Genomic DNA, 57671 nt, shown 5'->3' with positions numbered 1-57671 from the left:
TGACTTGCGCGATCTCTGGTGCATAGGCCAGATGCGTGAGCTTGGCATCTTCCACATCAATCCCCGCGACTTCAAACCGGGTATGTAACTCTTGTCGTAAGGCTTTAGTCACCTCATCTAAACCAGCACGCAAGGTAGTCTCGTGCTCCGCCAGATCATCGCCCTCGTCATACGCATATTGCGATGCGAGATGACGGATCGCGGTTTCGGCCTGCACATTCACAAAGCGCTCGAAGTCATCGATATTGAATAAGGCCAGCGCCGTATCTTGTACGCGCCAGACAATCGCCGCACCAATCTCCACCGGATTGCCGCGCTTATCATTCACCTTCAAAGTTGGCGAATTTAAAGTGCGAGCCCGCAAACTGACTTTGCGTACCGAATACAAAGGATTGGCCCAACGCAAACCCGCGCTGCGATCGGTGCCGATGTACTTACCAAACAAAGACAACAAGGCCGCCTCATTCGGTTGCAGCATGTACAAGCCCGACAATAAAAACGCACCCAATATGCTGATCAGCAATTTACCAAAAATCGGCAGTACCACTGGCTCCAACGCATTGAAACCAGACCAGGCCCAATAACCACCCGCCACGATCAAAAACAAACCGACGGCCACCATCAGATAACCATCTGGCGAGGAATGAATGCGTTCATGCATCAATGACTTGCCACCGACAACTTTACTTGCTGTGTTCATATTATCTCCGTTTGAATGACATCAAAGTGATATCACTTTAGTAGCACTGATTGGAGATGTCAAGGAGAGTTTGGATTATAAATACAGGCGTTTGAATGGAAATAACGATTGCGGATTGCAACGATTGATCAAATTATTGAAGGAGAAATTCATATACTACCCCCATGTATTTTTTTATCCTCCAATTAATTATGGGCAGTCATAGCAATTTTATTTAAAAAAATTGGGAGTATATAAATAAAAGCTAACTGATATTTTATCAAGCTAGCATAAAACGCCACATAGCCCGATAGTCATACAGCCTAAGCAAATAACCGGAACACTCAAAATTGGTGCTATGTGGAAAGCTAACGGCTGCTGAGAGAGTAGTAATTAAGTAGGCAAAGGTAAAAATGCGTCCCCACCATCTCTACCAACTTAAGCTACCGCCACCGATCTGAATCACTCGGCCACCAACTTGAATATGCCCTTGATCAACTTTCAAGCTGAGTAAGCTGGGGCGGTTGATACTTCTGGCCTGGTGAATAATGACATCGAGCGGCTCGCTGCCATTGGTCGCTAACCACCATCCGCCAAGGTTGGCGCAAGCAGAACCGGTGCCCGGGTCTTCGTTGACACTGCTGTCACCTGTCATCCAAAAATACCTTGCCTCAAATCCTGCGCCGGTACTGGCAAACACATAGGTTTTGGCTTGTCCGTTCAAATTTTTACTAAACCTTGCCATTAGCGCTGCATCGGGGCGGCAAGCCTGTACGTATTCTGCGTTGGTCAGCGGAATCATTGGTTGCTCAGTGCCACAATCGACCCACACAACTGGGCCAGAAATCGCCTCGGCAGGTAAGTTCAACATTGCTGCCAGCTCGCTTGTGCTTGCTTGCATAGCCCGGTATTTGGGAGGATTGGCAGCTAGAGTCCAGCGGTCATTGTCTGCCCAAACCGGTATCAGGCCCGCCTGCATTTCTATTTTAAATTGCTTACCTGCGCCTAATAAATCACTGACTACCTGAGCAGACCCCAAGGTCGGATGTCCGGCAAACGCCATCTCATACGTGGGTGTAAATATCCGTATGCGTGCTGCAGCCTGGTCCGATGGCAATAGAAAAGTCGTTTCCGATAAATTGAATTGTCTGGCAATCAGCTGCATCTCTGCATCAGTCAGTGCGCTGCCATCTTCGATCACGGCAAGAGGATTGCCACCAAAGCTGGTCTCGGCAAAAACATTCAGTAAACGGTATTGAATCGTGGGCATAAGTGATTGAGATATTGGTGATCTGAGATTAAACAAAGAGTCTGAGTTTGCCATAAACATCGAGTTTGAGCCCGAGATTCAGTGCAAAAGTATGTCCGGGCTTCAGTCCCAGATTAACTATCTATACAGAAAGTCAGCAGTTAAACCATGATTCTGCAAAACTCATTATTTCTTATTGACCGTCGATCTAAATATTGACCATTTTTAATATACTCATATTGAGTATATTTAAATCGTCTAATTTTTTATAGGACAATACGGCATATTTCTATAAAGATAAGGGGAGTATGTTATTAATCCCGCGTCAGAAAAAGCGCATGACCGCTAGCGTTGAGGCTGTTATTTAACGTTTGGTATCAAGCTAAGATATTTCGCTAAGATACTTTTTCAGGGCTTACATAACATTATCCAGGCAAGGCGCGGCGATGAAGACCGTACTTCCTTAGTACTAACGAGAGCGACAACGCAGCTGGGGCGGCTTTGCATAAGTCCTCTTTTTATAAAAAATGAACTAAGATGCCACTCGCACTCTATTTTGCGACTCACACTCGCCTGCACTGCTGATTATGAAAACAAAAATCCTCACTGAATCCCGCGCCATGTGGCAACTCGCCTGGCCCGTCCTGATAGGTCAACTCGCTACTGTCGGCATGGGTGTCGCCGATGTGGCGATGACGGGGCATGCCAGTGCCAATGATCTGGCCGCTGTCGCGCTGGGTGCATCTTTGTGGGCGATGGTGCTGGTCACCGTGATGGGTGTGATGATGGCGATCAATGCGATTGTGGCGCATGAGGTCGGGGCTAATGCGCATCATAAAATCCCGCATATCGTCCGCCAGTCCTTGTGGATGGGCCTGGGCGTGGGTCTGGTGGGATATGTCTTGCTCAATCTGTCCACCGTGGTATTCGATCATATTTATCTGGAAGATAGCGTACGGGATAAAGCCGCGCAATTTGTGCATGTGATCAGTATTGGCTTGCCGCCTTTTGCCTGTTACCGCGCGCTCTATGGCTATACCGCCAGCCTGAACCAGACCAAGCCGGTGATGGTGATCGCGCTATTTGGATTGGCTTTTAATGTGTGTATTAACTGGTTGCTGATTTATGGCCATTGGGGCTTACCAAAATTGGGCGCAACAGGCTGTGCCGTAGCGACTGGCGTCGGTATGTGGCTGATGTTGGGAGCCATGGTCTTATGGATTAAAAAAGCACCGGCCTATCAATCAACTTACCCGTTCACACATAGAGAACCTGCACACTGGCCAGAGATACGCAAGATGCTGCGCATGGGCTTGCCCATCGGGGTGACCTATTTTGCGGAAGTCAGTGCATTTTGTGTGATCGGCTTACTGGTGGCACGCTTTGGTGTAGTCACGGTATCGGCACATCAAATTGCCTTAAATTTTTCGTCCTTAGTATTTATGGTGCCGCTGAGTTTTGGTATTGCCTCGGTAACACGTGTCGGTCAGGCGATGGGGGAAAATGACACGCAACGTGCCCGTTTTTCTTCTTGGGTAGGCGTAGGTTTATCGCTGGGATTTGCGGTGATATCGGCGTTGATGATCACCCTGTTCAGGCAAGAAATCGCAGCGGCGTACACCAGCGATGTCGCCGTCCAGCAGGTGACGGTCAAGCTATTGCTGCTGGCAGCGATCTTCCAGTTATCCGATGGTGCTCAGGTCGCCGCATCATCCGCAATACGAGGTTACAAAATCACCCGCACGCCGATGCTGATCCATCTGACAGCGTTCTGGGGTGTCTGTATTCCACTCGGTTGCATACTCGGTTTGGCACCTGAGTGGTTCCCGCTGCGGCCAGCAGAACCAATGGCTGCCAGCGGTTTCTGGATATCGCTAGTCGTTGGTTTAACGATTGCTGCCGTCTCGCTGGTAATCTATTTGCATCGCGTCTCGACTAGGTATTTGAAGAAAAATACTGCGCTCGCTTAATCAAAGCCACCAAATCAAAATCGCCGCTGTTTATTAAGTTAAGAACGTAAGTTGAAAACGTTAAACAGCGGCCATATCTCGTCTAATTAATTATTTAAATAAGCGCTAAACAAGACACGACAAACTTATTTTTTCAAAGCGCTATCCCAGTGTTCGGCAATTTTGCCGTCCTGAATACGGAACATGTCAAACCAGGTCGTGGTATATTTTTTGGTGGCATCTTTGGGATCGTCATACTGACGGACAAAACTAAGAACGACCATATCGCCATCGCCAACGATGGACACAAGCGGTGCTTTAATCTGCGCAGCAATCGGGGATGGTTTAGTAAATTTAGAGAAAAAATCGATAAACGCAGCGCGTCCTGAGTGCACATTCGGATTATGCTGAATATACGATTCGGTCAGATATTTGTCTGCCAAGTCCATATGTCCACCCTCAAATACCTCACGCCAGAAGTCATACACTAGGCGCTTATTTGCCGCAACCTGGGCGTCAGGGCTTGCCAGTAAGGCGACTTGATTTGGATTTGCTTGCACCGCAACCTGAGCCTGCGCTGACAACGGCAATGTAAAAGCACACGCCAAACCTAAAGTGATTAACAATTTAGTCAAAGGATTCTCCCTAAAATAATTGACGACCAGCATGATTGCTAGGCGCATCTAAAATATATGAGTTTAATTTCAAAAATACCAAGTAAATTGTAGCAATTTTTTTCGGGCGTCATAAAAACCCACGCCAAGCTGAAAGAATATCCGCTCACCAATTCAGACGAACTCCATCCTCAGCGTCAAAACCGCCTGAATAAGCCGATGTTCCGGTAAAATAGCGGGCTAATCTAATCACATCTCACCTCTTCGGTAAAATATCATGAGTCTCAAATGCGGCATCGTCGGCCTGCCTAACGTCGGCAAATCTACTCTTTTTAATGCACTGACCAAAGCAGGCATCCCGGCAGAAAACTATCCTTTCTGCACGATCGAACCCAACGTCGGCATGGTAGAGGTACCCGATCCGCGTCTGGCGCAATTAGCCGCCATCGTTAAACCAGAACGTATCCAAAACGCGATTGTTGAGTTTGTCGATATCGCTGGCCTGGTTGCCGGTGCCTCTAAAGGCGAAGGCTTGGGTAATCAGTTCCTCGCCCACATCCGCGAAACCGATGCTATCGTCAACGTCGTGCGCTGCTTTGTAGATGACAATGTGATCCACGTCGCAGGCAAGGTCAGCCCGCTAGACGATATCGAAGTCATCCAGACTGAATTGGCATTGGCCGATATGAGTTCGGTAGAAAAAGCCATCCACCGCGAAAACAAAAAAGCCCGCTCCGGCGACAAAGACGCCGCCAAACTGGTCGCTATATTAGAGCGCATCATGCCCGCGCTGAACGACGCCAAACCAGTGCGCGCATTAGGCCTAGATGCAGAAGAAATGCTGTTAATCAAGCCACTTTGCCTGATCACTGCTAAGCCAGCGATGTACGTCGCTAACGTATCCGATACCGGTTTTAAAGACAATCCCTTACTGGATCAACTGACTGCCTACGCCCAATCACAAAACGCACCTATCGTCGCCATTTGTGCATCGATCGAAGCAGAAATTGCCGATCTGGATGACGCCGATAAAACCGATTTCTTAAACGATATGGGGATGGAAGAACCGGGCCTGGATCGCCTGATCCGTGCCGCATTCAAATTGCTGGGTCTGCAAACTTATTTCACCGCTGGCGTCAAAGAAGTACGCGCCTGGACCATCCACGTCGGCGACACCGCACCACAAGCCGCAGGCGTGATCCACACCGATTTCGAACGCGGCTTTATCCGCGCACAAACTATTGCGTTTGATGACTTCATCAACTTTAAAGGTGAAGCTGGCGCAAAAGACGCAGGCAAGATGCGCGCTGAAGGTAAGGAATATGTGGTTAAGGATGGTGATGTGCTGAACTTCTTGTTTAACGTCTAAATTGCTATGCTTGTTTCAGGTGACTTCATGAAATTAAGATAAATCCAAAGAAATCTGAAAATCATAATGAAAGCCGCGATAATTCGCGGCTTTTTTATTGCATGATATTTCATATAATGTCATAAGCATCCACAAAAAGATCGAATACAAAAATGAGTAAAAATTTCAATTCAACAGTCTCGTGCTCCGAGGAATAACACCATTACTTTTCGTTGAGCGACCAAAAAACTATCGTCTTAAATTAAGCAGGCGTTTGGGTAAAAAATTACAAAACCTAATTAGCCAGCGCATTTGCCATGGGAATACACAGATCGCCCGGCGCAACTGTATTGCATTAACGATGCGCTCTACAGCTTGCTTTTCTGACAAAACAAATGGTTTTCTGCTTGCATCGCCATTATTTAATTCTCGCAATTTGGCTGTGTTCACATAGCCAGGGACGATTGCAGTAACTGCAATTGAAAATGGTGCTAATGCGATTCGATACGTATCGCAAAGACTTAATACAGACCGTTTGCTGGCGCTATACAAAGATGCCCCGGGATAGTCTTTTAATAGCCCGGCGACTGACGAAATACCGACCAAATGTCCAGATTGTTGTAATAACATTTTTTTTGCTGCTAGCTCAAATGCGTGACTTAAACCGGACACGTTTGTTTGCAACATTCTCAAGGTCGTAGCAGCATCCAATTCTTGATGTCTAGTGTTGAAATAAAATCCGGCCGCCACTATCAGCATATCCAGTCTGCCATCACCAAAATCATCGATTGCATTTTCAATCGCCACCATATCTGCAATATCCAACTGATAGCATTTCAGTTTTAAATACGAGGTCTGCTGTGTCATTTTGTCTAAATCACGTCCGCAGATGGCTACTTCATACCCCGTTTGCAGATAGTATTCTGCCAAAGCCCAACCGATACCACTGGTCGCACCGATAATCATTAGCTTCATGTCTTTTCCCGATATCTTTCGTCGAATCATTTAATTCATGCAATATTTATACTAATCATTGTGCGCTGATCGTTTTAATTTAGAACCCTTGGTCGATTGGCGTGTTGATTTAAATGTGATCGCATGAAAAGATAATTTTTTGAAAAATTTGTGACAGCCTTTTTGCCAGACACGAAATAGTTAATTGCTTAAAAAATTGCCCGTAAATGCATATTTAATGTATGACTCTATCGCCGTCTGCCCTAGTATTAGAATCAACGAACAACAATAAATCAAATAAGGTTTTCAATTGATAGCAACGCTAAAATCCGCAACACGGTCACAAAGATGGTGTCATTTTCTAGCGAATGCATTGGCATTTTTACTTTGCTATCAAGCTAGTAATTTTTATGCCTATCAAGAAAATATTTCCCGCAATATCAAAATTTCATTTGAGACAAACATTCCATTTTTGGAATGGATGATCATCCCTTATTTAAGTTCTGGTATATTTTTTCTATGGAGTTTTGTACAAGTAAAAACGATTGGTGAACTACGCTTATTAAGTCAACGTCTTCAACTCACTACTATATGTGCGACTTTTTTTTTCGTCTTTTACCCACTACGATTTGGCTTCACCAAACCCGAAATAACGTCGCCGCACTTCGCATTTTTATTCCATTTTTTGTCGCTCGTCGATAAACCTTACAATCAACTGCCGTCATTGCATGTTGCCTACTGTCTTATTTTTTGGCATTCGTTACAGAGCAGCTACAAATATACAGTTCATCAATTTTTGTTGGCAGCTTGTCTCTTCTTGGTAGCAGTTTCAACAGTTTTCATTTATCAACACCATATATTAGATTTGCTTGGCGGATTGTTCCTTGCGCTAATAGTGCTACGAGTAATAAAAGGAAATAGTGCCGAAACACCTGTTGCCTTTTATTATGCGATGGCAGCATGCATAGTATTTTTGATCGGAGTAGTGATCGGTCGCAACTGGATTGCGCTCTACCTATGTCTGAGTTTGCTTTTAGTTGGCACAGCCTATTTCCGCAGAAATCGTTTTTTCCTACGCAAAAAAAATGGGCGGCATCCATTGGTAACCTGGTTGCTGTACGCCCCTTACCTTATTGGTTACCGGCTTACTTGGTTGGCAGTACAGTATATTGAGCGAAAAAACCCCGCTTTTATTCAGTTCTCTGACCAGTTGTGGATTGGCCGTCGTTTAAATCAAAAGCAAGCCGACTTGTTACCAAATATTTTTAGTGTGGTAGATCTCTCTCCGGAACTAAGTGAAACGAATAGCTTGCGCCGGCTGAATTACTTACATTTTCCGTTATTGGATTTAATGATTCCTGAATCGAAAGTGATCGAAGACATCACTAAAATTATCAATAGCGAAATTGCGCAAGGTCACTCCGTTTACTTACATTGCGCTATGGGCTATAGCCGATGTATATTTTTGGCCAATAGTATGATCTCCGAGTCAAATCTAAAAAGGCAACAATGAAACTCTCGATTTATCAACTCAAGCCACAATTTCAACGCCTTCTCGCGCCATTTTTAAAAACTTTGATAAATCGACGTATCTCACCGAATCAAATAACTCTTTTGACAATGAGCCTATCCGTTTTGTTCGGTATGTCACTAGTAATTTTTCCAAATAATCCTGCTTTGTGGATTGCATTTCCCTTCTTTATGCTACTTCGTATGGCGCTTAACGCAATAGATGGAATGCTCGCAAACGTAAGCGGACAAAAAACTGCACTAGGTGCATTGCTAAACGAAATTTGCGATCAGGTTTCTGACGTAGCGCTGTATCTGCCGTTTGCTTTACTGTTTGGAATGTTTGCACCTTTGGTAATTTTAGTCGTCGTCGCCGCGTTGCTAACTGAATTCGCGGGCGTCATCGCGGTTCTCATAGGACAACCCCGTAGATTTGACGGGCCAATGGGGAAAAGCGATCGCGCATTTTGCTTTAGCTTAATTGCAGTTTTCATAGATATCAAACTAGCGCCAATCTGGATAAACAGTTTATTAAGTATCGTACTATTTTTGCTGATCGTGACAATTTTTAACCGTTTGCAACAGGCACTTCAACAACACCGTCAAACCGTGCAACTGATACCGTAAAAATTCCAGCAATACCGATTTGTGTTTGAATTTTTCGACAACCGATTCCCGCGACTAAGGAATCCATTTCAATCTGAGGACGTGGACGCATGATCCAAGGGGAGCCTTTATGATTTTTCAACGTTTTGGCAATCATCAATAATTGCGGATGCCAAGGCTGCCCGGTATAGATGACATGACCTCCAACTCTCAATTGTTTTTGGATGCCTTGCAAAGATTTTATGATCAATGCATTTTCACTGAACAGCTCATATAAACCTGAGATAATCACAATGTCATACTGCTCTTCCGGTGTTACATAACTATCAGGAGAAAATGCATCTCGACATTGGTATTCAATTGGTGTGTTTAATTGTAAATCGGTGGCCAGTTGCTTGGCATTTTCTAAATTTTCCGGCAAGAAATCACGTAAAGTGACTTCAATATTTCTACCTTGAAAACGCTTTATGGTTTCTAGTACATAACGGCCACTGCCAGCAGCAATATCAACAATACGTAAGGGTCTGTCTTTAGAGTGCTGATCAATTAAAGTCGACAATAACTGCTGCATATGTACTTTTCTTTGCCGGATACCGCGCCAGCCTATTGCATCTAAATATCCGCGATCGATAGACTTACCTAACAATAGCTTACCTTTCGCTTGGTTTCGGTATACGTAATCCAAAGATGCGCCTGAGTCAAAACCATGCTCTAACCCAATCTTCATCCCATCACTCAACGGCCCCATAAAACCCAACATGAAACGTTGAATATCATAAAAACCTCTGGAAAAAAAATTGCCTAACTTACCCCTTCGTAAAGCCTGATATTCTTGAGCACTTGCACTCAAAGTGTCAGCTCCAGCGTAGTGTCCAACCTGTACTGGGACACGAGCGAAACAATCATCAATAAATTGACGAGATGCATCAATTGCTTGTCGCACTTGCTGTTCGTAAAATATTGCATGGAAACAATCTTTGATGACCACATAACGTTTTAGTTGTGAGGACAAACGTTCAAAAAATTGCAGCTGCGGCGTCTGCTCTACCACATAGTCTTTATCAGCTACCAACATAAGTATTGGTACATCAATTGCTGTAGCACTAAGCACGATACGCTTTGCAGTATCGGCCAAGCCTAGTAAAACACGTGCTGATATAGTTTTTGCGATCAGTGGATCTTGATCATAGTTATCAGCCTGTTTTCGTGAGTGAGTAAGCATTGACGAGCGAATGTAACTTGTGACGAACAAATCTGGCCTGAAACAGGTAGCGAAACGCAAACCAGCTTTTGCAAAAGGTACGTACAGTTTGATTTTAAATGCGGCTGCGGCCATGATCACTCCGCGCACTCGAGGAGCATAGTCGTGCAACCAAGTAGCAGCAATTACGGCTCCTACGCTATTTGCTACGATTAACATGTTCTCTGGCGCTATCTGATAAGTTTCCTGGATATGCAAGATAAAAGCATTGAAATCTTGAACCAAGATTTCAAAGCTTGGTGCATCACCTCGTTCGCCAGGCGAATACCCATGGCCACGCGCATCCCAAGCAAAAGCCCAGTCTCGTTGGCAACCGAATTGCTCTACCAACTCCTTAATCCGCCCAGAATGCTCATGACCTCTATGCAAAAATATCAATGCCCTTTGCTCACCTTCTGTTCGTGTGATCTTAGGTTGCCAATAGCGATAAAAAATACGCGTTTGATCGACACTATTAAATCCTGACTCTTCATTGATCCAAGAGTACATAGACGTTATTGTCATTTTTTAAGATCCAGTATAAGAAATGTGATTTACAAAATAAAGTAAAGGAGCAGTAACGACCAAACTATCGACTCGGTCCAAAATTCCACCATGCCCAGGGATCAATTGTGAGAAATCTTTAATGCCAAGAAATCGTTTTGCTGCAGAAAACATAAGATCACCAGCGAATCCACCAATAGAGAGTAGCAACCCGACGACAAGCAGATACTCAACAGTTGCAAGATGTAAATAGCTTCCCAATAAAGCGGAAACAATCAAACTTACCATTACGCCTCCTGCTAATCCTTGCCATGTTTTATTTGGGCTGATGCGACTAGCGATTTTTTGCTTACCAAAACTTTTACCGATTACAAATTGAGCCACATCGTTAAGTGCGGTCATTGTTAACAAGTAGAATAACCATGTCAGATTGACACGCTCGTCAAAATGTAACTGCTGGAGACGAATCAGAAAGCTAACCCCATAACAATTAACCAAAAACATTAGTAACAATAATTGATTAGCCGTACGTCGAAACCAAAAAAATAAAAAATGAACCAAGAGCAGTATTGGTATTTGAAGAAATACGTTATCCGAAGAAAAGTAACTCGAACTAATTATTAAGGTAAAACCACCAACATAAGCAAACAAAAAATATTTTTTCTGCCCGTTATGATGAGAAATAAGTTCGCGAAACGCCAAGCAACAAATTACCAATATTAATAATAGAGGTGCATAAGGATAGAATAATAAACTTATGGAAATAACTGGAAAAATTCTCCACCATGAAAAGACTTGGTCGCGCAAATGACTGGCAGGAGATGATTGAGTTTTGAGTGCGATGCCTATAGAGCAGATACTCAATCCTAAATATAATAAAACCATAGCCTTCCATATTGAATGGCCGCCAATTAAACTTGTACCTAACATCTATATTTATTTTCCCTATGAGTTACTAAATATCAAGACTAAAAATTTCTCAACCCTTGTAAGAATTTCAAATGTTTAAAAATTAATAATTATATTATCTAAAATATATTTAGCCCAAGAGAATTTTTATTCTCTCGCAAGACAATAAAATTTGGTGGTTCTCTTTTGGCTTTAATGTAAGCACTATTCCAGCTATTCTCGCCCTCAGTGCTGAGAGCTCTAAAAAAGCGTTGCTTGTACAAACAAGTGACGCTTTTTTATTCACGTCATTCGCCTTACGTTAGCGCTTTATTAGCGCTTTGCAAGCCCGATACAACTCAAGCAGATGGATGCGCCCGCCCGGCCAAGTGCGACACCAACACGTTACTCTTCTCCAGCACACCGCCTACATTGATTACCTTGATCCATTCTGCAGTGCTGGTCACTGCGCCGAAGTTAGATTGGAATACGACATTGAAAGCGCGGTGGATTTCTTCTGCGCTGGCGTATCCTGCGCTGTTTTCGTAGGGTAAAGCGCCGGTCGCGTCGGACAAAATTTCGACTTGATAAGCATCATGTGCCGCTTGATAAATGGTGCTGGCATTGCAGTTGTGCGTCATGTAACCAACGATCGTCAGGGTATCAATTTGATTTTTTTCCAGCCATTGTTTGGCATCCGTACCGACAAAAATACTGGCCATGGACTTTTCGATCAAATGATCATGAGGGCGACTTTTGACCGTTGCATGTAACTCCCAATTGGCAGAGTCGCGCGCAAAGATGGGGGAGTTTTCGGGCGCGGAATGTTGTACTACCAAAATCGGGATACCTGCCGCCTTGGCTGCGTCCATCGCAAGACCAATATGATGCAGGGACATTTGCGGATCTGGATATTCGATCCGCATGTTGCCCGTAAAATATTCGTTCTGTACATCGATCACTATCAATGCGCGCTTCGGTGTGGTCGGAATGGATATGGGCGTAGTCATAATAAAGCTCTCCGGATAAAGTGATATGGCAAACAGCGATTGCGTTTGTGCTGTTATTTTCAGACATATCGTCCAGATTAAGAAGTGACCCGATTGCCAATATTCGATACAATCAGGCCATGCTTATTGAAACTCCGATTCAATCCCAGAATCAACTCCCCTCTAATACCGTGACGAATACTGTCACGGTGGTTGTACTGGCATTTGATGGCATTAGTCCGTTTCATTTATCAGTCCCTTGCCTTGTGTTCGGCGAGCAGCATGGCGAATTTAAATTACCTGCGTTTAAGCTGAAAGTGTGTGCCTTCGCGGCGAAGGCTGGCAAGCATGTGGTGACGACAAGTGCTGGTTTTTCGATCAACACGAATCATGGTTTATCTGCCTTAGCACGGGCGGATATGATAGTGATCCCGTCATGGCATACCGATTTGCGACCTGCACCGGCTGCACTGCTGAGTGTTTTGCGTAAAGCGCATCGGGCTGGTGTGCGGATTATTGGTTTATGTCTGGGTGCGTTTGTGGTGGCGGAAGCGGGCTTGCTTGATCAGAGGATGGCAACGACTCATTGGGCAGTTGCGAAAGAATTTTTACAGCGTTTTCCACAAGTACACCTCGATTCCAATGTCTTGTATGTTGACCATGGGGATGTGATTACTTCGGCGGGTACGGCGGCGGGGATTGATTGCTGCTTGCATGTGCTGCGCTCTCAGTATGGTGCGGAGATTGCAGCGCATGTCGCCCGGCGTCTTGTGGTGGCGCCACATCGTCAAGGCGGACAAGCGCAATATATTGAGCAACCTGTGCCTACTCTTGCCAGCGATGACCGTTTATCTAAAGTGCTGGAATGGATGCTACGACATCTTGCGGAGCCACAACATCTGGATCAGCTGGCAGAAAAAGCCTTGATGAGCCGACGCAGTTTTACGCGCCATTTCCAGCAGCTAACTGGGACCACCGTCGGTAAATGGCTGCTCAATCAGCGACTGGCACAGGCGCAACGTCAGCTAGAATCGAGTAAGCGCTCGATTGATGACATCGCGGTGGATACCGGCTTTGGCTCCGCGCTGTTATTGCGACGCTATTTTGCGAGGGAATTTAATCTCTCGCCATCGGCTTACCGGCAAGCGTTTCAAGGTAAGTAACGGGTTAATGTAGTAGCTTAATGTAGCGGGGTATGTGGCTGCTTACGTGGCTGCTCATGTAGCAGGCATTGCGATTGAATTTGTCCGTTCCTTTATCGCGATCAAAACCTATGATTAATAATACCCTCCCACAGTATTATTAATTGTCCAATCGTTACCTGGACAAAGCGGCATATTTTATAAAAATGAGGGGGAGTATATTAAATTTTCCTGTAAAACCTGATTATTCCGACGATGTATCTCCTTATAAATTTTGATATAAATTTTGACTTGTGAGTGTTAACCACCATGCCTACGATTACTGAATTGACGCTGTACCCGATTAAATCTTGCGCTGGTATCCGCTTACGGTCGGCGACGGTCAGCGAGTCTGGCTTATCACAGCAGATCGGCGCAAGCCTGATTCGTGATCGTGAGTGGATGGTGGTTGATCCGGCCGGGCTATTTTTAAGCCAGCGCAGCCACCCTCGCATGGCATTGATACGCCCAACGATAGAGGGCGATCATTTAATGCTGCTTGCGCCTGATATGCCAGCATTGCCAATGGCGCTTAGCCTGGCTGAGCTAGCACCAGCAGTATCTTGGCAAGTACAAGTCTGGGATGATCTGGTCGCTGCTTTTGATTGTGGCGATAAGGCTGCGGCCTGGTTGAGTCAGTTCTTGGGGACCGCTTGTCGCCTGGTGCGTTTTGATCCTACTGGCCGACGTTTAGCCAGCCAAAAATGGACCGGCGATCAGGAGGTCGGCACGCTGTTTTCAGATGGCTTTCCGCTGTTGCTGACCTCTACTGCATCGCTCGATGATCTGAACCAAAAGTTACTCTTGCAAGGTCGTGAGGCGATTCCTATGGATCGCTTCCGCCCGAATATCGTACTTGCTGAGATAGCCGCGTTTGAAGAGGACTATGCGAGTAGTTTGGATCTCACCAATCATGAGCGCCAGATCCAGCTCAAGCCGGTAAAGCCGTGCACTCGTTGCACAATCCCCGCCGTAGATCAAGCCACCGGAGAACCCGGACCTGATCCGGTGGATATTTTGCAAACCTATCGCGCCAATCCTCTGCTGGATGGCGGGATCACATTCGGGATGAACGTAATTGTGACAAAAGGTTGCGGTCAAACACTATATGTTGGTGATGCGTTAGATATTCAGATAGCATTCTAACTACCGAAAATATTGACCCAAGCTGCGCGCAAACGAAAGGCATTATGGAGAAAGTCGCCGTGTCATCTGCCGGACAATCCGATGTGATTGCCGATGTGTTTGCCGATGTGGTTAACCAGCTGCGTGCAGAGAATTTTGCCTTGCGTACTCAATTAGAAAACCTGTTAGAACAAGCGCACCGTAACCAAAATATTATGTCGCGGCATCAGAGCTTCGATTTAAAGCTGATCGGCGCCAGTAGCTTTCGTGAGTTAATCGAAAATATTTTTAGTGCATTGGCCAAGATGTCAGAACTGGATATTGTCACGCTAGGCTTGCTGGACTATCAAAAAAATCTGCAGCAGATCATGCTGGATCTGAAGATCACTTCTGAAGAATTCCCCTCCTTATTTTTTGTACAAAACGAGCTGGATTTGCGCATCCATGGCGAGCAATTGTTCAAACCAGTCTTAGGGATTTATGATCCGGCGACACACGGCAAGATGTTTTCAACCTGTGCGCGCAAACCCAAAAGCGTTGCGGTGGTGCCCTTAATACGGCAACAAAAATTATTAGGCTATCTGAATTTAGGTAGCTTTGAAGAAGCACGGTTTAGCCCTACCATGGCGACCGATTTTATCGAGCATCTGGCCTCCATCATTGCCATCTGTCTTGAGAACGTGATCAATAACGAACGGCTGACACACATAGGCTTAACCGATCCGCTCACCAATGTCAGCAACCGCCGCTATGTAGAACAGCGCATGCTGGAAGAAATCGGGCGCGCCCGTCGTCAGCAATACAGCATTGTCTGCATGTATCTGGATATCGATTTCTTTAAAAAAATTAATGACCGTTACGGCCACCAGGGGGGCGATGATGTCTTGATTGAAGTCAGTAACCGTATCAAGGCAGAACTGCGTCTGAGCGATACCATGGGGCGTTTTGGCGGGGAGGAATTTGTCGCGCTGCTAGTCAATGCCAGCGCGCAAGACGGCCTGATTGTGGCAGAACGGATACGCAAAAGTATTGCAGGTAAAACGTTTGCACTGACCGGTGCCATCGGTACTTGTCAGGCGACGATTTCTATCGGCGTGTCAACGTTGGCTGTCGCCAATAATGAAGGCAAGATTGAGAATGTTGCGCGTGATTTATTACAGGCAGCAGATCAGGCTTTATTCAGAGCGAAGAATCAAGGTCGTAACCGGGTGTGTCAGGCGGATTGATGTTGGGCGCGTGGTAAATGATTGCGAAGTGCTTGCCAGTTGCAAAGTGCTAGGCTTACTACAGTCACTAGCTTGATTAATTCGCGCCAGATAAACTTATGCAGGCTTAAGCCCTGCCTGAAGACGTTCATACTTGGCTTGCAATTGCTCTGGCGTTTCGCGCCAATCGGGATTAAACGGAATGCAGCTTACCGGACACACTTGCTGGCATTGTGGCTCGTTGTAATGCCCTACACATTCCGTACATTTATTCGGATCGATTTCATAAATCTCCGGCCCCATATAAATTGCATCATTGGGGCATTCGGGTTCACATACATCACAATTGATGCAATCGTCCGTAATCAGTAAGGCCATACTTTTACTATCTCCTGCTGCAAGGGCTTGCAGCATCTTGCGATTACACTGAAGTTTTTTTTGCTAACTCGGCTAATTCAGCCAGTTCGATTTGTGCCGCTTTTTCCGCCTGCTCAAGTACTTTAGTTTGCAGCCATTTATCCACCGACGGGAATACAAATTTCGACACATCCCCGCCCAGCATAGCGATCTCGCGCACGATGGTGCCGGAGATAAACTGGTATTGGTCTGATGGCGTCAAAAACAGGGTTTCAACATCCGGCAACAAATAGCGATTCATACCGGCCATTTGAAATTCATATTCAAAATCAGACACAGCCCGCAAGCCACGCACAATCACCCGGGCGTCGTTCTTGCGGACAAAATCTTTGAGTAAACCAGAAAAACTCTCCACCCGGACATTTGGGTAATGCCCCAGCACTTCGTTGGCGATCAGCAGACGCTCATCCAGCGAGAAAAAAGGCTTTTTGTTTTTGCTGTCAGCAACGCCAACAACCAGCGTCTCAAACAAACCGGAGGCGCGACGCACCAGATCTTCGTGACCTCGCGTGAGCGGATCAAAGGTTCCTGGATATACGGCTGTGACCATCTTTACTCCCTGATTTTGTGTCTATGCACCAATTTGAGAAGGCATTATGCCTGAATTTCGGGCATGTCATGTGTCAAGATGTTGCGTTGCAGTATGTGGAAATACACACTCCCTGCCTGATCTGCACGAATCAGTTTCCAATCAATCAACCATTCTGGATACGCCGGATCGGCAGGATCTTCTGGCAAGGCCGCTTCTGCTTCGACATATAACAAGCCACCAGCCGCCAACAACTTGGCGCACAGCGGCACGATCTTGGTTAAAAATCCTTGCGCAAAAGGCGGGTCGAGAAAAATCAAATCAAATTGTTGCTGGCGCGCTACCAGCGACTGCACCACCGTCAAGGCATCGCCACGAACTAAGGCAATTTGCTGCGCGCCCAGTTTTTGCTGGACTTGCTCTAGCTGCTTAAAAGCGGGCGTGTGGTATTCCACCATTGTGACTGCAGCTGCACCGCGACTGGCGGCTTCAAAACCCAGCGCGCCGCTGCCAGCAAACAAATCAAGACAGCGCACGGTTGGCCATCTGCCGTCCAGCAAATGTCCCAGCCAATTGAAAATAGTTTCTCTGACACGATCAGGAGTCGGGCGCAAACCCTCGGCATCAATCACGGGCAACAAAGTCCGCTTCCACTGGCCGCCAATAATACGTACCTGATGCGGAACGCGCTTGGGACCAGCGGGCGTGGTCGGTTTTTTAGGTTTAGCTTTCATGCACGAGAGTCAGGTTGCGCAGTTTTAAGCTGCTTGAAAAAGAAATCAATTTTATTCATGAATTACAAAACCTACTTAAAAATACAAACTATAACAATAGAAGAGAAATCAATATACTCCCCATTTTTTTATGGGAAACAGCTCTATTGTCCAGCGATTGCTTGGACAACTCAAATATACTAGCTACGAGTATCTATCCTACTAATGAAATGCAACCCACATTACGCACCGAGAAGAGCGTTACTACACCAAAAAACTAAGCTTATTTAGCGCTAAGGCTTAACAGCATAAGATAAGGTAAGGTAAGGTAAGGTAAGGTAAGGTAAGGTAAGGTAAGGTAAGCAAAACTCCCTCAAGATCGCCCAAGACCAGCCAATCGACAACAAATTAGCTCTGCGCACCACAAGGCTCGTCAATCTGGCAATAGGGCTCTGTTAGAATGGCTGCATTCTAACCTGTTCGTCTTCTGTCCTATTAAAACCTCGATGTTTAGCTTTTTCAAGAAAAAACCCAAAGAAGAACCTGCTTCGCTGCCAACCACAGTAGCGCTACCCAGCGCAGAAGCAGCCTCATCAACCGCGTCATTAACTGTGCCAGAATCTTTGGCCAGCAGCGATCAAGCCACAGAAGCTGTCAGTGAAAAACGCTCCTGGATCAGTCGTTTAAAAGCAGGACTGTCTAAAACATCGTCCAACCTGACCACGCTATTTGTCGGCGCAAAAATCGACGATGACTTATATGAAGAGTTAGAAACCGCACTACTGACCTCCGACGCCGGCGTAGAAGCAACGCAATTTTTGTTGGATGGTTTGAAGAAAAAGGTCAAGGAAGAAAAATTAACCGAGGCCGAGCAAGTCAGACTCGCCCTCAAGACCTTGCTTTTAGATTTGCTGACACCGCTGCAAAAACCTTTGGAGCTGGGTCGTCATCAACCCTTGGTGATGATGATTAGCGGCGTCAACGGCGCGGGTAAAACGACTACGATCGGCAAACTAGCAAAACATCTGCAGAAAAATCAACAGTCCGTATTACTCGCAGCGGGTGACACTTTCCGTGCAGCGGCACGTGAGCAACTGACGATTTGGGGCGAACGCAACAACGTCACTGTGATTTCGCAAGAATCTGGCGACCCGGCGGCCGTCGCCTTCGATGCAGTCGCATCCGCCCGTGCCAAAGGGATAGACGTTGTGATGGTGGATACAGCAGGTCGTTTACCGACCCAGTTGCACTTGATGGAGGAGCTGAAAAAAATCAAGCGCGTCATCGGCAAAGGCATGGATGGCGCACCGCAAGAAGTCTTATTGATCATTGATGGCAATACCGGACAAAATGCCTTAACTCAGGTAAAAGCATTTGATGATGCACTCACACTGACAGGCTTAGTGATTACCAAGCTCGATGGTACTGCCAAAGGTGGCGTATTAGCAGCGATTGCCAAAACCCGTCCGGTACCGGTTTATTTCATCGGCGTGGGCGAGCAGATTGAAGACTTGCAACCGTTTAATGCTCAGGAATTTGTGGATGCTCTGCTCAATTAATTTCACCAATTTGCATTGATTTGCATTGATTTATTTAGCCAGATCAAGGATGTTGCCGATGATAGAGTTTCAGCAAGTTTCTAAAGAATATTCACGCGACGCCGTCGCTTTGCGCAATATTTCGCTCACCATCAAACCCGGTGAATTGATTTTTTTAGCTGGCCCCTCAGGCGCGGGCAAATCAACGCTGTTGAAGATGATCGCAGGCATTGAACGCCCTAGCAGCGGCACCGTCAGCGTGAACGGACAAGACATCGGCAAGCTAAAGTCAGGCAGCATTCCTTATCTACGCCGCAAACTGGGTCTGATTTTGCAGGACAAAGGCTTGCTGTTAGACCGTAGCGTGCTGGCAAATGTCATGTTGCCGCTGATTGTCGTCAGCGCTTCTGCCAGCGAGGCAGAAACCCGTGCCCGCACTGCCCTGGAAAAAGTAGGCTTAGCAGATAAAGCGGATGCTATGCCCCTGGCCTTGTCAGGCGGCGAGCAACAACGGGTTGCCATTGCCCGCGCAATTGTCAATCGCCCGCAAATCATTCTGGCAGATGAACCTACCGCTTTTCTGGACAGAGACAATGCAAACAAAGTCATCAGTGCGCTCAAAGCCTTCCAGAGTGCCGGCGTGACTTGTATTATCTCTAGTCATGATGAACAGTTTTTAGATCAGGCCAGCCGAGTGATTTATTTAAATCATGGGCAATTGTGTGACTCCTGGCAATCATCCTCTATGGCGGCATAAACTGATCCAATCTCAAGAAACACCTCAAGTCTGAAGCAACAGGAAAAAATTATATGACCGTCTGGTTTCGTCAGCATTTGTTTGGCTTAAAAAGTGCGTTGGCTCATCTACGCGCCAGCCCTGGCAATTTCTTATTTAACGTTCTAGTGGTCGCGATTGCTTTGGCTTTGCCGATTGCCGGATTAACGCTGATCGAAAATATTCGCCCGATTTCAACTCAGCTCTCGATTGAGCCAGAGATCAGTGTATTTTTGACACCAGACACACCACGCGCCGACGCGATAGCATTAGCTCTGCCAATCAAAAAACTACTGAAAGATGCCAATGTCAGTGCCAAACTCACTTTTGTGACCAAGGACAAAGCATTAGCGGCAATGGAAGAAACCTCCAGCCTGGCAGAGGTTTTATCGACTTTGGGCGGCAATCCTCTGCCAGACGCCTATGTGTTATCACTATCCAACTCAGATGCTAACCGGGTAGAGTTTCTGACAGTACAGTTAAAAAGTCTGCCAGGAGTTGATGTGGTTCAAGTTGATTCAGCTTGGGTAAAACGGCTGGCAGCTTTAGTGCAAGTTTTGCAATTATCCTTACTATTTTTGGCGGTTACATTGAGCGTGGTGGTGATCGTGGTGATTTTTAACGCTACGCGTCTGCAAGTGATCTCCCATCAGGCTGAAATTGCAATAGCCCGTCTGCTTGGCGCGACCAATAGCTTTATTCACCGGCCCTATTACTACACAGGCGCGCTACTGGGATTGCTCGCTGGCTGCGCCGCATTGGCATTGATTGCAGTGTCTCTGCGTCCGCTGAATCAGGCAATTGCAGAATTCGCCAAACTCTACGCATCGGAATTCCACTTGGTGCCGCTAGGATTGTTGGCTAGCCTCGCCTTGTTAGCAACTAGTGTGGTGCTCGGGCTGTTTGGTGCTTTTCTATCGGTACGCCGACAACTCGCACGCGCTAGCTAAACCTTAATTCAACAAGACTTAAGCAAAACCGCTGCAACTTTTCTAAGTTTCCCTGCTCTAAATCAATATAGCTATTTCGTATAAGCAATCAAAAATCAATAGCGATCAATTAGCTTAAGCATATAAATTTGGAGTATTAGCACTCAATTCAAGAGAGTGCTAATATAAGGGCTTGAAATGTCTGATTTAGCCCAAAAGTCACGCTAAATAGACGGGATAAGGAGGAAGAATGAATCAATCATCGACATCTGTGATGCCAACTTCGGATAGCACAGCGCTTGCACTCGGTTTTACTGGCACGCTGGGCAATATCGACGCCTATATCTCGGCAGTCAACCGTCTGCCTATGCTGACGCATGAGCAAGAAATTGATCTTGCCAAACGTCTCACACAAAATAATGATCTGAGTGCCGCACAGCAACTGGTTATGTCGCACTTGCGTCTGGTAGTGTCTATCGCGCGCGGCTATTTAGGTTATGGTTTGCCGCATGCAGACTTGATCCAGGAAGGCAATATCGGCTTGATGAAAGCCGTTAAGCGCTTCGATCCAGATCAAGGTGTGCGCCTGGTGTCTTATGCGATGCATTGGATCAAGGCAGAAATGCATGAATACATCCTGAAAAACTGGCGCTTAGTCAAAGTAGCAACGACTAAAGCACAGCGCAAACTGTTTTTTAATCTGCGCAGCCATAAAGAGGGTTTGGATTCGATGTCGCCAAAACAGGTAGACGCTCTGGCAAAAATTCTGGACGTGAAGCGTGAAGAAGTCATCGAGATGGAAATGCGCTTGTCAGGCCGCGACATTGCTTTGGATGCACCAACCGATGACGAAGATGATAAATTTGCACCTATCGCGTACCTGAAAACGGAATCTGAAGAGCCGACTCGTGTACTAGAGTCACGTCAGCGGGATCGTTTGCAAAGCGAAGGCTTGGAAACAGCATTATCCAAACTAGATGCACGTTCACGTCACATCGTTGAATCTCGTTGGTTAAAAAACGATGACGGCTCAGGCGCAACTTTGCATGAATTAGCTAGCGAATACGGCGTATCAGCAGAACGTATTCGCCAGATTGAAAGTGCAGCATTGAAGAAAATGAAAGGCGCTTTAGCGAGCTTTGCTTAATTAGCTAACGGCACAGAAGGAACAGTAAAAAGGCGCTCAGTTCTGAACTGAGCGCCTTTTTTATTAACAGGACTTACGCAGCTGAGACAGTTTTGCGTAAGTCCTATTGAAGTAATATTTTCAAATCATGGACAATAGCATCGGTGCTTTGCCCATTGCGTACAAATAAACGAATCCGTCCTTCGGGGTCAAACACATACGTACCAGCAGTGTGATCCATGGTGTAAGAACTTGGCGTCGAACCCGGTGCTTTTTGATAAAACACTTTAAATTCTTTTGCTACTTTGGCAGTCGCAGCAGCATCGCCATACAAACCTAAAAACCGGGAATCAAAGTTAGGAACATAAGCAGCAAGCAAGGCTTGCGTGTCGCGTTCAGGGTCGATGGTAACAAACAAGACCTGCACCTTATCGGACGAACTTCCAAGCTGCTTCATGACCGTAGCCATCTCTGCCATCGTGGTAGGGCAAACATCGGGGCACTGGGTATAACCAAAAAATATTGCTACTGCTTTACCTTTAAAGTCAGCCAAAGTGCGGGCTTTGCCATTGTGATCTGTTAGCGCAAAATCTTTGGCGTAGTCTAATCCCGTCAAATCAGTGTTAATAAATTGAGGTGCAGGTTTATCGCAAGCAGACAAACACAACACCAATATAATTCCGATTAAACGCAGCATAGTAGTCATAATTTTATATAGTGATCGACCAATAAAGCCGCAAATAGCAACGATAAATATACGATCGAAAATGTAAAAGTTTTACGTGCTAACGCATCGTCATAGTGACGATAAATACGCCATGCGTACCATAAGAAAATGGCACCCAAAATCACTGCGCTGGCAAGATAGATAAGACCACTCATATGCACAGCGTAAGGCAACATCGTGGTAGCGAATAAAGCAATCGTATAAAGCCAGATATGGAAACGAGTAAATTCTAAACCATGCGTAATCGGCAACATCGGTAAACCTGATTTGGCGTAATCATCGCGACGGTACATCGCCAAAGCCCAGAAATGTGGTGGCGTCCAGACAAAGATAATCAATACCAGCAGCCATGCCTGCATAGGAACATCGTTAGCAATCGCAGCCCAGCCCAGCGCTGGCGGCATCGCACCGGATAATCCGCCAATCACGATATTTTGTGGCGTGGCTGGTTTCAGAATAATCGTATAAATCACGGCATAACCGACGAAGGTAATGAAGGTGAGCCACATCGTCAGCGGATTCACGAGTGCGTACAAAACCCACATACCGAGGCCGCCGATCACGCCAGAAAAAATCAAAATCTGCATCGGGCCGATTTCACCCTGTGCCGATGCGCGGCGAGCGGTACGCGCCATGCGAGAATCTATCTCACGTTCAACCAGACAATTAATGGCGAATGCAGCACCAGCCAACAACCAGATCCCGATCGTGGCCGCGACCACCAAGCGCCAGTCAGGCAAATCAGGCGTCGCCAGAAACATACCGATCACCGCACAAAACACGGCCAATTGCGTCACACGCGGCTTGGTCAAGGCCCAGTACTGGGCGTATCGGTTAGAGGGAATACTAAGTGACGTCATATTGAACTAAAGAGAGAGGACATACACGATGTCAGGCCGATTTCAGGCATATATTACTTAGACGTTTTTCAAATGCCTGGCGCGGTAGTTTAACATGGTCAGCAATAGCAACAGCAGCGCAGCGCCACCGTTATGCAAAACCGCAATAAAAAGCGGCCAGGAAAAATAGACTGTAGATACACCACTCAAAAATTGTATGGCGATCACCAGCAATATCTTTTTCCCCAAGGACGACAAGCCCTTAGTTTTACTGGCTTTATATCCAACCCAAGCAACGACCGCAATCACCAGCAGAGCAAAATTCCTATGCACCCAATGTACAGCAACCAGTGCCTGAAACGGTAAATAATCACCTGCCATGGTTTGGCCTAATTTGCGCCACAGAGAGAATCCGTGGTTAAAATCCATGTCAGGTATTAGCTGTCCATTACACAAAGGGTAATCTTGACAGGCTAGTGCAGCGTAGTTAGTACTAACCCACCCTCCCAAAGCAATTTGCATCACAACGAAAATCAATGCAACAGTTGCTAGCAATATGATTGGGCTCATACTTGCATTAATCACACTGGCATTGCTATCACTCGATACAGCTTGCAAGGCATGGCTTTGTTGTGCATTCAAGTATGCCAGCATAGCGAGCAAGCCCATTGCCAACAACAAATGTGTGGTCACGATAATGGGCTGCAATTTAAGTGTCACCGTCCAGGCGCCAAACGCACCTTGCACGCAAACCATCAAGAATAAAACCGTAGGCAAGAAGACCGAGTTTTTTGTACTTTTACGATGCCACCAGGCGATAATCATCTGAGCCAGAATCAATACACCCACACTCATCGCAAGGTAGCGATGGATCATCTCGATCCAGGCTTTAGTGACCGTTACAGGACCATGCGGCATTGCCGTTTGGGCAGCCTGAATTGCACTATGCGACTGAAATGGATTAGCCTCGCCATAACAACCCGGCCAATCAGGACAACCCAAGCCAGAATCAGTGAGTCTGGTAAACGCCCCAAACATAATCAGATCAAAAGTCAAAAATAAAGTAACAGCGATTAACTTGCGATATTTATTTTGATCGGCTGACACCCAAACCAGACTTAATGGCAAAACCGCTATGAGTAAGCCAGTGATGAGTAATTGTATCCACATAATCTGATCTAACCGATGGCAGAAGCGCGCAATAATTTACTGATGTCTTTTTTTATCTTATTGGGATCAGCATCTTTAGGAAAGCGCATCATCAGATTACCCAGAGGATCAATCATATAAATGTGATCGCTAATTTGTGTATTCGTATCGACAGGCAGCCATTTTTTTAACTTGTCTGCAGATACTTTCAGCATGTGCATTCCATCATATTCGCGGATCAACACCGTATCAATCGGTTGATCATCCGTAATCAACCAAACTCTTTCCATCCTATCCATTTCTTTGCCTTGCGCCAGGCGTAGCTGACGCATGTCGTACATCTTTTTTTGGCATGCAGTAGCACAAGAGCCACTATCAATTTGCAGCATTAACCACTTACCTTTGTAAGCACTCAATTCCTTGAATTCACCGCCCAGCAAGACGCTATCCAACTTTGGAATAGGATAAAGACGAGGATCGAGAATTGCGCCGTAATTAGTCCGACCTTCTGGTTTAATCACAAAATAAAACAAATACGACAGTAGCATTGGTGCAGCACAAACAGCTAAGACCAAAAAAAGTTTCCAGCGACCTGCATGTTGATTATTTATTTTTTCCACGACGATATCCTGTTACTACAAAAAAAATTACTGCCATTAAGGACAGTGCGTACCATTGAAATTCATATGCTCTATGCTTATCCGAACCAGACGATGGTAAAGGCCAATCACGTTGCAAACCGTCATCTGATAATGAAGTTTGTTCTACGACGAACTCTTGTACTTTCCATCCAGTTTTTTTAGCTAAATCTCCAGGGTTCAGGTTTTGAATAATAGCACCCGGCTTCAAATCGCCCATCTGTCCTAGCTGCATGACATGTCCAAAATTTTCCAGCAAAACTCCCTCAATGGTGATCGGCTGGTTTGGGGTGATTAATGGCCTCATACGGGTACGTTCATTTACATCACGAGGTTGCCATCCTCTCCCTACAAGAACATATTTGTCTGTGCCCTGTATTTTAAATGGCATCACTACATAGAATCCTGCGACACCGTGTAGAGGACGATTATCCAAATAAACTGGCCACTCCGCTTCAAACTGACCCGTTAAGCTGACACGTCTATAGCTTGATTCTGGAAGCCTCGCTTCAGATGCACCAAGCACCAAGGGAGGCATCTGCCCACGTTGTTCTAGGACCTGTGCTATCGATTCTTTTTCCAACGCTCTTCTGCTTTGCCATTGCCCCAAGCTCACTCCAAGTATGACCAGAGCGATTGTGATAACCAAGGGAATAAAGCGAAATCTAAACTTGTTCATCTTTCAAATAGCGCATTAAAATTAGGCATTACAATGAGGGTTTATTTAATTGGCAGGACAACATGAAAATTCTCGTCGCAATTGCTTTTTTCCTGATTATCTTTAGCATGGGTTCGGCATTGGTTTTTCTGATGAAAGATAAAGGAAAAAGTAACCGTACGGTAAAAGCATTAGCATTTAGGGTAGGATTTTCGATTAGCTTGTTTTTGTTGATATTACTCGCTAATCATTTTGGATTGATACAACCTACAGGCATTCGCTAGCGATATAGATTGAGACTCACTAACAGATGAGACGTTCAACAAAAAGCCGCACATTGTGCGGCTTTTTGTTAATGTTAAATAAGGACTATAACCAGTACACTACAACATACAAGCCGAGCCACACTACGTCGACAAAATGCCAGTACCATGCAGCACCCTCAAAAGCGAAATGCTGCTCAGGCGTGAAATGACCTTTCAACACGCGGTACAAAACTACCGATAACATAATCGCACCCATCGTTACATGGAAGCCATGAAATCCGGTTAGTAAGAAGAAAGTCGAGCCGTAGATACCTGAAGTGAGTTTCAAATTCAGATCATGGTAAGCCTCGATATATTCGTAAGCTTGGCAACCCATAAAAACTGCACCCAACAAAATCGTAGCAAACAACCAGATTGCAGTTTGCGTTCTGTGTCCTGCACGCAAAGCATGGTGCGAGAGAGTCAGTGTTACACCAGACGTGAGAAGAAGTGCTGTATTAATAGTTGGAATAGGAAACGGCGTCATTGTTTTAAACGCTTCAATAGTTCCTGCCGGACCTGTGTTACCCCAGTGTGCTGCAAAATCTGGCCATAAGACTTTATGATCTAGATCTGCTAACCAAGGCATAGAGATGCTACGGGCATAGAACAGTGCACCAAAGAATGCGCCGAAAAACATCACCTCGGAAAAAATAAACCAGCTCATGCTCCAACGGAAGGAAACATCGATACGAGCGCTGTATTTCCCGCCTTCCGACTCAGCAATTGCATCACCAAACCAATTGTACAAAACAACCAACGTAAGAAAAATACCTGCAAAATTTAAATACGCCCCCCATGTCACACCATTAACCCATGCCGAAGCGCCTAACATGGTCAACAATAAAGACGTGCCGCCAAGAACTGGCCATTTGGACGGACCCGGCACAAAGTAATATGGTGCGTTAGCGTGTTGAGAACTCATTTCCATCTCCCGATACAATTTTTAGACTTAATTTGTTACTTTATTTTGCTACGACACTTTTAACTATTAACACCAGTATCGTTATGAAGATAATCGCTCCAAGTATGCCAGCGAGTATTACGTGAACAGGATTTAATTGGGCTGCATCCTGCTCATAATCAGACTTTTTGCGTATTCCTAAAAACGACCAGCATACTGCTCTCATGGTTGCAAGAAATGAAGCTTTACGCTTACTTGCCAGTTTTAATTCATCCATACTCAACCATTACTTGCAGTCGCGACGGCAGCCGTTTTTGGTTTGCCGCCCACCTCAAAAAATGTGTACGACAAAGTTATTGTCTTCACTTCTTTAGGCAATTCCGGATCGATATAAAACACTACAGGCATTTGTCTTGCTTCGTTTGCCTCTAATGTTTGCTGCTTAAAACAAAAGCATTCCATTTTTTTAAAGTAGGCAGCCGCTTGTTGTGGCGCATAACTAGGAATTGCCTGTGCGTCCATCTTGTATGACTGCTTATTTACTACTTCATACAGAACTTGCGTCATTTCACCCGGATGCACTTTCATGCTAGACACGGTAGGACGAAAACGCCACGGCCCCTGGGTATTTGCATCAAACTCAACAATCACTTCACGAGAACGATCTATCTGCGAATTAGAAATTTCCTTTATGGAAATATCTTTCGGAGTGAGGATATTTACGCCAGTCAATTCACAAATTTGCTTGTAAATGGGTACTAATGCATAACCAAAACCAAACATCAATGCCGCGATCACCAATAACTTACCCAGCATATTGGCGTTCAGTTGCTTGCGACCAAACTTGTCTGGCTTTATCTCATCCGACATTAGCTAGCCTTAGCGGAAAAACGATTGTTTAACGATAACACCAACAAAAAATACTAAGGCAACCGTGAACAGGATCAACCCTGTTCTCGTGTTATTGGCCTTCTTGTTATTACTCATTATTTTAAAGAGCGCGATGAACACGCTCTACTCCAATTTATTTTACGGTTGGTGGTTCTTCAAACGTATGGAAAGGAGCTGGACTTGGAACTGTCCATTCCAGACCTTCTGCGCCATCCCAAGGTTTTGCTAACGCTGGCTTACCACCTTTGATGGAAGGGATAACGACTGCAAACAAGAAATACACTTGCATCAAACCAAACCCAAATGCACCAATCGTAGCGACTTGGTTAAAGTCGGTAAATTGAGCGGGATAGTCTGCGTAACGGCGTGGCATACCTGCCAGACCTAAGAAATGCATAGGGAAGAAGGTGACGTTAAACCAAATCAGCGAACCCCAGAAATGGATCTTGCCACGTAATTCGTTATACATAAAACCGGTCCATTTTGGACTCCAGTAGTAGTAACCAGCAAATAAGGCAAACAGAGAACCCGCAACTAATACGTAGTGGAAATGAGCGACCACATAATAGGTGTCCTGTAACTGGATATCAATTGGCGTTACCGCCAGAATCAGACCCGTAAAACCACCCATCGTGAACACAAAAATAAATCCGATTGCGAACAACATTGGCGTCTCAAACGTCATCGAGCCTCTCCACATCGTCGCAATCCAGTTAAATACTTTGACACCGGTAGGAACAGAGATCAGCATCGTTGCATACATGAAGAACAGCTGCGCAGTCACTGGCATACCTGTTGTAAACATGTGATGCGCCCAAACGATGAAAGACAAAATCGCGATTGACGACGTTGCATAGACCATGGAAGCATAACCAAACAAAGGCTTACGGGCAAATGCGGGAACAATTTGCGAGACGATACCAAACGCAGGGAGAATCATGATGTATACCTCTGGATGTCCGAAGAACCAGAAAATATGTTGATACATCACAGGATCACCGCCACCAGCAGCATTAAAGAAAGAGGTACCAAAATGACGATCAGTCAATGTCATCGTAATCGCACCAGCCAAGACAGGCATTACAGCGATCAGCAAATAAGCTGTAATCAACCAGGTCCAGCAAAACATCGGCATCTTCATCAAAGTCATGCCAGGAGCGCGCATGTTGAGTATCGTCGTGATGATATTAATCGAACCCATGATGGATGAAGCGCCCATGATGTGGATGGCGAAAATCGCCATATCCATACCAGGTCCCATTTGCGTGGACAGCGGTGCATATAATGTCCAGCCGGCAGCAGTTGCACCACCTGGAACCCAGAACGAGCCTAGCAATAACAATGCAGCAGGAGGCATCAACCAGAATGAGAAATTGTTCATGCGGGCAAACGCCATATCAGACGCGCCGATTTGCAGCGGAATCATCCAGTTAGCGAAGCCAACGAAAGCCGGCATAATCGCACCGAACACCATGATCAGACCATGCATGGTCGTCAACTGGTTAAAAAATTCCGGCTGGACTAACTGCAGACCAGGCTGAAATAATTCGCTACGGATAATCAGTGCTAAGACACCGCCAGACAACAACATCGTGAATGCGAACCATAGATACAAATTACCGATATCTTTATGATTGGTCGCAAATAAGTAACGACGCCAGCCATGTGGATGGTCGTGAGCGTGGTCATCATGTGCGTGGTCGTGAGCGTGCGCGACTGTAGTAGAGCTCATCAGTTTCTCCTGTTCTTACTATGCTATTACTTACGAGCAGCGAGCACTTCTGCTGGCTGAACGATATTTTCGGCGGCTTTATTCGACCAGCTATTACGTGTGTAAGTAATTACAGCAGCAATTTCTGTATCTGACAAAACTGATTTCCATGCAGGCATTTTGTTATTTTTACCGTTGAGCAAAATATCAATTTGTCCGGCGCGCGGGCCATTCACGACTGCAGAACCATCCAAGGCAGGAAATGCGCCTGGTACGCCTTTACCATTAGCCTGGTGACAAGCTACGCAATTCGCGGCATAAATCTTTTCCCCACGCGCTTTAGACTCATCCACTGTCCAGACTTTACTTGGGTCGTCTGCTTTTGCAGCCATTTCTTTTTTCTTACCATCGACCCAGACTTTATAGTCTGCATCAGAGACGACTTTGACGACGATAGGCATAAATGCGTGTTCTTTACCGCACAGTTCCACGCACTGACCGCGGTAAGTACCGATCTTTTCTGCTTTAAACCACGTATCACGAACATAACCAGGAATCGCATCTTGTTTTACGCCAAATGCAGGGATAGTCCAAGAATGAATGACGTCATTCGCAGTAGTAATCAGGCGAACTTTTTTATTGACCGGCACGACCACTTCGTTATCAACTTCTAACAAGTAGTTGTCACCACGTGCTTCAGAGGGAGCGACGCCAGGAGAACCGACCTGGGATCTTGGTGTTGCCAGCGTGGACAAGAAAGAAATCCCTTCGCCGTCACCTTTGAGGTAGTCGTAACCCCACTTCCATTGCATGCCGGTTGCTTTGATCGTGATATCTGCGTTGGACGTATCTTTCATCGCTACTACTGTTCTGGTCGCTGGCAAGGCCATAGCGATCACAATAATAAATGGGACGATAGTCCAGAGAATTTCGACGGTGGTACTTTCATGGAAAGTCGCCGCTTTATGACCTGCTGATTTACGATGTTTAAAAATCGAATAAAACATCACACCAAAGACAGCCACAAAAATAACCAGGCAAATCACGAGCATCAAATTATGCAGTGAATAAATTTGTGATGCTATCTGCGTCACTGGTGTCTGCAAGTTCAACTGCATCACTGCAGGACCGCCCTGACTATCCACCACTGCCCATGATGGCATACCTGCCGCCAGGAGCGAGGCACCAAGCATTAACGACGGTAATCGCTTCGCGTATTTCATGATTTCCCCAAAAAACCCATTAGAATGCTTTTAACAGAAGTGCCTAATTTGCAACACGCGCTTACTGAATCCTTATTGAACTCTTACTACATCTTTAAGTTATATCTTAGTGTTCTAACTCAATAATGATCGTCAATGCATGATGGCAACTTCCACAACTGCGAGAGTATAAGGCGTAAAGCCGCGGTATATCAAGCGGAATGCGGTTCAAATCGCCAATATTAAGCGCAAATTGAGCCTAGATTACGACACTTAAAATTTGCTATTTTCGGCAAATTTATAAAATATTTTCGCTATACCAAATTACTTTTTAGGAAAATCCAAGCGAATGATGGATTCCCCCGATACTAATTTTTTGGGTATTGGCCGGAAAGCATGCCCATATACCACCTCAAATGTCAGCGGAATTCTGCCATCGGCACCGCGCATCTGTAGCAATGCGTCGCACAGACGACGAAAATCATGTTTGCCCAGCAAGCCCTGGCGCCGTGTAAGAAGAGGATTGCCGCCCAAGGCACGCACATCGGCAAAGAGCTTTTCGACGTCGCTGTAAGTCAAGGTGATTTTTTCCATATCCATTACCGGTGTAGAAAAACCAGCATTCACCAGCATATCGCCAAAGTCATGCATGTCTACAAATGGCAAGGTATGCGGCAATCCGTCAATTTTTGCAAAAACCTGACGCAATTCGATCAGAGTATCTGGCCCGAAACAAGAAAACATCAATAAACCTTCAGTTCGCAACACCCGTCGCCATTCAGCAAAGACCAAATCGGGTTGCGGATGCCAATGCAGAGCGAGATTCGACCAGACCAGATCGACAGTATTCGCCGCTACCGGCAAACGGGCAAAATCGGCGCAGAGCAAGTCCGACCGGGAACTTGAGCGCAAACCCGCTGGCAACCACTTCCCTAATACTCGACTAACCGCAGTCTGCGCCTTAGCTTGCTTCTCAGCCGCAGCCTTTAACATCGGCAGCGATGCGTCCACCCCCAATAAATGCGCTTGCGGAAACAAACTCTGCATATGAATCAGATCGATTGCCTCACCACAACCGGCATCCAGAAGACGTTCTGGCTGTATTTTTACCAGCTCTAATTTTTCCCGCATACGGCTAGCGATTTCGCGACGCAAAAAATCTGATCCCGCCAGTTTTTGGGGATCTGCAAACAAACGACGAACACGACTTAAATCAATAGGGGCGCTGAGCATGGCAATCAGTGTGAGGGGGTGCGATAATGCGCAGAGTTTACACGCTTGTCATTCAATTCGCCGCATGCCATCTATGCATTTCGCCAAAATAGCGACCGCCATCAGCACACAGCTCGCAAAAACTGTCCAGTTTTTGCCGTCCTCGTGCGCGTTATGCGGCCTGCATCTGTCAAACAAGTCTGCAAGAAAATCTGAATTGATCTGTACCGATTGTTATGAGGATTTTTTCACTGCAAGCGTATCGCGTTGCAGCCAGTGCGCGCTGCCACTGCTAACTCAGCTACCAACACAACTCACTACGCCGCTGCCGACATCATCAGATCAAATAGAGCAAAGCACGCAGACGGCTGCAATCGAAAAAACACCGCTAGGTGGAGTGCGCTGCGGCGAATGTATCGCAAACCCACCCAGCTTTGATCACACTGTCGTCGCCTGCAATTACGTAGCACCCGTAGATCAATTAGCCCTGGCGCTCAAATTTGCACACCAGCTCATGTTAGCGCCGCTATTGTCCGACTTGCTACGCGACGCGATTGTGCAAGATGCTAAAGGCGATTTACCTGATCTGCTGGCAGCGGTGCCGCTAGGCCAGCAAAGATTGATTGAGCGTGGCTTTAATCAGGCAGTTGAGATTGGCAAACCTTTATCTCGTCAGCTTGGCATTCCATTTTTACCCGACTTGCTGGAACGCACCCGCAACACTGCCCGACAAAGTAGCCTGCACCCTGATGAGAGACAAAAAAACGTCCGTAACGCCTTCATCCCGAACGAGCTATTGATTGAACAAATTTACGGTAAGCATATCGGCATCGTCGATGACGTCATGACCACCGGCACCACGTTGCATGAAATCGCCACTGTGTTAAAACGTTTTGGCGCACGTAGAATCAGCAATTATGTTTTTGCCCGAACCCTGCCCCACTAATACATTAACAAAACCAACATATTTATAGCGGCGCAAAAAGCGCTGCTGAAAGGAAATCACCTTGTTCCACGTCGTCTTGGTCGAACCCGAAATCCCGCCGAATACCGGCAATATTATCCGGCTGTGCGCCAATACCGGTGTGCAGCTACACTTGATTGAACCTCTCGGCTTTCCGCTAGATGACAGCAAGATGAAGCGGGCTGGTCTGGATTATCACGACTACGCCACGATGAAAGTACATAAAAACTACGCCGCGTTTTTAGAACAAGAGCAACCCGATCTGACGCGTATGTTTGCGATGACGACGCATGGTTCATCCACCTTTGCCTCCGTACAGTTTCAGCCAGGCGATTATTTTGTATTTGGCGCAGAGACACGCGGATTAGCGCCCGAGTTACGCGCGTCCTTCCCGTCCGAACAAAGAATACGGCTACCGATGCGCCCCGACAACCGTAGTCTCAATCTGTCCAACACAGTCGCCATCGTGGTGTATGAGGCGTGGCGTCAAAACGGCTTTGCAGGCGGCGCATGATCATCCAGAGAAATCTAAGAATACGAAAAAACCATATACTCCCCACCATTTTTCAATAAACTGCCTGATTGTCCAGACTTTATATGGACAATAAATAATACTATGCAGGAGTATATAGTTATTGCCGGTAGAGATCAGTCTGAGGAATAGGCGCTAAATTGCAAACAACGCGCTTTGCTTGATGCGATATATAACCTCATAGAAAGTGGTTTTCTTTTTTCAGCGGATATTAAAACGAGCAATGACGGAACGCATTAGTCAGTTTGGACCAGATGAAATAAGCTGCAACAAATTGGGTAGTTTTGAATAAACATCGCCCAAGCCGAAGCAAGATTCAAGCTGAGGCGGGCATCCCAACTATCTCTGCTAGTTTTGGCAAACTGCAACAACAGATCGTTTGAGTTGAAAAAGTATGTCTATTTACCAAGCGACGCGTTAATATTTATGCGGCAAGATCAGGCCGTGACCCTTCAGCGTACTGAAGCATGATGGCTAAACACCAATGAGCACGACCGGACAGCAACCAATAAGGCGCCACAATTGAAAAATGTCGGTACATGGACTTGGAATGAAGAAGCGGAAGAATTTGTCTGGTCACCGCAGATGTGCGCGATCATGGGTCGCGATCCCAGCAAAGCACGGCTCTCCAAGGCTGAGGCTAAAAGTTTCTATCCCAGCGATATCTGGCAGCAATTGCAAGAAGCCTTGCGCAACACCGTGCGCCACGGCACGCCGTTTGAAATCGAATACCAACTGACCAACGCCAAAGGCGAGGTTCAGTGGTTACAACAGCGCGGCATTCTGAATACAGACAAACAACTTAGCAACGCCGCTGCGATCAAACATGCAGGTACGGTACGCGGCATTGTGGAAGACATCAGCACTACCAAGCAAATCAATCAACGCTTTCAAAATTCCAATCATGATCTGATGAATCTGATTGACGCCCTGCCTGTCTGTATTTCGTATATCGACAAAGAGTATCGCTACCAGTTCGCCAACAAAACTTATGAGCGATGGTTTGGCTACGATAAAACCGATGTGATTGGTCTGAAAGTGTCTGTCGTAGTCGGTGAACAGGCATTTGAAAAATCACTCCCTCATCTTAGTCGCGCACTCAGTGGTGAATTTGTCTCGTTTGAAACGTATATGAAATACGTTACGGGCAATGACCGCTGGGTGACAATAGAACTCTACCCAGACATGGATATTGACGGCGTACGCGGTGTGTACGCTTTTGTACAGGATATTTCTCAGCAAAAGAAAAGCGAAGAACAGTACAAGCAAAATGAAGAGCTATGGAAAATGGCGCTGGAAGTTTCAGGCGACGGTGTCTGGGACTGGTACCCGCAAACCGGGGTAGAAATACTCTCGCCAAGACTGAAAGAAATCTACGGCTACGGCGGCACCGACATTAATGACTTATCGGAAGAGCTAGACAAGCGCACTCACCCCGAAGATCTGGCACAAATGTACGCCGACCGTCAGGCGCATTTTGATGGCCTCACGCCGATTTATTTGAACGAACATCGGGTGCAATGCAAGGACGGTACCTGGAAGTGGATATTGACCCGCGGCACCGTCATACAACGTAATGCCCAAGGTTTGCCAGTACGGGTGATCGGCACCCATACCGATATCTCAGAACGTAAAAATGCAGAAACCGCCTTGCAGGAAAGTGCCGAACGTCTGCGCATGGCGCTGTTGGCAAATCATCAGGGCTTGTATGATCTAAATGTACAAACCGGCGCCACTATCGTCAATGAAGAATATGCCAATATGCTTGGCTATACCGTTGCAGAAATGAATGAAACCAGCAACGCCTGGTTCGCTCGTCTGCATCCCGATGACGTAGATAAAGCAAGTACTATTTACCAGGATTATCTGGCCGGAAAAATCTCCGAATATCGCGTAGAAATTCGTCAAAAAACTCGCTCTGGCGAGTGGCGCTGGCTCCAATCCATAGGCACCATCGTAGAACGTGATCAAGAGGGAAAGCCACTGCGCATGGTCGGTACGCATCTGGACATTACCGAACGTAAAAATGCCGAGGCCATGATCTGGCAGCAAGCTAATATCGACACGCTCACCGGGCTACCCAACCGCCGCATGTTTTATGACCGGCTTGAGCAAGATATCAAGAAAAGTAAGCGTAATGGTCGCTCACTAGCCGTGCTATTTATTGATCTTGATCACTTCAAAGAAGTAAACGATACGCTAGGCCATTCTGTCGGCGATATCCTGCTGGTAGAAGCTGCCAAACGGCTGCTCACTTGCGTCAGAGAATCCGACACAGTCGCCCGATTAGGTGGCGATGAATTTACTGTTTCGCTTCCAGATCAACATAACCCGGAAGACGTAGAGCAGATCGCACAAAGCATTATCAAAAAAATGTCTAGCTCATTTCAACTGGCGAACGAAGAAGTATTCTTATCTGCCAGTATTGGCATTACCTTGTATCCAGATGACGCCGTCAGCCTGGACGACTTATTGAAGAACGCCGATCAGGCGATGTATGCTGCAAAGAATGCCGGTCGCAATCGTTTTAATTACTTCACACCCAGTCTGCAAGTTGCGGCATTGGCGCGATTACGGTTGGGCAGCGATTTACGCATCGCCATCGCAGAGCAACAACTCTCCGTGTATTTCCAACCGATTATTGACTTAAGCACCGGCATCATCCAAAAAGCGGAAGCCTTAATACGCTGGCAGCACCCGCAACGAGGCTTTATCAGCCCGCTGGAATTCATCGCCATTGCTGAGACCAGTGACTTGATTTTTGATATTGGCGAGACTGTTTTTAAAGCCTCGGTACGTTGGCTGCAACGCTGGAGAAACCTATATCCGGCGCAGAAGAATTTTCAAATCAGCATTAATCAATCACCGGTAGAATTCCAACGCGACGGTTCTCGTTATGCGAACTGGATCAATCATTTGCATGAGGCAGAGTTGCCCGGTCAGGCAATTACCATCGAAATTACTGAAGGCTTGCTATTGGACGCCAGCACCCTCGTCAGCGATAAATTATTACAGTTCCGCGATGCAGGGATGCAAGTTGCGTTGGATGATTTTGGGACCGGGTATTCTTCGCTATCGTATCTAAAAAAATTCGACATCGACTACCTCAAAATTGATCAGTCTTTTGTCCGTAATATGACCCCAGGATCAAGCGACAGCGCTCTGGCAGAAGCCATTATTGTCATGGCGCACAAGCTAGGATTAAAAGTGATTGCAGAAGGCGTAGAAACTGAAGAGCAACGTGACTTATTAAAGCAAGCCGGGTGTGATTTTGCGCAAGGCTATTTGTTTTCCAGACCAATACCGCCGGAGGATTTTGAGCGGCTACTGGCGGGCTGAAGTCAAAACCCAGATTGTCCATTAGACCGCTACCACTTCGCAGAAACGCAGATGGCATGCGCCATGCAGAGCAATAACGCCACCGCGATTTAAGTGCGAGCGCTGCAACACAACTCAAATCGTCTTGCGCAGGTTCTATTTATTTTTGTGAGCGCACTCGCGCTAATAATTGGCTGGTAGAACGATCATGTTCAAATTCAATTGCAGCAACCTGACCACCATAGGCTAATACTGCCTGGCCTTCGGGGATGGCACTCATATCGTAATCGCCGCCTTTAACGTAAATGTCGGGGTGCGCCAGTTGCACCGCCTGCAAGGCAGTGTCGTCATCAAAATCTACGACCAGGCTGACCGCCTCCAACGCGGCTAATACCGCCATTCTGTCCTGAGATTGATTGACCGGTCTGTCATCGCCCTTGCCTAAGCGTCTGACCGATGCATCTGTGTTGACCGCCACCACCAAAGAACCACCTAACATGCGTGCTTGCGCCAGATAAGTGACGTGACCACGATGCAAAATATCAAACACACCATTGGTCATCACGACCGGTTTTGGCAAGGCGGCGACACGTTGTTGCAGATCAGCGAAGCTGGTGATTTTGTTTTCGAAATAGTCCATTTATTTTGCTATCGATTCAATCCATCGGCCAATGTCATTACGCAGAATGCTGAAAAAAACGGATACCGGATAAGACTCCTGGTGCCAGATCATTTTCACGATTCCTGTGAACATCTATCAACATACTCCCATCATGTATATTTTAATCGTCCAGATAATGACTGGACAATAAGGCATATTTCATAAAATGAATGGGGAGTATATTAAATACATATAAAAAATAGCTGCAAACGAATGCAGCTATTTTAGCTAAAACCAGATCAGATTAGCGAGCAGCCGAGGCTAGCCATTAATCTTAAACAGCGCCTGGCACCACGCCGGCCGCCAGCACCGCATTGTCACTCGCAGCCAATCTTTGTGACACTTCTTTACGATAGCGATTTAAATCTTGTACCGACTCAAAAGTACGCTCAAACAGTAGCGACATATTATGCAAAATACGTTCTATGACTTTCTTTTCCCACACGATATCAAAATTAATTTGCCCGTCTAACCAACGCTCCAGCCAATCAGGATCTGGCAAGCGACTTTGTATGGTGTCATTAGGAAACAACGATTGATTAACATGCAAATTGGTCGGATGCAAAGGCTTTTCCGTGCGGCGGGCAGATGCCATCAAGACGCCAATCTTGGCGAAAGCTGCACGTGCGGTATCGCCTGCTTCGCCCAAAGCCTTTTTCATATAACGCAAGTAGGCGCCGCCATGACGTGCTTCATCCTGGCTAATGATTTTGTAAATTTGTTTGATGACGGGTTCGGTGTGCCAGTCGGAGGCGCAGCGATACCAATGGTTCAGACGAATCTCGCCGCAAAAATGCAGCATCAGAGTTTCTAACGGTGGTGCAGGATCAAATTCAAAGCGAACTTTATCCAGCTCTTCCTCGGTTGGTACCAATTCCGGGTGGAAGCGACGCAGATACTCCATCAGGACCAAAGAATGCTTTTGCTCTTCAAAAAACCAGATAGACATAAAAGCGCAAAAATCGCTGTCACCCCGGTTATCACGCAAAAACATTTCGGTGGCAGGCAATGCAGACCATTCGGTAATCGCATTCATCTTGATGGTTTGCGCCTGTTCCAGCGTCAACTTAGAAGCATCGTACTGATCCCACTTGATGTCGGTATCCATGTTCCAGCGGACTTGCTCTAAGGATTTAAACAGTTCTGGGTAAAGCATAATGACCCTTACAAAGTTACAGCAAAAATAAAAATATTTACTCGATTTTACCAGACAGATATGACTGCTTCACGACAAATAAAAAGTGAAAACGGGACATTCCTCAGATGAGCGCATCAGGACTTATCCACAAAAACATACTCTGAGATGGTGCAAATTCAGGGTCTACTTTCTGTTCATGTTGGGGTATGACAGAATTTTTCAACTTAATATAAGATACGCAAACCGAGTCAAATTGGATGTCATCGTAATCAAGGAGCATGTATGTCTTATTCTCACAAAATCAGCGGCGCATTATTATTCAGCTTGGTTGCTGGCATTTCTAGCGTTGCAATACCGGATACTGCACTGGCAGACACTACGGCAAGTTGCCCTGCTGTCTTACACCATACGTTTAACCGCTTACAAGACGATGCGCCACAAGATCTTTGTCAGTACGCCGGCAAAGTGACTCTGGTTGTGAATACTGCCAGCTACTGCGGCTTTACCAGCCAATATCAAGGCTTGGAAGCGTTACACGCCAAATATAATCCTAAAGGCTTGGTTGTGCTCGGCTTTCCATCCAATGATTTTGGTCAGCAAGAACCAGGTAACAGCAAGGAAATCGCCGATTTTTGCTTTAATACCTACGGCGTGAAATTCCCGATGTTCTCTAAATCATCGGTCAAAGGAAAAGACGTCAATCCCTTGCATGCAGAATTAATCAAGGCAACCGGCACCACACCAAAATGGAATTTTTATAAATATCTGATCGATCGCAAAGGCAATGTCGTAGCGGCTTACTCCAGCGTGACTACGCCAGACGATAAAAAATTGGTCGCAGATATCGAAAAAGCGTTGGCGCAATAAGCTTAATTGCGGGTCGCAAAGTAAATAATCAGGGGCAAAACTATAAAGAACGGGTCATCGCAAAGATCGGTCAGTAATTGATGTATCGTTATAAATGTGGGTGCGCTAAGGCGTGCCCATTTTTATACGTGAAAATTAAACATAAAGATTCCGCAATCTGATCCGCGAATCAAAGATTATCCTTGTGCCAATAAATCGTTTGAATTGAATCCGTTTACTCAAGTCATGCGTAAAAGACAGTAGAAGCAAAGTAACTTTGCAATTATATTAATAGACTACTACCTTCCTTGTTTGAATATGATGAAAATTGCGGTCATCGGTTCCGGCATCTCCGGCCTCTCTTGCGCTTATCGCTTATCCCAGGCGCAACATCACGTTAGCTTGTTTGAAGCCAATGATTATTTTGGCGGACACACGCACACAGTAGATGTGACCCTAGACGGCTGCACTTATGGTGTCGACACGGGGTTTTTAGTGTTTAACCACAAAACCTATCCCAATCTGGTTCAGCTATTTAAAGAACTTGAGATAGAAACCGTCGCCACCGACATGTCATTCTCGGTAAAAATGCCCATCGGCAAGCGGATGATGGAATGGGCGGGCGCCAATCTTGATACCGTTTTCGCACAACGTCGCAATTTGTTGAGCCCCGGTTTTTTGCGCATGCTAAGAGACATCTTACGTTTTAACAAACAAACTACGGCGTTGGCCAATACGGCCAAAGAAGCGGCAACAGCATCAGCTAACAGTAATAATGATTTTCAGCTTTCGCTCGGCGCTTTTTTAGATAAGCATCACTACAGCGCAGAATTCCGTTCCTGGTATTTACTGCCGATGGCGGCCTGCATCTGGTCTTGCCCTACCGCTGCGATGATGGCCTTTCCTTTGTCGTCGTTTGTACAGTTTTGCCACAATCATGGCTTGTTGCAAGTCAATGACCGACCACGCTGGCAAACCGTCAAAGGCGGAGCTAAACACTATGTCGATCAAATGCTCAAAGAGCTACCAAATCGTTATCTGAACACGCCTGTTCTGGCGGTTCATCGCACACCCAAAAAGACGGTACAGATCCAGACCAAAGATGGTTTGCAAGAATTTGATCACGTCGTTTTAGCAACCCATAGCGACCAGAGCCTGCGCATGCTGGCAGACGCCTCCACCAATGAGCAGACCATTTTATCGGCAGTCACTTATGAGCCAAACAGAGCGGTATTGCATACCGACGCCCGCTTTTTACCCGAGCAGAAAAAAGCCTGGTCGGCCTGGAATTACCAAAGTGAAAGCGGTGCCGAACCCAAGGTCTGCGTACATTATCTGATCAATCAATTGCAACCTTTGCCATTCAGTACGCCCGTGATCGTGACCTTAAATCCGATCAGCGAGCCTGATCCGGCAAAAGTCTTGGCCAGCTTTGATTATGCCCATCCGGTGTTTGATCAAAAGGCCATACAAGCACAAACTCGCTTACACCAAATCCAAGGCCAGGCGCACACCTGGTTTGCCGGTGCCTGGACTGGGTATGGCTTTCATGAAGATGGCTTGAAATCAGGCTTAGCTGTAGCCGAACAATTGCTGTCGCAGCATCAGCAACAAACTAGCAAGGCTGCCTGAGCCATGGACGCCAAGCTAACCGCGACCATCCAACTCTGTATAGGAGAGGTTCGGCATCACCGTTTGCGCCCGGCGGCGAATCGTTTTAACTATGGCGTATTTTTTATCCGCGTACCTCTGCGCTCCTTGGGAAATGCAAGTGTCAGCGCAAGCCAAAACGGATGTCGCCTGTTCTCGCGCAATCGCTTTAATCTGATGTCGTTTTACGACAAAGATCATGGCGATGGGCAGCAAGCCTTGTTGCCGTGGATTGACAACTTACTCAAATCAGAAAATGTGACCGACGCCACGGGTGAAATCTGGCTACAAAGTTTTCCAAGAGTGTTAGGTTATGTATTTAACCCAGTCTCATTCTGGTTTTGCCATCGCGAAGATGGCGAATTACGTGCCATCGTGTGTGAGGTACGCAATACCTTTGGCGAAAAACATATTTACTTGCTAGACACTGGTGCGGCACAAAAATATGGCCAAGAATTAATCGCCAAAAAAATCTTCCATGTCTCCCCTTTTTGCGCGATAGAAGGCAAATACCGTTTTCGCTTTATGCAAGCGACGCGCCAGATCGGTGATGCAATTCGGTTACAGCATGTTGCGCGAATTGATTATGACGACGACACCGGGCCTTTGTTATTGACCAGTATCGCCGGTGGAGAAAACTCTCTCAGCAACCAACTCGTTGCCTGGGCTTTGCTGCGCTATCCCTTACTCACCTTTGGTATCGTCGCACGCATCCATTTACAAGCGCTTTATCTCTGGATAAAACGTGTTCCATTTTTTTCTAAACCTATTCCCCCTGCCAAAGAGGTAAGCCGATGAGCAGCCTGCATCCAACATTAAACCCAGACCAAGATCAAACTGCAGCGATCAATACAGCAGAGTTTCCAGCAGAGGCAAAATTTGTTCTTAGTCTGCTCAATAAGCTGCAATATGGCAGCCTGACTATCCAATTTCCTGATCAGCAAATAGCGACTTTTGGCGATGGTAATCATCCAAAAATTCAATTGCATATGAAAGATTGGCAGCTCTGCCGCTCCGTCTTAAAATCTGGCGATATCGGTTTTGCAGAAAGCTACATTGCGGGCAATTGGAGTACGCCACAACTGCCTGCTTTGATAGAAATGATTTCGCGCAATCGTCAGCAGTTAGAGTCCGTGATTTATGGTACATGGTGGGGCAACTTGCTGTATCGGGTAAAGCATTTTTTAAACCGTAACTCACGCTCTGGTAGCAAAAAAAATATTCATGCGCACTATGACATAGGCAATGACTTTTATCGCCTGTGGCTTGATCCTTCTATGACGTATTCCAGTGCCTTATTCTCCGGCGATAAAGTGGAAACTTTGCATGATGCGCAACTGGCAAAATACCGACGCATCTTGCAGCAGTTACAAGTACACCCACAAGATAATATTCTGGAAATTGGTTGCGGCTGGGGCGGCTTTGCGGAGGTTGCCGCAACCGAGGCATTTGCGCATGTCACCGGACTGACGCTTTCGACAGAACAACTCCATTTTGCGCAAGAGCGTTTGCAAAAAGCAGGCTTGCATGAAAAAAGTAAATTGCACATCCAGGATTATCGCGATGCTCATGGTAATTACGACGCGATCGCCTCGATCGAAATGTTTGAAGCCGTCGGTGAATCTTACTGGCCAAGCTATTTTGAATGTATCAGCCGCAATCTGAAAAAAGGTGGTCGTGCCTGCGTACAAAGTATCGTGATTGCCGATGATTTATTTGACCGTTATCGCAAAGGGACAGACTTTATTCAGCAATACATTTTCCCAGGCGGCATGCTACCTTCGATACAAATCTTTAAACAATACGCGCAGGAACATGGCCTGGAAGTGGTTGATACTTTTACCTTTGGTCTTGATTACGCCAGAACTTTGCAAGAATGGCGTAGTGCCTTTATGGCCAAGTTAACAGAAATCAGGGCGCAAGGTTTTGACGACGAATTTTTCCGCACATGGGAATTTTATCTGGCCTATTGCGAAGCAGGCTTCCGCGCTCATAGTATTGATGTCGCACAATTCACTTTGGTAAAAAAATGAGTCGCCCGCATCCATCGCGCTCACTGCGTGCTTTATTTTTGTTGCTATGTTCACTGCTACTCGCCAGCTCGGTGACTATGGAAGCAATGGCAGCAGATTCAGAGCACATCAAAAAAGAAATCCCGCAAGCACATGCCTTGGGTAGTGGCACATTCCGCTGGTTCGGGATTGCGGTTTATGATGCTCAGTTATGGGTAGGCAAAGATGGCTATACACCCGAGGCCAGCGGCAAATTAGGCAAGGAACCGCTAGCATTGGATTTGACATATGCACGCTCGCTGGTGGGCAGCAAAATTGCCGAAGCGAGTATTGAAGAGATTCAAAAGCTAAAATTAGGCACGGCAGATCAGCGTAAAATCTGGCTGGAGCAAATGCGAAAACTGTTTCCTGATGTAAAAGAAGGTAATCACATTACCGGCATTTTTATACCTGCCGAAGCAGCCCGGTTTTACTTAGATGGAAAATTATTGGGTGAAATTAAAGACGCTGATTTTGCGAATGCTTTTTTTTCTATTTGGTTAGATAAAAAAACAACTGCTCCGGATTTGCGCCAAAAATTGCTGGCTGGCAGTAACGGCTAACACAGCTGATGCATCTAATGCAGTAACCAAGGCATCTCCCAAAGCAACAAAACCGCCTCACTAAGCTTGGTCTATTTTTAATTTATCAAGGACATCCTGATGAACCTATTTTTCCGTTCCGTTATGCAAGCATTCAGTAAATTCAGCCGGCTAACCATGGGTGTCTCCGTCGCCTTGTTGCTGAGCTCTTGCGCCAGTAGTTTTGAACCCTCCATGTACGCAACAGAAAAACCAACATTAGAATTGACCCGTTACTTCAACGGTGTGGTTGATGCCTGGGGTATGTTCCAAGATCGCTCAGGCAAAATCGTGAAACGTTTTACCGTCGTCATGCATTGCAACTGGAATGGCGATACCGGCACACTGGATGAAGATTTTACTTACTCGGACGGTACCAAGCAAAAGCGCGTCTGGACTTTGAAAAAAACCTCTGAAACGACTTTTATCGGCACCGCAGCCGATGTCGTGGGTGAAGCCAAAGGCGTCATTTCGGGTAATACTTTGCATTGGAATTATGTGCTCGCCTTGCCCGTAGACGGGAAAATTATCAATGTTGATTTTGATGATCTGATGGTATTGATGGATGACAAAATTATGCTGAACCGTGCCTTGATGAGCAAGTATGGCATCTCGCTAGGTAGCGTCACTCTGTCCTTTACTAAACGTGATAGCAAATGAATCCACGCATAAGCGACTGGCGCGGAAAACACGTCTGGGTCATCGGTGCCTCCACTGGCATCGGCGCGGAGACCGCCAAGTTATTACTGCAAAAAGGCGCCAATGTGGCGCTGTCGGCGCGGCAAAAAACCACATTGGAGCAAGTAGCCGCAGGTCATAGCGCGGCGATGATTTTGCCTGTCGATATTACCGACCATGCGACTTTAGTTGAAGCACATGCAAACTTAATACAAACATGGGGCAAGATAGATTTGGTCTTGGTAGTAGCAGGCGGTTATAACGCTATGCGGGCGGATGAATTTGATTTACTTGCAGCGAATAAGCTGATCGATCTGAATCTGCGCGGAGTCTTAAATTGTCTGGATGTCGTTTTGCCGACCTTGCTACGACAAGGGCAAGGCGGGATTGGCATTGTGGGATCGGTTGCGGGTTTATCGGGTCTGCCCAAAGCGCTGATTTATGGACCGACCAAAGCGGCGATTATCAATTTATGTGAATCGCTGTATTTTGATCTACATCCTAAAAATATTGCGGTGTACCTGATCAGCCCCGGCTTTGTCAAAACCCCGCTGACTGCGGATAATGACTTTGAAATGCCTTCATTAATCACGGCAGAAGTTGCCGCGCAAGAGCTAGTAGCTGGCATAGAATTGGGGCAGTTTCATATCCATTTTCCAAAACGCTTTACGAACTGGCTCAGGTTTGCGCGTTTGCTGCCTTATCGCTGGTATTTTGCGTTGATCCATAAAACGACCGGACTATGAACGAGAACTCTTTTCCTGGCGTGGGCACTCATATTGTGACTAATCCAGCTACTAATGTAGTCAATGCGGTAGACGCCTACGAAGAGGCGTTGGAAAAACTCATCGTTTTTTTTGAGACGCTCACACCTGACAGCAGCCAGCAAATCAGCGCGATTTATGCTGAAAAAGCTTACTTCAAAGATCCGTTTAATGAGGTACAAGATGTGGCCGCCATTATCAAAATTTTTTCTCACATGTTCTCGCAAGTGAACCAGCCGCGGTTTAAAGTCCACACCCATATTTTGCAAGGAAATGAAGCCTTTATCAGTTGGGATTTTTTGTTCACGATGAAGCGGTTTTCCAGCGAATTGCAGCGCATTAAAGGCGCAACGCATTTACGTTTTCTAGAAGATGGTCGCGTCAGTTATCACCGGGATTACTGGGATGCAGCGGAAGAATTATATGAAAAGCTGCCGATACTGGGAAGCCTGATGCGGGCATTAAAACGCGCTGCCAGAAATTGATCTGAACAGCGCCAACACAATATACTCCCCCTCATTTTTACAAAATACGCCTTATAGTCCAATGATTCTCTGGACAATTAAATATACATAGAGGCAGTATATTTAAAAATTCTCTATGGCTAATGCGGCATATGCCCTTTGTCTGGCAATTGATACTACTTATATCAGCATGGGCTAAGCAGCCATCAAGCTTTATGAAGCTTACGTTGAAGTGCGTTTTTTTGCTGCCACCGTCGCCTTTTTTACCACAGTAGTTTTAATTGGCGACTGACTTGCTGCTTTATGGACAGCCGTATTGGTCGCAGTGCCGGGTTTAGTTTTGGCAGAGGTTTTAACGACTTTAATTTTCTTCGCTGCGGCTGTAGGTGTTGTTGCCGCTGCTGCCGCTGCTGCCTTCTCCGGTGCTTTTTTTACTGAGTTTTTAGGTGCGCTCTTGCTTGACGTTGAAGTGGCTTTTTTTGCTGCTTTTTCAGGCGTTGGCTCCTCCGGTTCGCTTGCCATTGCTTTGCTGACTGCTTGCTTAAATTGATCTTGCAGCAAGTTCCACCAGGCTGCCGGGTTGCTAAACCGGGTCGAACTATCCGCGCCTGCGGCATCTTCTGCTGTGGCGTGCTGTGCTGGGGTATTGGGTATCGGGTCTGGAAGCGGCGCACTTGCGGGCAAACGCGTGCTGACAACGGGTGGTGGAGTGGGTGTAAATATGGGCGCGGCTTCAGAACTACCTTTGTTATTGCCAGAATCAGCGGGAGGATTAGGCCAGTAATCACGCGTAGGCTTTGCTGCCTCCGGCGAGCTTGTAGAAGAGCTTGCGGGTGAGCTTGAAGACGCGCTTGCCGCGCTCATGGTGTTGGCGAAACTCTCGCTTAAAGAATTGAGTGCCGCAATCGTTGCACGCTGTACTTCTAGTGCTTGTATAGTGCCGCGCAACATGTTCATGTTGACTGTCAGCCAGGATTCTACGGTTTTCAGATCTTTGATTTTTTTATCTAAGTCATCAATGGACACGGTCGGCGTGACCATACCTGGAATATGCATGCCGCCCCATAGATTTTTGACGAAGGACAAGCTGTCATTCATCGACGCCATACCGGGAATCTCGCTGGTATTAAAAGGGGAAGTCATGGTGGTCTCCTGATGGTGTTGCTATCTGTAGTGCGATCTGTAATGCTATCTGCATTGCTATCGTTTTTTTGAACATGCGGCGGATATGAATCCATCCAATGGGTCAAATCTGCCGATGCAAATTCAGCAGATCAAATTCAGTTGAATCGACTCATCTTGCATGAGGTCGGCAGTGCCGTCAATCGTGATGGGAAATAGCGTTCAGTTTTAAAGCCATAACCACTGCCCTCATTATCAAACCACACTGCACCACGCATTGCACCAGCATTTAAAGTTCCGCGGCTAAAGTCGGTACGTTTTTGCATCACAGATACATACAGGGGCTGTATCAGTTGATGGTCGCTGGCACGCATGCTGGCATCATGAAAACCGTTTTTAAAGCTGGCACCTTCCAAGGCTTTGGCGACGGCAGCGGCTTCTACACTCCCGGCTTTTTCAATCGCGGCAACGAGCATCCTGATCATCACCTGCATACGCAAATGCACATAATCATCCCGCGGATCGGGGTAGCGCTGGCGGAAGCTTTGATAAAACGCATCACTCTCAGCGCCACCCACATTGGGATGCCACTCTGCCACCGCACGTACCCGACCAACTCCGGCATCAGCAATCGCGGCTGGTGCGCCTAAAGCATTGGCGTAAAAAGTATAAAACTTGATGTCCATACCCGCCTCTTTCACCGCCTTGATTAACAAAGTCAGGTCGTTACCCCAATTGCCAGTGATCACCGTATCGGCACCACTGGCTTTGATCTTGGCAGCGTAAGGTGCAAAATCTTTGATCTTACCAATCGGATGCAAGTCTTCTCCTACTATTGCCATGTCTGGACGTTTTGCCGCCAGCATGCTGCGCGCAGCGCTTGCTACTTGTCTGCCGAAACTATAATCCTGCCCCACCAAATACACCTTTTTGGCATGCACATCGTCCCGGATCACGTCGGTCAGCACGTTCATTCGCATGTCTGCATTGGCATCAAAACGAAAATGCCAAAAACTACATTTCTCATTCGTCAAACTTGGTTCTACTGCGGAATAATTCAAAAACAAAACCCGGTGCTGCGGCACACGCTGGTTATGCTTATTGATCGCATCCACCAAAGCCAGTGCTACGGCGGAGCTATTACCTTGCACAATAAATGGGATGTCCTGATCGGTCACATGCTTTAGCAAGGTCAGACTATCTTCTACGCCTTGCTTATTATCAAAGGTAGATAAACTCAACGGATGCCTGCCATCCGGCAAACGTACGCCACCATGTGCGTTCACCTGCTCTATCGCTAATTGCAAGTTACGCACGACGGCCTCACCTGCATTGCTGAAAGCACCACTCAAGCCGTCTATCATGGCAATCCGTATCGGCGTGGTCTGCACTTTGTCCGTCATCACTGAGGATAATTTAGAAGGTGGACTAGAAGCTGAATTAACAGCACGGTCAGGAGCTGAAAAGGCGGGTTGCGCTATGATGGCGGGTAACAACAGAACGACCAATAAGGCAATCCAGCGAGAAACTTTTTTTGCTCTAAACAACATCAACAACCTCATTTTTGGTGCGTACTTAAAATCATCTCTGCTACCCATATTGCTATCAGCAATAGTGCTTTGCTTACATTTTACATGGCGACAGTCATCGTAAGTCGACGCCAGAACGTTTACCATAGAGCTTGATGTGAGCAAATGAACTAAGATCGTTTTGCTACCTCTATCTTAGGTATGTACCTGAGTTAATACGTTATTGAGTTAATTCGCAAATTCAGTCCAACCAAATTCAACAGGCAATAGTGCTAAACGTAACATGACGTCTAATCTGCTGACAAGACTGCGCCCCGACCGTAAAATTTTTGCTTTTGTGCTTGCTGCAATCTTGCTGCATGTCATGGCATTGCATTGGATTAATTCGCTTCCGGATAAGACCTCCGGTGTAGATCTTAAAGATACAGAGATCAAACCTAGTTTGTTATACGTCAACCAAATTATTCAGAAAACTCCGACAAAACAGGACGAAGTAATAGCACCAAGCAAAATAGTGAAGCTTGATAAAAAATCGATAGCAGTAGCAACACCTGCACCAAGCCCAAAATCAGCTCCCGCAAAACAGCCCATAGCACCGCCACTACCAGGCCAGGTTGCCGATGGTAGTCAGGAAACCGCGATCTACGAGGCGGCAGCAGGTTATCTGGCAGTCACACCGGTACCAAGGCAGCCCGCGGCTTCTAGCAATTCAGCCACCTCTGCACCTAATCCTGCCAGCACATCGTCTGACATCGCGGCACCGCTGACCCCAGCGCAGCAAACTACAGCAGAACAGACTGCCGCTCCCACAGCAAGCCAAAGCGAGAACGCTAATTTATCAGCACAATTTAAAGTAAGCCCGCCACCATCAGCGCTACTAGAATTGCAATTGATCAGATCAGAAGCGAATGGCAATCCCTTTTATGGCGTAGGTGAAATCAACTGGCATGTCAGCGATCGTGCTTATAGTATGTCGGTGGATGCGGGTGTAAATTTGTTGGTCACAACACTGAATTTATTGAAAATAAAAAGTGAGGGAAAAATCACCGAAGCGGGGATCGCACCTGTGACCAGCAGCGAATCCAGACGTAACCGCTCAGAAACTGCGATCCATTTTAATTATGAAGAAAAGCTAGTCAGCTTTTCCTCCTCAAATAAGTCTTTGCCCCTGGCCGACGGCGCACAAGATAAAGCCTCGGTGCTAATGCAACTGGCAGGCATAGGTTATGCCGATCCTAGCCAATTCCGTACCGGACGAGAAATCGTCATCCAAGTCGCAGAAGAACGCGATGCGACTAACTTCCAATTCGTGATCCTTGGACAAGAAGAATTAAAAAATAAACTCGGTACATTTAACACCTGGCATGTGGTACGTCCGCCTCGTCCCGGAGCCTACAATTCGCAACTCGACGTCTGGTTTGCGCCAGACAAAAACTGGTATCCCGTGCAGGTACGAAATACAGAAAGTAGTGGAGCCATCACTACTCAAATAGTGACCAAAATTACGCCGCAATAAAATGAAGAAAGACCAACCGCTATGCCAAAACTATTCTTGATGCCCGAACAAACTACTACTAAAAAATCGCGTCGCTTACTGATCCTCACTACTCTGTTCAGTAGCGTTATTGGCAGCACTGCGATTACATCCAATGCTGCAACCGCTGCAGAAGCAGACGCCAAGCAAAGTATTAACCTGCCGCCTTCCGCGACCTTGGTGTACACCATTAAAGCCAAGCAAAGCGGGATTACTCTCGGCGGTGACGCCAGCGTTGCATGGAAAACCTCAGAGCAAAAATACAGTATCGTGACAGAAACCCGCGCCATGTTGTTTGGCAAAATCCTGGATTCCAGTAGTGTAGGCAGCGTTGACGAATACGGTTTAGAACCAGAAAAATTTAATGAAAAACGGTTCCGCAAACCAGAGAGTATTACCAGCTTTGACCGCAAAGGCGATAAAAAAGTCATCAGCTTTAGTGAGTCAACTGAGACCTATCCGATCAAAGGTGGCGAACAGGATCGCACCAGTGCAAGCTGGCAATTAGTCGCGATGGCACGCGCCGCAGGCAATAAATTTAAACCCGGCAGCGAGTGGAAAATGTTTGTGGCAGGCAGACGCGATGCAGAAACATGGACGTTTAAAGTCATGCAAAATGAATCTTTATCCACAGCATTAGGGCAGCTAGACACGGTACATATTATTAAAGCGCCGCCACCGGATTCTAAAGATCAGCAGGTAGAGTTATGGCTGGCACCGAGTTTGGAATGGTATCCGGTACGTGTGCGGTTTAGCGATGCAGATGGTGATTTTGTAGAACAGATGATAGGGCAGATTAAGAAATAAAAAGGGCTCTGCTGACATGCCCGATTATTTAAAAAAAACAGGATGTTGACGCCATTCCTGGTTGGCTTGCTCTATTGCTTGCTCAACAAATTTTTCTTTAATCAGTTTATCTAATTGCTTGTTAAACGCATTCAAATAACTAAGGCAAGGACTTTGTGTGACAAAGCCAGCAAAATTAGGCACATCACTTAAGTAAGGATAAAGAGCGATGATTTTATGATCGTTGGGATAAGACATCAGTAGCGCTCTGCCGGGATAGAAACCCGTAAGTACGTAATCAAAACGGTCTGCTGCCAGCATTTTAAAACTGGTTTCAAGATCATTGGCTTCCTGAATTTTTAGCTTATTTTTTATAAAGCTATCAAACGGTTCACCGAAGCGGTTTCCTCTTGCAACGCCACCACGCAGTGCCACCAGATCGTCCCAGGTCGTAAAATTAATCTGTTTGTCAGTACGGACAAAAGCGGCAACGGGATTGAGCATCACCGGGTTGCTAAAAGTGAGGTAGGTGCGGCGCTCCGGGATGTCTTTAAGTGTAACGACCAGATCGATCGTGCCACTTTGCGCCGCGGCCAAGACCCGGTTAAACGGTCCAAGATAACGAATCTCGTAAGGCACACCAAGATCAGTAAAAATCCGTTTAGCGACTGCAACACTAGCGCCGTGCATGGTGGTGCCGTCATACCAATGCAAGGGTGGATAAGCAGGGTCCGCAGAAATGATGATCTTCTCGCAGACTCCAAGCGCCATACATTCAGCGCTGACGACCATACCAAGAGCGATCACAACAATCACGGCCATCCAATGCGAGAAGCGACGGCGTAAGTGATCGCAGGTCATACCAAGTTGTCTCTCCGCTTCTATTTGCATGTCAACTGAATCCGATCCTTGGGACAGATGTCTCATTATTTTTATAATGGTTTTGTTGTAATGTTTATACCATCATAGGACACTCTCCGGGTAACCGCAACTAGACTGACACCATTATATTGGGATGATTACTCGCATGTTGGTCAGAACATCAGATCGTACTTAAATATTACTCCCCCAGTGTATATTTTAGTTGTCCATACATTCCTTGGACAATCAGCCATTTTTTAAAAATAATAAGGGGAGTATATTAAAATCCCTACAAAAATGGCTGAACGCTGGTCATGCCGCGCGCCAGCGGGTGTAGCCATAAGCAAACACACTCACAATCAAACCAAATAGAGATTGCATAACAACCGATGATATCGTTGCGACCCCGTTAGCACCAACTACGTCCAGAAACGGGACATCTTTAATCTGCGTGGCAAGGTATAAGCCAAATAAAAATAGAGCAATAAAAGTTCTGGAAGTTCTGGTCATCCGCCCCAACAGATTGGCAGTGGCAGCAATCGCAAAAATTCCACTGACTAAGCTCACCGCGCGCAACATATCGTGACCAGCCCAACGCACAATTACCGGAGCAGTTAATAGCAAGCCGAGTAAGCAGCTGGCAACAATTTGCCGCCAGTAGCGCATCGACGCACCGCCCATGACTACGGCTGTCATGCTCTCAGTATCCGACTGGTAATCACGCACACTCAGGTCACTGATTTGCACGCCCCAAAATGCAACTACAATCAGAACAAAGCCACCTAGTAGTGCGCTGCCCACGGTGCAGCCCGCCAATATTGCGAATATAAGTCCAGCGCTCATGATGGGACTAGACGCCAGGCTCAAAGCCAGCTCCGCTACGACCTGACCGGTAAAGCCAGGTAGGCTGGCAGCCAAAGCAAATAGCGGTCGTGTGAGTTTGGTCAGTGGACGTAACAAGCGGTTGGCAAACCCAATCAAAGACCAAGACTGGCGGCGGACAGAAAGCTTGATTTTGTCCGGAGAAAACCGATGGAACAAGGCGATCGCCAGCAGCACAGGCAATGCCGCGATCACTCCACCAGCAATGCGCGTCAGCACTACCGTTGTTGACCAGAACTCCCCTTCTAACACCACAGGAGGCAAGGTCTTATCAAAATCAGAAATACCAATAGAAAAATGCGAGGTATGAAACATCGCCAGAAACCCTAGATTGGATGTCGCCACTCCAGAAAAATCAAATATCATTGCCGGCGTCCATGATGTGACGGAGCCATGATCAGCAATTACAATCGGTACTGTGCTTTGCAGCATCCACACAAAAAAATACGCGACGTCACCGGCCTTGCCAGATAAAGGGGCAAACGCTTCGCAAAATAAAGCCATGCTGCAGGCGAATATGACGGAAGGGAAAAATACGATTACATAGGTTTTCAGATACACCAGCAACTGTATCGGCCCTTCGCCACGCAACAAATGCAAGACCAGAATAGTCGCCAGCAATGCCAATATCAGCACACACAAATAAGCGACCGCACCCAGCCATCGCCCTATTAAAAATACGCTGTTACTAATGGGCATCGTTGCGAGTACGCTGCCGCAGCCGCTACGAAAATCGTCGTTCATACGACCACGTACCAGGTAAAAACCACCCAGACCAAAAAATAAATTCGCCAGTAACGAGCTACCCAGCGCCAGGCATAAACTATTGTAAACCACCCTCGCATCGCCTACGGATATCAATACCGAACCGCTAATCGGATCTGCAATCATCATCCAGGTAATCGCGACCACCGCCAAGATCGCGACGATGCTACTGATACGGCGGGTACGCAAGCGCACTTCACTTTGTATCATCGTCCACAAAACATAGGCGGTCATGCTGCCAGCTCCTGAATCGCATACTGCTGTGCCATCAAGGCTTCTTCCAGACTAGGCTCCGCAACCAGTGCGCCATTACAAGGTGAATGCGGATGCGCAATCCGCAAGTGGATCTGGGATTCATGTCTTTGTACCTGAAGTACCTGAACACGCTTGCTCAGCAACTCATATTCCTGAGTGTTTACGGTGACTGACCAGATGTGGCCGCGCCCATGTTTTACAAAACTATCCGGGGTGTCGTAAGCGATCAATTTACCCTTGCGCATGATCGCCAGATGGCTTGCCATGTTCTCAATATCGGAGACAATATGGGTCGATAAAATCACTAATTTTTTAAAGCCGATTTCTGACAATAGCTGGCGAAACCGTAATCGCTCTTCCGGGTCCAGACCTGCTGTCGGCTCATCGACAATCAAGATATCAGGATCATTCAGCAAAGCTTGTGCAATCCCCAGGCGACGGCGCATACCACCTGAAAACGTCGAGGCATAGCGATCCGCATGCTCATGCAAATTGACCATCTCCAGCAATTGTCTGATCCTGCTACCAGACGGATCGCGGACACCCTTTAAGGCCGCAAAATACTGTAAAAATTCTAGCGCACTCAGGTTAGGATAAACGCCAAAGTCTTGCGGCAAAAAGCCTAAGCGCTGGCGTATCGCATTCGGCTTTTTGGCAATATCAATCCCGTCAAATAAAATTTGACCACTGGTCGGCTTGGTCAATGTCGCTATCATCTGCATCAGCGAAGTCTTGCCAGCGCCGTTATGGCCGATCAGCCCCAGCACGCCGCTACTCAACTGCATAGAAACATCATCAACCGCCGTCACGGTCTTGTTATAGGTTTTTACGACATTGTGGAGTTCTAGCATGGCGTTTACTCGTCTTTTCAATATTAGGATGAAAATCAGAATAAATGGGATGCATCAAATGCTCCAGAGCTATAAGACAAAGTGCGAAGATCGGGGAATAAAACGATAAATTGAGGGCATCAGCAGATTGGTCGATGATGGTCAGAAGAATTGGGCAGCGATTTGCCGGGTCGTTGTACCCTCGTGACAAGCGCTGGCAATTGACGATGTTTAACTATGGAGAACATAGCAATCTGATATGCTCTTAATCAAGTTAGCGATAAATTTACCATTATGATTTGTGAGTAATTTTGAGTCGCTATGTCATCAAGCGACTTTTAATAGAATTAATTTCCATGCAGAAATTAATTCTGGGGGCGCTTCTTGATGTGACCCTGACTCCAGCTACAATCAAAGACGCATCCAGCATTTTAATTTTCAAAAAAAAATCATGAGCATAGAAAAAATTCGTCAAGTTTTAAAAGACCATGCGCGGCTGACTGTTGATATTGCCACGCTAGCAGATGATGCAGATTTGTATGAGGCAGGTATGACATCGCATGCCAGCGTCAATGTCATGCTGGCACTGGAAGATGCATTTGATCTGGAGTTCCCTGACCGCATGCTTAAGCGTAGCGTGTTTGAAAGTATGGCCGCAATGGACGCTGCAATACAGGAACTCACCGCCTGAAGGTTTTAGTATTGAAGTAGATAAGATGTAGGAATTTTTTTAGAAACTCCACCCTCTTATTTACTCACTTATTTAACGTAATACTTTTAGTCCACTACTCACTTATGCCTGCATCCACCTCTGCATCCACACTGATTGCACAAGCTAAGTCCATCGCTAAAGAAATTGCAGCCACTCATGCAGATGCAGTTGATAAGGATAGTCGTTTCCCGCAAGAGGCAATCACTGCGCTAAAAGAGGCGCAATTATTAAGCGCTTATATTCCTGCCTCTCTGGGTGGTGCGGGCGCTAGCCTAAGTACTCTGGTGGAGATTTGTGAAGCGTTAGGCCAGCATTGCTCTGCTACCGCGATGGTATTTGCGATGCACCAGATACAGGTGATTACTCTGGTCCGGCATGCATCTGATCATCCTTGGTATCAGCAGTATTTACGCGACCTGGTGACACACCAATATCTGATTGCCTCAGTCACGTCTGAGGTTGGCGTTGGTGGAGAAATGCGACGCAGTAGCTGTCACGTCCAACAAGATGACAAAAAAAATAGTATGCAATTTAAGTTAGTTAAAAATGCGACTACGATTTCTTACGGCGCTCAGGCAGATGACTTATTGGTGACAGCAAGACGCTCAGAAGACGCCGCGAATAACGATCAGTCCTTAATTTTGGTCCGCAAAGCCGACTACAGCTTAGAACAAAAAGGCGAGTGGGACACCATGGGTATGCGCGGCACTTGCAGCCCACCATTTTTGCTCAGCGCGAGTGGTGGTGCAGAGCAAATTATAGCGACACCGTTTGCGGACATGTCTAGCGTAACGGTAGTACCGGTATCGCACTTATTATGGAGTGGCATCTGGCAAGGTATTGCAGCAGCGGCAGTCAATAAAGCACGGGCGTTTGTGCGAGGTCAGGCAAGAGCTAATCCAGGTACTACGCCACCAACTGCATTGCGTCTTGCCGAGTTAGTCTGCACCTTGCAAACTATGCGCACTTCCGTGCAAGCCTGCCTGATTGAATACGAACAACTCGCTGCCGCACCCGATGCAGCGCAAGGGATTTTATCCTCCATGCCGTATGCGCTAAAAATCAATAATCTCAAAGTAGAAACATCGCAAATCCTGCCACAGATTGTGGGGAAAGCTTTATTAATCTGCGGAATTTTAGGCTACAAAAACGATAGTAAATTCAGTATGAGTCGTCATCTGCGTGATGCTCATTCAGCCGCATTAATGGTTGGCAATGATCGCATCTTAGCGACCAATGCTAATTTATTGCTGATATTAAAAGATGACTAAAATTCGGCCAAAAGAAAAATTAACAATCCCTAAAAAAAACTAAAAGGACAAACGATGTCAATTGATTTTTCTCCCGAGTTATTGACCGATGATCTGGTCGCTGCAGGTCATATTATTCCGGTCGGTGTACAAGGTATTTTTGGCCGTGGCCCGATGTTTGAAGATGTATTGCGCCAATTTGATGACTTAGTAAGCCGCCTGGCGATGCCTGACGGTGCAACTAAAATGTCCTTCCCTCCTTGCCTTGATCGCAAGGTATTGGAACAAAGCGAATTTCTGGATTCTTTCCCGCAACTGGCTGGCACTATTTTTAGTTTTACCGGCAACGAAGCCCAGCATAAAGAACTCAGCGAATGTGTGCATGAAGGTCGCCCGTGGACGCATCTACAAACCATGACGGCGGTGTGTTTGACCCCTGCCGCCTGTTATCCGGTTTACCCCAGCTTTAGCGGTACGCTGCCTGAGAATGGTCGCTTAGTCGACATGCAAAATTGGGTATTTCGTAACGAGCCATCGCCAGAACCAACCCGTATGCAATCCTTCCGTGTGCGGGAATTTGTCCGTGCAGGTAGCCCGGATATGGTCATCGCCTGGCGCAATATATGGCTGCAACGCGGCATTGATATTTTACTGTCGCTCGGCTTACCTGCGCGCTCTGAAGTCGCCTCCGATCCTTTCTTCGGGCGCGGTGGTCGCATGCTGGCAGCCAATCAGCGGGAACAACAATTGAAGTTTGAAGTCGTGATCCCGGTGATCTCGCAAGAGAAGCCTACCGCGGTTTGCTCCTTCAATTACCATCAAGATCATTTCGGAAAATTATTTCATATCCAAACAGCCGATGGCACTACGGCACATACCGCCTGCCTTGGTTTTGGTCTGGAACGGATTGTCATGGCTTTGTTTAAAACTCACGGCATGGATACCGCACACTGGCCACAAACTGTGCGCGACATACTCTGGCCATGAAGCCACCTCTACATCCTTCATCCGTCACGTGTTTTCAAGCGCTTGGCGATATGGATCATCAAACTTATCAGCAGCATAGCTTGCATGGATCTGATCGCGCCTGGGTAGAAACCAATTGCTATATCGATGTATGGATCGAGGTTTTACATAGCTTAAAACTGAATCCCGTCGCCTGTATGTCCATGGTATTTGCGCTGGATTTTGATGG

General features: G+C 46.4%; 58 protein-coding genes (2 of these 58 cut by a window edge). 29 read left to right on the top strand and 29 right to left on the bottom strand.

The window, feature by feature from the left end; translation table 11 throughout:
• Both AAKU61_RS01525 and AAKU61_RS01520 read right to left on the bottom strand, forming a co-directional pair.
• Positions 1-700, bottom strand: partial view of an SPFH domain-containing protein gene (locus tag AAKU61_RS01525; RefSeq protein ID WP_322121018.1) — the 5' portion only. The gene continues 221 nt to the left of window position 1, outside the view; 700 of the gene's 921 nt are visible here — the first part of the coding sequence; its start codon is at positions 698-700; the stop codon falls past the left edge of the window.
• Between the two features lie 409 nt (positions 701-1109).
• Positions 1110-1949, bottom strand: a complete 840-nt coding sequence (locus AAKU61_RS01520) for a PhzF family phenazine biosynthesis protein (protein WP_354329014.1) — start codon at positions 1947-1949, stop codon at positions 1110-1112.
• A gap of 566 nt (positions 1950-2515) precedes the next feature.
• Here AAKU61_RS01520 and AAKU61_RS01515 point away from each other — a divergent pair.
• Positions 2516-3898 carry an MATE family efflux transporter gene (locus AAKU61_RS01515; RefSeq protein ID WP_354329012.1) on the top strand — a complete coding sequence of 461 codons (1383 nt, stop codon included), beginning with the start codon at positions 2516-2518 and terminating at the stop codon, positions 3896-3898.
• Between the two features lie 125 nt (positions 3899-4023).
• On the opposite strand, the gene AAKU61_RS01510 is transcribed toward AAKU61_RS01515, so the two are convergent.
• On the bottom strand, positions 4024-4512 hold the full coding sequence (locus tag AAKU61_RS01510) for a nuclear transport factor 2 family protein (RefSeq protein WP_354329010.1): 489 nt from the start codon (positions 4510-4512) through the stop codon (positions 4024-4026).
• A 256-nt stretch (positions 4513-4768) separates the two neighbouring features.
• Between AAKU61_RS01510 and ychF the strand changes: the two genes are divergently transcribed.
• Positions 4769-5860, top strand: coding sequence for a redox-regulated ATPase YchF (gene ychF / locus AAKU61_RS01505; protein WP_322121013.1), 1092 nt, complete (start codon positions 4769-4771; stop codon positions 5858-5860).
• 228 nt (positions 5861-6088) lie between these two features.
• Here ychF and AAKU61_RS01500 read toward each other — a convergent pair whose 3' ends face one another.
• On the bottom strand, positions 6089-6814 hold the full coding sequence (locus AAKU61_RS01500) for an SDR family NAD(P)-dependent oxidoreductase (RefSeq protein ID WP_354329008.1): 726 nt from the start codon (positions 6812-6814) through the stop codon (positions 6089-6091).
• Positions 6815-7166: 352 nt separating this feature from the next.
• Here AAKU61_RS01500 and AAKU61_RS01495 point away from each other — a divergent pair, with 352 nt between their 5' ends.
• Together AAKU61_RS01495 and AAKU61_RS01490 are read left to right on the top strand one after the other, a co-directional pair.
• Positions 7167-8306 (top strand): phosphatase domain-containing putative toxin, encoded by a 1140-nt coding sequence (locus tag AAKU61_RS01495; RefSeq protein WP_354329006.1) that lies wholly within the window; start codon positions 7167-7169, stop codon positions 8304-8306.
• Complete coding sequence (locus tag AAKU61_RS01490; protein WP_354329004.1) at positions 8303-8929, top strand: CDP-alcohol phosphatidyltransferase family protein; 627 nt, start codon at positions 8303-8305, stop codon at positions 8927-8929. Before AAKU61_RS01495 ends, AAKU61_RS01490 begins: the two co-directional genes overlap by 4 nt.
• Here the strand turns inward: AAKU61_RS01490 and AAKU61_RS01485 are convergent.
• The 3 genes from AAKU61_RS01485 to AAKU61_RS01475 all read right to left on the bottom strand — a co-directional run bounded on the left by AAKU61_RS01485 (position 8871) and on the right by AAKU61_RS01475 (position 12550).
• Entirely contained in the window at positions 8871-10658 is a 1788-nt protein-coding gene (locus AAKU61_RS01485) for a bifunctional alpha/beta hydrolase/class I SAM-dependent methyltransferase (protein WP_354329002.1), read from the bottom strand. The two genes, AAKU61_RS01490 and AAKU61_RS01485, sit on opposite strands and share 59 nt — an antisense overlap.
• 18 nt (positions 10659-10676) lie before the next feature.
• On the bottom strand, positions 10677-11582 hold the full coding sequence (locus tag AAKU61_RS01480; protein ID WP_354329000.1) for a phosphatidate cytidylyltransferase: 906 nt from the start codon (positions 11580-11582) through the stop codon (positions 10677-10679).
• Positions 11583-11899: 317 nt separating this feature from the next.
• Positions 11900-12550, bottom strand: coding sequence for a cysteine hydrolase family protein (locus AAKU61_RS01475; RefSeq protein ID WP_354328998.1), 651 nt, complete (start codon positions 12548-12550; stop codon positions 11900-11902).
• Positions 12551-12720: 170 nt separating this feature from the next.
• On the opposite strand from AAKU61_RS01475, the gene AAKU61_RS01470 reads away from it, so the two are divergent.
• The 3 genes from AAKU61_RS01470 (at position 12721) to AAKU61_RS01460 (ending at position 16061) form a co-directional block, all read left to right on the top strand.
• A complete protein-coding gene (locus AAKU61_RS01470; RefSeq protein WP_354328996.1) occupies positions 12721-13692 on the top strand; it encodes a GlxA family transcriptional regulator in 972 nt (323 codons plus the stop codon).
• A 288-nt stretch (positions 13693-13980) separates the two neighbouring features.
• The gene (locus AAKU61_RS01465; RefSeq protein WP_354328994.1) at positions 13981-14856 is read left to right on the top strand and encodes an MOSC domain-containing protein; all 876 of its coding nucleotides are present in this window, start codon (positions 13981-13983) and stop codon (positions 14854-14856) included.
• A 44-nt stretch (positions 14857-14900) separates the two neighbouring features.
• Entirely contained in the window at positions 14901-16061 is a 1161-nt protein-coding gene (locus AAKU61_RS01460; protein WP_354328992.1) for a DUF484 family protein, read from the top strand.
• Positions 16062-16157: 96 nt separating this feature from the next.
• Here AAKU61_RS01460 and AAKU61_RS01455 read toward each other — a convergent pair whose 3' ends face one another.
• Genes AAKU61_RS01455 through rsmD form a run of 3 tightly spaced genes read right to left on the bottom strand, consistent with a single transcriptional unit; the run spans position 16158 to position 17720 of the window.
• Positions 16158-16418: a YfhL family 4Fe-4S dicluster ferredoxin gene (locus AAKU61_RS01455; protein WP_322121008.1), complete on the bottom strand. Its 261-nt coding sequence runs from the start codon at positions 16416-16418 to the stop codon at positions 16158-16160.
• A gap of 43 nt (positions 16419-16461) precedes the next feature.
• Positions 16462-17007 (bottom strand): pantetheine-phosphate adenylyltransferase, encoded by a 546-nt coding sequence (gene coaD, locus AAKU61_RS01450; protein WP_322121007.1) that lies wholly within the window; start codon positions 17005-17007, stop codon positions 16462-16464.
• 44 nt (positions 17008-17051) lie between these two features.
• Positions 17052-17720: a 16S rRNA (guanine(966)-N(2))-methyltransferase RsmD gene (rsmD, locus tag AAKU61_RS01445; protein ID WP_354328990.1), complete on the bottom strand. Its 669-nt coding sequence runs from the start codon at positions 17718-17720 to the stop codon at positions 17052-17054.
• 485 nt (positions 17721-18205) lie between these two features.
• Here rsmD and ftsY point away from each other — a divergent pair, with 485 nt between their 5' ends.
• The 4 genes from ftsY to rpoH all read left to right on the top strand — a co-directional run bounded on the left by ftsY (position 18206) and on the right by rpoH (position 22088).
• Positions 18206-19258 carry a signal recognition particle-docking protein FtsY gene (ftsY, locus tag AAKU61_RS01440; protein ID WP_354328988.1) on the top strand — a complete coding sequence of 351 codons (1053 nt, stop codon included), beginning with the start codon at positions 18206-18208 and terminating at the stop codon, positions 19256-19258.
• A 58-nt stretch (positions 19259-19316) separates the two neighbouring features.
• Entirely contained in the window at positions 19317-19994 is a 678-nt protein-coding gene (locus AAKU61_RS01435) for a cell division ATP-binding protein FtsE (RefSeq protein ID WP_354328986.1), read from the top strand.
• Positions 19995-20047: 53 nt separating this feature from the next.
• Entirely contained in the window at positions 20048-20962 is a 915-nt protein-coding gene (locus AAKU61_RS01430; protein WP_322121003.1) for a cell division protein FtsX, read from the top strand.
• Positions 20963-21191: 229 nt separating this feature from the next.
• Positions 21192-22088 carry an RNA polymerase sigma factor RpoH gene (gene rpoH, locus AAKU61_RS01425; RefSeq protein WP_322121002.1) on the top strand — a complete coding sequence of 299 codons (897 nt, stop codon included), beginning with the start codon at positions 21192-21194 and terminating at the stop codon, positions 22086-22088.
• Positions 22089-22191: 103 nt separating this feature from the next.
• Here the strand turns inward: rpoH and AAKU61_RS01420 are convergent, their stop codons facing one another.
• Genes AAKU61_RS01420 through AAKU61_RS01400 form a run of 5 tightly spaced genes read right to left on the bottom strand, consistent with a single transcriptional unit; the run spans position 22192 to position 26099 of the window.
• Positions 22192-22773 carry an SCO family protein gene (locus AAKU61_RS01420; protein WP_503012566.1) on the bottom strand — a complete coding sequence of 194 codons (582 nt, stop codon included), beginning with the start codon at positions 22771-22773 and terminating at the stop codon, positions 22192-22194.
• Positions 22770-23654 (bottom strand): heme o synthase, encoded by an 885-nt coding sequence (gene cyoE, locus AAKU61_RS01415; RefSeq protein WP_322121000.1) that lies wholly within the window; start codon positions 23652-23654, stop codon positions 22770-22772. Before cyoE ends, AAKU61_RS01420 begins: the two co-directional genes overlap by 4 nt.
• Before the next feature lie 57 nt (positions 23655-23711).
• Positions 23712-24803 (bottom strand): COX15/CtaA family protein, encoded by a 1092-nt coding sequence (locus AAKU61_RS01410; protein ID WP_354328983.1) that lies wholly within the window; start codon positions 24801-24803, stop codon positions 23712-23714.
• A gap of 8 nt (positions 24804-24811) precedes the next feature.
• Complete coding sequence (locus tag AAKU61_RS01405; protein ID WP_503012565.1) at positions 24812-25402, bottom strand: SCO family protein; 591 nt, start codon at positions 25400-25402, stop codon at positions 24812-24814.
• Positions 25386-26099, bottom strand: coding sequence for an SURF1 family protein (locus tag AAKU61_RS01400; RefSeq protein WP_354328981.1), 714 nt, complete (start codon positions 26097-26099; stop codon positions 25386-25388). The genes AAKU61_RS01405 and AAKU61_RS01400 overlap by 17 nt, the downstream gene beginning before the upstream one ends.
• 62 nt (positions 26100-26161) lie before the next feature.
• Between AAKU61_RS01400 and AAKU61_RS01395 the strand changes: the two genes are divergently transcribed.
• Positions 26162-26362 carry a twin transmembrane helix small protein gene (locus AAKU61_RS01395; protein ID WP_322120997.1) on the top strand — a complete coding sequence of 67 codons (201 nt, stop codon included), beginning with the start codon at positions 26162-26164 and terminating at the stop codon, positions 26360-26362.
• Between the two features lie 85 nt (positions 26363-26447).
• Here AAKU61_RS01395 and AAKU61_RS01390 read toward each other — a convergent pair whose 3' ends face one another.
• The 7 genes from AAKU61_RS01390 to AAKU61_RS01360 form a co-directional block, all read right to left on the bottom strand.
• A complete protein-coding gene (locus AAKU61_RS01390) occupies positions 26448-27308 on the bottom strand; it encodes a cytochrome c oxidase subunit 3 (protein ID WP_322120996.1) in 861 nt (286 codons plus the stop codon).
• Between the two features lie 40 nt (positions 27309-27348).
• The gene (locus AAKU61_RS01385; RefSeq protein ID WP_354328979.1) at positions 27349-27564 is read right to left on the bottom strand and encodes a DUF2970 domain-containing protein; all 216 of its coding nucleotides are present in this window, start codon (positions 27562-27564) and stop codon (positions 27349-27351) included.
• Between the two features lie 2 nt (positions 27565-27566).
• Positions 27567-28157, bottom strand: coding sequence for a cytochrome c oxidase assembly protein (locus AAKU61_RS01380; RefSeq protein ID WP_354328977.1), 591 nt, complete (start codon positions 28155-28157; stop codon positions 27567-27569).
• Positions 28158-28166: 9 nt separating this feature from the next.
• Positions 28167-28274 (bottom strand): cytochrome oxidase small assembly protein, encoded by a 108-nt coding sequence (locus AAKU61_RS01375; RefSeq protein ID WP_322121675.1) that lies wholly within the window; start codon positions 28272-28274, stop codon positions 28167-28169.
• Positions 28275-28311: 37 nt separating this feature from the next.
• Entirely contained in the window at positions 28312-29910 is a 1599-nt protein-coding gene (gene ctaD / locus AAKU61_RS01370) for a cytochrome c oxidase subunit I (RefSeq protein ID WP_354328975.1), read from the bottom strand.
• A gap of 26 nt (positions 29911-29936) precedes the next feature.
• Entirely contained in the window at positions 29937-31112 is a 1176-nt protein-coding gene (gene coxB, locus AAKU61_RS01365; protein ID WP_354328973.1) for a cytochrome c oxidase subunit II, read from the bottom strand.
• A 303-nt stretch (positions 31113-31415) separates the two neighbouring features.
• The gene (locus AAKU61_RS01360) at positions 31416-32324 is read right to left on the bottom strand and encodes a methyltransferase domain-containing protein (RefSeq protein WP_354328971.1); all 909 of its coding nucleotides are present in this window, start codon (positions 32322-32324) and stop codon (positions 31416-31418) included.
• A 64-nt stretch (positions 32325-32388) separates the two neighbouring features.
• Between AAKU61_RS01360 and AAKU61_RS01355 the strand changes: the two genes are divergently transcribed.
• From AAKU61_RS01355 to AAKU61_RS01345, 3 genes are all read left to right on the top strand, one after another.
• Positions 32389-33249, top strand: coding sequence for a ComFC family protein (locus tag AAKU61_RS01355; protein ID WP_354328969.1), 861 nt, complete (start codon positions 32389-32391; stop codon positions 33247-33249).
• Between the two features lie 61 nt (positions 33250-33310).
• The gene (gene trmL / locus AAKU61_RS01350; protein WP_322120989.1) at positions 33311-33781 is read left to right on the top strand and encodes a tRNA (uridine(34)/cytosine(34)/5-carboxymethylaminomethyluridine(34)-2'-O)-methyltransferase TrmL; all 471 of its coding nucleotides are present in this window, start codon (positions 33311-33313) and stop codon (positions 33779-33781) included.
• 540 nt (positions 33782-34321) lie between these two features.
• A complete protein-coding gene (locus AAKU61_RS01345) occupies positions 34322-37138 on the top strand; it encodes an EAL domain-containing protein (protein WP_354328967.1) in 2817 nt (938 codons plus the stop codon).
• A 139-nt stretch (positions 37139-37277) separates the two neighbouring features.
• On the opposite strand, the gene rfaE2 is transcribed toward AAKU61_RS01345, so the two are convergent.
• Together rfaE2 and AAKU61_RS01335 are read right to left on the bottom strand one after the other, a co-directional pair.
• On the bottom strand, positions 37278-37757 hold the full coding sequence (rfaE2, locus tag AAKU61_RS01340; RefSeq protein WP_322120987.1) for a D-glycero-beta-D-manno-heptose 1-phosphate adenylyltransferase: 480 nt from the start codon (positions 37755-37757) through the stop codon (positions 37278-37280).
• 295 nt (positions 37758-38052) lie between these two features.
• The gene (locus tag AAKU61_RS01335) at positions 38053-38934 is read right to left on the bottom strand and encodes a ferritin family protein (protein ID WP_322120986.1); all 882 of its coding nucleotides are present in this window, start codon (positions 38932-38934) and stop codon (positions 38053-38055) included.
• A gap of 264 nt (positions 38935-39198) precedes the next feature.
• Here AAKU61_RS01335 and AAKU61_RS01330 point away from each other — a divergent pair, with 264 nt between their 5' ends.
• The 8 genes from AAKU61_RS01330 to AAKU61_RS01295 all read left to right on the top strand — a co-directional run bounded on the left by AAKU61_RS01330 (position 39199) and on the right by AAKU61_RS01295 (position 45971).
• Positions 39199-39783 (top strand): glutathione peroxidase, encoded by a 585-nt coding sequence (locus AAKU61_RS01330; protein WP_322120985.1) that lies wholly within the window; start codon positions 39199-39201, stop codon positions 39781-39783.
• A gap of 300 nt (positions 39784-40083) precedes the next feature.
• Entirely contained in the window at positions 40084-41394 is a 1311-nt protein-coding gene (locus AAKU61_RS01325) for an NAD(P)/FAD-dependent oxidoreductase (RefSeq protein ID WP_354329115.1), read from the top strand.
• Between the two features lie 3 nt (positions 41395-41397).
• Entirely contained in the window at positions 41398-42210 is an 813-nt protein-coding gene (locus tag AAKU61_RS01320; RefSeq protein WP_354328964.1) for a DUF1365 domain-containing protein, read from the top strand.
• On the top strand, positions 42207-43445 hold the full coding sequence (locus AAKU61_RS01315; RefSeq protein WP_354328962.1) for a class I SAM-dependent methyltransferase: 1239 nt from the start codon (positions 42207-42209) through the stop codon (positions 43443-43445). The genes AAKU61_RS01320 and AAKU61_RS01315 overlap by 4 nt, the downstream gene beginning before the upstream one ends.
• The gene (locus AAKU61_RS01310; protein ID WP_354328960.1) at positions 43442-44026 is read left to right on the top strand and encodes a chalcone isomerase family protein; all 585 of its coding nucleotides are present in this window, start codon (positions 43442-43444) and stop codon (positions 44024-44026) included. Before AAKU61_RS01315 ends, AAKU61_RS01310 begins: the two co-directional genes overlap by 4 nt.
• A gap of 99 nt (positions 44027-44125) precedes the next feature.
• Positions 44126-44704: a DUF3833 domain-containing protein gene (locus AAKU61_RS01305; protein ID WP_503012564.1), complete on the top strand. Its 579-nt coding sequence runs from the start codon at positions 44126-44128 to the stop codon at positions 44702-44704.
• Positions 44701-45468, top strand: coding sequence for an SDR family NAD(P)-dependent oxidoreductase (locus AAKU61_RS01300; protein ID WP_322120979.1), 768 nt, complete (start codon positions 44701-44703; stop codon positions 45466-45468). Before AAKU61_RS01305 ends, AAKU61_RS01300 begins: the two co-directional genes overlap by 4 nt.
• Positions 45465-45971 carry a nuclear transport factor 2 family protein gene (locus AAKU61_RS01295; RefSeq protein ID WP_354328958.1) on the top strand — a complete coding sequence of 169 codons (507 nt, stop codon included), beginning with the start codon at positions 45465-45467 and terminating at the stop codon, positions 45969-45971. The genes AAKU61_RS01300 and AAKU61_RS01295 overlap by 4 nt, the downstream gene beginning before the upstream one ends.
• Before the next feature lie 201 nt (positions 45972-46172).
• Here AAKU61_RS01295 and AAKU61_RS01290 read toward each other — a convergent pair whose 3' ends face one another.
• Both AAKU61_RS01290 and AAKU61_RS01285 read right to left on the bottom strand, forming a co-directional pair.
• Positions 46173-47093 carry a PhaM family polyhydroxyalkanoate granule multifunctional regulatory protein gene (locus AAKU61_RS01290; protein ID WP_354328956.1) on the bottom strand — a complete coding sequence of 307 codons (921 nt, stop codon included), beginning with the start codon at positions 47091-47093 and terminating at the stop codon, positions 46173-46175.
• Positions 47094-47230: 137 nt separating this feature from the next.
• Positions 47231-48475 carry a branched-chain amino acid ABC transporter substrate-binding protein gene (locus AAKU61_RS01285; protein WP_354329112.1) on the bottom strand — a complete coding sequence of 415 codons (1245 nt, stop codon included), beginning with the start codon at positions 48473-48475 and terminating at the stop codon, positions 47231-47233.
• A gap of 409 nt (positions 48476-48884) precedes the next feature.
• Between AAKU61_RS01285 and AAKU61_RS01280 the strand changes: the two genes are divergently transcribed.
• A complete protein-coding gene (locus AAKU61_RS01280; RefSeq protein WP_354328954.1) occupies positions 48885-50117 on the top strand; it encodes a DUF3108 domain-containing protein in 1233 nt (410 codons plus the stop codon).
• 21 nt (positions 50118-50138) lie between these two features.
• Complete coding sequence (locus AAKU61_RS01275; protein ID WP_354328952.1) at positions 50139-50942, top strand: DUF3108 domain-containing protein; 804 nt, start codon at positions 50139-50141, stop codon at positions 50940-50942.
• A gap of 24 nt (positions 50943-50966) precedes the next feature.
• On the opposite strand, the gene AAKU61_RS01270 is transcribed toward AAKU61_RS01275, so the two are convergent.
• The 3 genes from AAKU61_RS01270 to AAKU61_RS01260 form a co-directional block, all read right to left on the bottom strand.
• Positions 50967-51848 (bottom strand): substrate-binding periplasmic protein, encoded by an 882-nt coding sequence (locus AAKU61_RS01270; RefSeq protein WP_354328950.1) that lies wholly within the window; start codon positions 51846-51848, stop codon positions 50967-50969.
• 246 nt (positions 51849-52094) lie between these two features.
• Positions 52095-53663: a hypothetical protein gene (locus tag AAKU61_RS01265; protein ID WP_354328948.1), complete on the bottom strand. Its 1569-nt coding sequence runs from the start codon at positions 53661-53663 to the stop codon at positions 52095-52097.
• A complete protein-coding gene (locus AAKU61_RS01260) occupies positions 53660-54535 on the bottom strand; it encodes an ABC transporter ATP-binding protein (protein ID WP_354328946.1) in 876 nt (291 codons plus the stop codon). The genes AAKU61_RS01265 and AAKU61_RS01260 overlap by 4 nt, the downstream gene beginning before the upstream one ends.
• 430 nt (positions 54536-54965) lie before the next feature.
• Between AAKU61_RS01260 and AAKU61_RS01255 the strand changes: the two genes are divergently transcribed.
• The 4 genes from AAKU61_RS01255 to AAKU61_RS01240 all read left to right on the top strand — a co-directional run.
• The gene (locus AAKU61_RS01255) at positions 54966-55205 is read left to right on the top strand and encodes an acyl carrier protein (protein WP_354328945.1); all 240 of its coding nucleotides are present in this window, start codon (positions 54966-54968) and stop codon (positions 55203-55205) included.
• 104 nt (positions 55206-55309) lie between these two features.
• Entirely contained in the window at positions 55310-56497 is a 1188-nt protein-coding gene (locus AAKU61_RS01250) for an acyl-CoA dehydrogenase family protein (RefSeq protein ID WP_354328943.1), read from the top strand.
• A gap of 54 nt (positions 56498-56551) precedes the next feature.
• Positions 56552-57463 carry an amino acid--[acyl-carrier-protein] ligase gene (locus tag AAKU61_RS01245; RefSeq protein ID WP_322120968.1) on the top strand — a complete coding sequence of 304 codons (912 nt, stop codon included), beginning with the start codon at positions 56552-56554 and terminating at the stop codon, positions 57461-57463.
• Positions 57460-57671, top strand: partial view of a DUF1839 family protein gene (locus tag AAKU61_RS01240; RefSeq protein WP_354328941.1) — the 5' portion only. It continues 850 nt past the right edge of the window; 212 of the gene's 1062 nt are visible here — the first part of the coding sequence; the start codon lies at positions 57460-57462; its stop codon lies off the right edge, out of view. The genes AAKU61_RS01245 and AAKU61_RS01240 overlap by 4 nt, the downstream gene beginning before the upstream one ends.

The organism is Undibacterium sp. GrIS 1.2, from assembly GCF_040544435.1.
In the GTDB taxonomy this organism is placed as follows: Bacteria; Pseudomonadota; Gammaproteobacteria; order Burkholderiales; family Burkholderiaceae_D; genus Undibacterium.
This window is presented reverse-complemented; position numbering and strand designations above follow the sequence as displayed.

Excerpts from the sequence above, each read along its gene's own strand:
- AAKU61_RS01520 (WP_354329014.1), bottom strand. The coding sequence starts at position 1,949 with ATGCCCACGATTCAATACCGTTTACTGAATGTTTTTGCCGAGACCAGC.
- AAKU61_RS01515 (WP_354329012.1), top strand. The coding sequence starts at position 2,516 with ATGAAAACAAAAATCCTCACTGAATCCCGCGCCATGTGGCAACTCGCC.
- ychF (WP_322121013.1), top strand. The coding sequence starts at position 4,769 with ATGAGTCTCAAATGCGGCATCGTCGGCCTGCCTAACGTCGGCAAATCT.
- AAKU61_RS01500 (WP_354329008.1), bottom strand. The coding sequence starts at position 6,814 with ATGAAGCTAATGATTATCGGTGCGACCAGTGGTATCGGTTGGGCTTTG.
- AAKU61_RS01490 (WP_354329004.1), top strand. The coding sequence starts at position 8,303 with ATGAAACTCTCGATTTATCAACTCAAGCCACAATTTCAACGCCTTCTC.
- AAKU61_RS01485 (WP_354329002.1), bottom strand. The coding sequence starts at position 10,658 with ATGTACTCTTGGATCAATGAAGAGTCAGGATTTAATAGTGTCGATCAA.
- AAKU61_RS01480 (WP_354329000.1), bottom strand. The coding sequence starts at position 11,582 with ATGTTAGGTACAAGTTTAATTGGCGGCCATTCAATATGGAAGGCTATG.
- AAKU61_RS01475 (WP_354328998.1), bottom strand. The coding sequence starts at position 12,550 with ATGACTACGCCCATATCCATTCCGACCACACCGAAGCGCGCATTGATA.
- AAKU61_RS01465 (WP_354328994.1), top strand. The coding sequence starts at position 13,981 with ATGCCTACGATTACTGAATTGACGCTGTACCCGATTAAATCTTGCGCT.
- AAKU61_RS01460 (WP_354328992.1), top strand. The coding sequence starts at position 14,901 with ATGGAGAAAGTCGCCGTGTCATCTGCCGGACAATCCGATGTGATTGCC.
- AAKU61_RS01455 (WP_322121008.1), bottom strand. The coding sequence starts at position 16,418 with ATGGCCTTACTGATTACGGACGATTGCATCAATTGTGATGTATGTGAA.
- coaD (WP_322121007.1), bottom strand. The coding sequence starts at position 17,007 with ATGGTCACAGCCGTATATCCAGGAACCTTTGATCCGCTCACGCGAGGT.
- rsmD (WP_354328990.1), bottom strand. The coding sequence starts at position 17,720 with ATGAAAGCTAAACCTAAAAAACCGACCACGCCCGCTGGTCCCAAGCGC.
- ftsY (WP_354328988.1), top strand. The coding sequence starts at position 18,206 with ATGTTTAGCTTTTTCAAGAAAAAACCCAAAGAAGAACCTGCTTCGCTG.
- AAKU61_RS01435 (WP_354328986.1), top strand. The coding sequence starts at position 19,317 with ATGATAGAGTTTCAGCAAGTTTCTAAAGAATATTCACGCGACGCCGTC.
- AAKU61_RS01430 (WP_322121003.1), top strand. The coding sequence starts at position 20,048 with ATGACCGTCTGGTTTCGTCAGCATTTGTTTGGCTTAAAAAGTGCGTTG.
- rpoH (WP_322121002.1), top strand. The coding sequence starts at position 21,192 with ATGAATCAATCATCGACATCTGTGATGCCAACTTCGGATAGCACAGCG.
- AAKU61_RS01420 (WP_503012566.1), bottom strand. The coding sequence starts at position 22,773 with ATGACTACTATGCTGCGTTTAATCGGAATTATATTGGTGTTGTGTTTG.
- cyoE (WP_322121000.1), bottom strand. The coding sequence starts at position 23,654 with ATGACGTCACTTAGTATTCCCTCTAACCGATACGCCCAGTACTGGGCC.
- AAKU61_RS01410 (WP_354328983.1), bottom strand. The coding sequence starts at position 24,803 with ATGTGGATACAATTACTCATCACTGGCTTACTCATAGCGGTTTTGCCA.
- AAKU61_RS01400 (WP_354328981.1), bottom strand. The coding sequence starts at position 26,099 with ATGAACAAGTTTAGATTTCGCTTTATTCCCTTGGTTATCACAATCGCT.
- AAKU61_RS01395 (WP_322120997.1), top strand. The coding sequence starts at position 26,162 with ATGAAAATTCTCGTCGCAATTGCTTTTTTCCTGATTATCTTTAGCATG.
- AAKU61_RS01390 (WP_322120996.1), bottom strand. The coding sequence starts at position 27,308 with ATGAGTTCTCAACACGCTAACGCACCATATTACTTTGTGCCGGGTCCG.
- AAKU61_RS01385 (WP_354328979.1), bottom strand. The coding sequence starts at position 27,564 with ATGGATGAATTAAAACTGGCAAGTAAGCGTAAAGCTTCATTTCTTGCA.
- AAKU61_RS01380 (WP_354328977.1), bottom strand. The coding sequence starts at position 28,157 with ATGTCGGATGAGATAAAGCCAGACAAGTTTGGTCGCAAGCAACTGAAC.
- AAKU61_RS01375 (WP_322121675.1), bottom strand. The coding sequence starts at position 28,274 with ATGAGTAATAACAAGAAGGCCAATAACACGAGAACAGGGTTGATCCTG.
- ctaD (WP_354328975.1), bottom strand. The coding sequence starts at position 29,910 with ATGAGCTCTACTACAGTCGCGCACGCTCACGACCACGCACATGATGAC.
- coxB (WP_354328973.1), bottom strand. The coding sequence starts at position 31,112 with ATGAAATACGCGAAGCGATTACCGTCGTTAATGCTTGGTGCCTCGCTC.
- AAKU61_RS01360 (WP_354328971.1), bottom strand. The coding sequence starts at position 32,324 with ATGCTCAGCGCCCCTATTGATTTAAGTCGTGTTCGTCGTTTGTTTGCA.
- AAKU61_RS01355 (WP_354328969.1), top strand. The coding sequence starts at position 32,389 with ATGCCATCTATGCATTTCGCCAAAATAGCGACCGCCATCAGCACACAG.
- rfaE2 (WP_322120987.1), bottom strand. The coding sequence starts at position 37,757 with ATGGACTATTTCGAAAACAAAATCACCAGCTTCGCTGATCTGCAACAA.
- AAKU61_RS01335 (WP_322120986.1), bottom strand. The coding sequence starts at position 38,934 with ATGCTTTACCCAGAACTGTTTAAATCCTTAGAGCAAGTCCGCTGGAAC.
- AAKU61_RS01330 (WP_322120985.1), top strand. The coding sequence starts at position 39,199 with ATGTCTTATTCTCACAAAATCAGCGGCGCATTATTATTCAGCTTGGTT.
- AAKU61_RS01325 (WP_354329115.1), top strand. The coding sequence starts at position 40,084 with ATGAAAATTGCGGTCATCGGTTCCGGCATCTCCGGCCTCTCTTGCGCT.
- AAKU61_RS01320 (WP_354328964.1), top strand. The coding sequence starts at position 41,398 with ATGGACGCCAAGCTAACCGCGACCATCCAACTCTGTATAGGAGAGGTT.
- AAKU61_RS01315 (WP_354328962.1), top strand. The coding sequence starts at position 42,207 with ATGAGCAGCCTGCATCCAACATTAAACCCAGACCAAGATCAAACTGCA.
- AAKU61_RS01310 (WP_354328960.1), top strand. The coding sequence starts at position 43,442 with ATGAGTCGCCCGCATCCATCGCGCTCACTGCGTGCTTTATTTTTGTTG.
- AAKU61_RS01305 (WP_503012564.1), top strand. The coding sequence starts at position 44,126 with ATGAACCTATTTTTCCGTTCCGTTATGCAAGCATTCAGTAAATTCAGC.
- AAKU61_RS01300 (WP_322120979.1), top strand. The coding sequence starts at position 44,701 with ATGAATCCACGCATAAGCGACTGGCGCGGAAAACACGTCTGGGTCATC.
- AAKU61_RS01295 (WP_354328958.1), top strand. The coding sequence starts at position 45,465 with ATGAACGAGAACTCTTTTCCTGGCGTGGGCACTCATATTGTGACTAAT.
- AAKU61_RS01290 (WP_354328956.1), bottom strand. The coding sequence starts at position 47,093 with ATGACTTCCCCTTTTAATACCAGCGAGATTCCCGGTATGGCGTCGATG.
- AAKU61_RS01285 (WP_354329112.1), bottom strand. The coding sequence starts at position 48,475 with ATGACGGACAAAGTGCAGACCACGCCGATACGGATTGCCATGATAGAC.
- AAKU61_RS01280 (WP_354328954.1), top strand. The coding sequence starts at position 48,885 with ATGACGTCTAATCTGCTGACAAGACTGCGCCCCGACCGTAAAATTTTT.
- AAKU61_RS01275 (WP_354328952.1), top strand. The coding sequence starts at position 50,139 with ATGCCAAAACTATTCTTGATGCCCGAACAAACTACTACTAAAAAATCG.
- AAKU61_RS01270 (WP_354328950.1), bottom strand. The coding sequence starts at position 51,848 with ATGAGACATCTGTCCCAAGGATCGGATTCAGTTGACATGCAAATAGAA.
- AAKU61_RS01265 (WP_354328948.1), bottom strand. The coding sequence starts at position 53,663 with ATGACCGCCTATGTTTTGTGGACGATGATACAAAGTGAAGTGCGCTTG.
- AAKU61_RS01260 (WP_354328946.1), bottom strand. The coding sequence starts at position 54,535 with ATGCTAGAACTCCACAATGTCGTAAAAACCTATAACAAGACCGTGACG.
- AAKU61_RS01255 (WP_354328945.1), top strand. The coding sequence starts at position 54,966 with ATGAGCATAGAAAAAATTCGTCAAGTTTTAAAAGACCATGCGCGGCTG.
- AAKU61_RS01250 (WP_354328943.1), top strand. The coding sequence starts at position 55,310 with ATGCCTGCATCCACCTCTGCATCCACACTGATTGCACAAGCTAAGTCC.
- AAKU61_RS01245 (WP_322120968.1), top strand. The coding sequence starts at position 56,552 with ATGTCAATTGATTTTTCTCCCGAGTTATTGACCGATGATCTGGTCGCT.